Genomic DNA, 57,101 nt, shown 5'->3' with positions numbered 1-57,101 from the left:
GCCGTTGGTGGACTTGGCGGCGTCGGTGGTGGCGCTGGACGTCGGCACGGCGCGTTCCTTTCGAGGCTGACAGGAGGGCAGAAGCCTACCCGGCGGCCGGTTGACTCCCCGCTTGTGCGTAGCTACGTTCTGCTTGCTGGAATTGTAATTCCGCTTTGTGGAAATGTCCAGAGTGGGCGTCGTGGGTGCACTGTGAAGAAGTGTGCCCCTTGACGGTGTGCGGGCGGGGAGTGAAGACTCCTTCAACAGAACGTTGAATTCCGTTACGTGGAAGTAAATCCCGTTTCCCGGATGTCACGGGGCCGGGACGGCGGCGAGGAGAGGGGTCCGGGTGTCCGACGCTGAACTGGTGCTGCGCTCGACGCGCGTCATCACGCCCGAGGGGACGCGCCCTGCGTCCGTCGCGGTCGCCGACGGGAGGATCACCGCCGTCCTGCCGTACGACGCCCCGGTCGAGGCCGCCCGGGTGGAGGACTTCGGCGACGACGTCCTGCTGCCCGGCCTGGTCGACACCCACGTGCACGTCAACGACCCCGGCCGCACCGAGTGGGAGGGCTTCTGGACCGCCACGCGCGCCGCGGCGGCCGGTGGCATCACCACCCTCGTCGACATGCCGCTCAACTCCCTCCCGCCGACCACGACGGTCGACCACCTCCGCACCAAGCAGGACGTGGCCCGGGCGAAGGCGCACATCGACGTCGGCTTCTGGGGCGGCGCGCTCCCCGACAACGTCAAGGACCTGCGCCCGCTGCACGACGCCGGGGTCTTCGGCTTCAAGGCGTTCCTGTCGCCGTCCGGCGTGGAGGAGTTCCCGCATCTCGACCAGGACCAGCTCGCCCAGTCGATGGCCGAGATCGCCGCGTTCGGCGGCCTGCTGATCGTGCACGCCGAGGACCCGCACCACCTCGCCGCCGCCCCGCAGCAGGGCGGCCCCAGGTACGCCCACTTCCTCGCCAGCCGCCCGCGCGACGCCGAGGACACCGCGATCGCCCACCTGATCGCCCAGGCGAAACGCCTCCACGCGCGCGTGCACGTGCTGCACCTGTCCTCCAGCGACGCGCTGCCGCTGATCGCCGCGGCCCGCGCGGAGGGCGTGCGCCTCACCGTCGAGACGTGCCCGCACTACCTCACCCTGACCGCCGAGGAAGTCCCCGACGGCGCCAGCGAGTTCAAGTGCTGCCCGCCCATCCGCGAGGCCGCCAACCAGGACCTGCTGTGGCAGGCGCTGGCCGACGGCACCATCGACTGCGTGGTCACCGACCACTCCCCGTCGACCGTCGACCTGAAGACGAACGACTTCGCCACCGCCTGGGGCGGCATCTCCGGCCTCCAGCTGAGCCTGCCGGCCGTCTGGACCGAGGCCCGCAAGCGCGGCCACACCCTGGAGGACGTCGTCCGCTGGATGTCCACGCGGACGGCCGAGCTCGTGGGGCTTGGCCAGAAGGGCGCCATCGAGGCGGGCCGGGACGCCGACTTCGCCGTCCTCGCGCCCGACGAGACCTTCACCGTGGACCCGGCCGCCCTGCAGCACCGCAACCGCGTCACGGCGTACGCCGGGCGCACGCTCAGCGGCGTCGTGAAGTCCACCTGGCTGCGCGGCCAGCGCATCGTGGCGGACGGCGAGTTCACCGACCCGAAGGGGCGACTGCTCACCCGCACCCCCTGAATCCCGACGTCTGAAAGGCAGACCTGATCACCGTGACGGCGATACCCAGCTTCACCGGCGACGCGAGCCCCTACGGAGGCGGCGACCCGTACGCGGACTACCGCACCGCCGACTTCCCCTTCACCCAGTACGCCAACCTCGCCGACCGCCGCCTGGGCGCCGGTGTCATCGCCGCCAACGACGAGTTCTTCGCCGAGCGCGAGAACCTGCTGGTGCCCGAGCGCGCCGAGTTCGACCCCGAGCACTTCGGGCACAAGGGCAAGATCATGGACGGCTGGGAGACGCGGCGCCGCCGGGGCGCGTCCGCCGAGCACCCCTGGCCGACCGCCGAGGACCACGACTGGGCGCTGATCCGCCTCGGCGCGCCGGGCGTGATCCGCGGGATCGTGGTCGACACCGCGCACTTCCGCGGCAACTACCCGCAGTCCGTGTCCGTCGAGGGCGCGTCGGTCCCCGGCTCCCCGTCCCCCGAGGCACTGCTGGCCGACGACGTGAAGTGGACGACGCTGGTCCCGCGCACACCGGTCGGCGGCCACGCGGCGAACGGTTTCGGCGTCTCGGCCGAGCAGCGCTTCACACACCTGCGGGTCAACCAGCACCCCGACGGCGGCATCGCGCGCCTGCGCGTGTACGGCGAGGTGGTCCCGGACCCCGAGTGGCTGTCGGTGCTGGGCACCTTCGACGTGGTCGCCCTGGAGAACGGCGGCCAGGTCGAGGACGCCTCCGACCGCTTCTACTCCCCGGCCACCAACACCATCCAGCCGGGCCGCTCCCGCAAGATGGACGACGGCTGGGAGACCCGCCGCCGCCGCGACCAGGGCCACGACTGGATCCGCTACCGGCTGGTGGCCCAGTCGCAGATCCGCGCGATCGAGATCGACACCGCGTATCTGAAGGGCAACAGCGCGGGCTGGGCGTCGGTGTCGGTGCGGGACGGCGAAGGTGGCGAGGACGGCGAGTGGACCGAGGTGCTGCCCCGCACCCGCCTCCAGCCCGACACCAACCACCGTTTCGTGCTCCCGGCCCCCGCCGTCGGCACGCACGCGCGCGTGGACATCTTCCCGGACGGCGGCATCTCCCGCCTGCGCCTGTTCGGCTCCCTGACGGAGGAGGGCACGACGCGCCTGGCAGCGCGGCACCAGGAGTTGGGTGGCTGACGTCTCGTCCGGGGTGGGGCGGCTGTCGTCCCGTCCGGGGCTGGATGGCTGTTGTCCCGTCCGGGGCTGGATGGCTGTGGCTGTTGTCCTGTCCGGGGCTGGGTGGTTGTTGTCCTGTCCGGAGTGGGGTGGCTGACGTCTCGTCCGGGGTGGGGCGGCTGACGCCCTCGCCGGAGCCGGGCGGCTGACGCCCCATTCGGAAGGAGGCGGTTGACGTCCGCCCGGAACCGGCCGGGCTGGCGTCCGCCCGGAACCGCGGGCGCTGTTCGGTTTGCGGGGCGTGCTGGCCCGGGCAGCGTAGGTGCGCCCCGCGTGGCTCACGCCGCGTGTCCGCCGTCTGACGGTGAACTGGGCGTCGGTGATCGGCGGGGCGCCTGTGAGGCGGGCATGAGCTGGGCGCTGACTACCTCCTCGGACCCGGGCTGGGCGGCGCCGGTGCGCGCCGCGTGGCTCACGCCGCGTGTCCGCCGTCGACCGAGAACTCGGCGCCGGTGACGTACGAGGCGCCCGCGAGGTAGGCGACCATCGACGCCACCTCCTCCGCCGTCCCGAACCGCCCCAGCGCGGTCATCGCCGCCTGACCGGCCGCGTGCGGTCCGTCGGCCGGGTTCATGTCCGTGTCGGTCGGCCCGGGGTGGACGATGTTCGCCGTGATCCCCTGCCCGCCCAGCTCCCTGGCCAGCGCCTTGGTCAGCCCGATCAGCGCCGCCTTGCTGGTCGCGTAGAGCGTCCCGCCGGGCCCCGGCACCCGCTGGGTCATACACGACCCGACGGTGATGATCCGGCCGCCCTCCGTCATCCGCGAGGCCGCCGCCTGCGAGGCCAGGAAGACGCCCCGGACGTTCACCGCGAGAACCCGGTCCACGTCGGCGAGCGACAGGCCCTCCAACGGCCCCAGCACCCCGACGCCCGCGTTGTTCACCAGCACGTCGAGCCCACCGAGCGCCTCCGCCGCACGCTCCACGGCCCCCGCCGCCTCGGCCGCGTCCGCGAAGTCCGCCCGCAGGGCCACCGCCCGGCGCCCCAGCGCCTCGACGGCTCGTACGACGTCCGCTGCCGCCTCCTTGCCGTTCACGTACGTCAGAGCCACGTCGGCGCCCTCCCGCGCCAGCCGCACCGCCGTCGCCGCACCGATCCCGCGGCTACCGCCGGTCACCAGGGCCACCTTGCCTTCGAGGATTGTCCGAGAAGTTGGATCATGCGTCGCCTGAGAAGTCATACGCCCATTCCACCGGCGGCCCCACGAAACCGCTGGCGGCGAACGGACACCGAGGTGGCGCGCCCGGAACTCCTGGCTTCACCTCCCGCGTTCACCCCACGTGACTCTTCAGCAAGAGATCGTCGGCAACGCCATGCAGATGGCGGTCGTCACCCTGCGACCGGGCCAGACCGTGTACTGCGAGGCGGGAAAGTTCCTGTTCAAGACCGCGAACGTGACCATGGAGACCCGCCTGTCCGGCCCATCGGGCGCCGCGGCGGCGGGCATGGGCGGCCTGCTGCGCCAGGCCATGGGCACCGCCACGCAGGTCGGCCAGCGGGCGCTGGCGGGCGAGTCCCTGGCGTTCCAGTACTTCACCGCGCAGGGCGACGAGGGCACCGTCGGCTTCGCGGGCGTACTGCCCGGTGAGATGCGCGCCCTGGAACTCGACGGCACGCGCGCGTGGTTCGCGGAGAAGGACGCCTTCGTGGCCGCCGAGTCCACCGTCGAGTTCGGCATCGCCTTCGAGGGCGGGCGGACCGGCATGAAGGGCGGCGAGGGCTTCATCCTGGAGAAGTTCACCGGGCGCGGCACGGTGATCATCGCGGGCGCCGGCAACTTCATCGACCTCAACCCGGCCGACTTCGGCGGCCGCATCGAGGTCGACACCGGCTGCGTGGTGGCCTTCGAGGAGGGCATCGAGTACGGCGTCCAGCGCGTCGGCGGCCTCAACCGCCAGGGCCTGATGAACGCCGTGTTCGGCGGCGAGGGCCTGTCCCTGGCCACGCTGGAGGGCAACGGCAGCGTCATCCTGCAGTCGATGACCATCGAGGGCCTGGCGAACGCGCTGAAGAAGGCCCAGGGCGGCGACAAGCAGGGCCCCACGGGAGGACTGTTCTCGACGCACGGCGGCTGAGTTTCGCGCGGGCCACCGATGAGTCGCGGGTGCCGATGGGGTCTGACCTGATGAAAGCAGACCCCACTCCCTACGGATCTCCCAGGAAGAAGGCACCCCCATGGGCAAGCTCGTCCTCACCAGCTTCGTCACCCTCGACGGCGTCTACCAGGCCCCGGGCGGCCCCCAGGAGGACACCCGCGACGGCTTCGAGCAGGGCGGCTGGACCGTTCCGTACGCCGACGACGACTTCGGACGGTTCGTCGACGAGGTCTTCCAGCGCGTCGGCGCGTTCCTCCTCGGCCGCCGTACGTACGAGATCTTCGCCTCGTACTGGCCGAAGGTGACCGACGCCGACGACCCGGTCGCCTCCCGGCTGAACACCATGCCGAAGTACGTCGCCTCCGCCTCCCTCACCGACCCCGAGTGGGCCGGCACCACCGTCATCAGCGGTGACCTCGCCAAGGAGGTCACCGCCCTGAAGGAGAACACCGACGGCGAGCTCCAGGTGCACGGCAGCGGCGCGCTCGCCCAGTCCCTGCTCGACCTCGGCCTCGTCGACACCGTGCACCTGCTGACCTTCCCGGTCGTGCTCGGCGCCGGCCGCCGCCTGTTCACCGAGGGCACCGTCCCGACCGCCTTCCGGCACACCGGCGGCCGGATCACCTCGACGGGCGTGTCCATCCAGACGTACGACTTGGCCGGGCGCCCCGAGTACGGCTCGTTCGAGCTGCCCGAGAACGCGTAGGGATTCACGCCGTCAGGCTCACTGCGTCAACTCCCTGAAAACTCACAGGCCTTGACGGCGAACTCCGGCTCCGCCGCCCCCGCGGGCGCCGCCACCACGGCGGTCGGCAGCATCTGCTACGGCGACCTGCCGTCGCAGGCGTACAGCAGGAGCAGGCAGGGGCCCGCACGCCTTCCGGGTCAGCCGGGCCGGCGGCTCTCGGCGGCGGCGAACAGCGCGAACGCCAGCACGACGAGGGCGACGCTCGCGTAGATCCCGTGTCCGTCGAGGAAACCGACCCGCTGAACGAGGCCGATGTGCCAGTCGGTGAACTCGTGCACCAGGCCCATGACGCCCTGCACCAGGGCGATCACTCCGAGGAACTCCAGCAACTGCTTCATGGGCACGACCCTCGCCCCGCGGACCTCCCACCCGCATCGGCCGCGGGGCGAGGCCCGGCCTACCGAAGTCGGTGATCTCCGCCCCGCGACCGCGCCGAAAGTAGCCGGTGCGGCGACTTTGGTCGGCGATCCCGCGCGCGGGGAGGTGGCACGGTCCGGCCCTGCGTAGATTTGCCGACCGTGACAGACGACAGGACGGCACCGGTGGCGCCGGCGTTCGAGGGGCGCCGGTGGCTGTTCCCGTCCGCCCTGGTCCACGCGCTCGACCCGGACGCCGGACGGCCCGGCCGACGGCCCCGGCGCACCGCGCGCGACTGGCTCGTCGACTTCTCCTGCTTCTTCCTGGCCGGCGTCGTCGGCCTGCTGGCCGCGGACTCCATGACCCCGGAGAACACTCCGCGCGCCCTCCTGGTCGTCGACCAGTGGCTCGGCGCGCTGTCCTGCGCCGCGGTGTGGCTGCGCCGCCGCTGGCCGGTCGGGCTGGCGATCGCGATGCTTCCGGCCAACCTCGTCTCCGCCACCGCGGGCGGCGCCGGCCTGGTCGCCTTCTTCACCCTCGCGGTGCACCGGCCGTTCCGGTACGTGGCCTGGATCGGCGGCATCTCCATCGCCGTGATCCCGCTGTTCTTCTGGCTGCGTCCGGAACCCGACCTGCCGTATCCGGTGGCCGTGGCGTTCACCGTGCTGCTCAGCGTCTGCGTCATCGGCTGGGGCATGCTCGTACGGTCCAAACGGCAGCTGATGTTCAGCCTGCGCGACCGCGCCCGGCGCGCTGAGACGGAGGCGCATCTGCGCGCCGAGCAGGCGCAGCGGCTCGCGCGTGAGGCGATCGCGCGGGAGATGCACGACGTGCTGGCCCACCGGCTGACCCTGCTGAGCGTGCACGCCGGCGCGCTGGAGTTCCGGCCGGACGCGCCCCGCGAGGAGGTCGCGCGGGCCGCCGGTGTCATCCGGGAGAGCGCGCACGAGGCCTTGCAGGACCTGCGGGAGATCATCGGCGTCCTGCGGGCGGGCGAGCCCGATGACGCGGGCCGCCCCCAGCCGACGCTCGCCGCCCTGGACGCGCTGGTGGCCGAGTCCCGCGAGGCCGGTACCAAGGTCACCCTCGACGTGCGGGTCACCGACCCGGCCGCCGTCCCCGCCTCGGTCGGCCGCACCGCGTACCGCATCGCCCAGGAGGGCCTGACCAACGCCCGCAAGCACGCCCCCGGCGCCGAGGTCACGGTGTCGGTGACCGGCGCGCCGGGCGACGGCCTCACCCTCAGCGTGCGCAACCCCGCCCCCGAGGGTGACGTCCCGCACGTCCCCGGCTCCGGGCAGGGCCTGATCGGCCTCACCGAGCGCGCGTCGCTCGCCGGGGGACGGCTGGAGCACGGGGCGCGGCCGGACGGCGGCTTCGAGGTGCGGGCCTGGCTGCCGTGGGGTGCGCCCCGCCCCTGAGCGATCACGTATCCTCCCATCCCGCTGCCGGGGAACGGCAGTTGAGCAGTGCACGGCACACCGGAGGACTTCGGCGAGGTCCAGCAGCGGTACCTGCTGCGGCTGGCCGTCACCCGGCCGCTGCTGCTGGTGAGCGCCCCCCGTGGTGATCACCCTGCGTTCCGGGTGGCGTTGGCGGCGGCCAGAGCCGAGATGCGGTCGCGGGTGTGCGCGGCCGGGTGCGGCCCTGTGGTACGTCGGTGAGGTGACGGCGGTGCCGCTGTGCCTGGCGTGCATCACCCTGCCCGACCGGGAGACGACGGCCACGCTGGAACCCTGGTACGGCGCGGTGGTGACGTTGGCGCTCGCCCTGCGACGGTCTGGCTGCCGTTCGTCCTGCGCTTCGCCACCGGCCCGCGATCCGCGGCGGCTTCAACGCCGCCGATGTGCACGCCCTGCTCACCGCCGTCCTGGTGTGGGAGTTCGCGACCCTCACCCTGGCCGCGGGCGGGATACCGCCCGGTCCGCCGCCGATCCAGGTCCTCACCCTGCTCGGCGGTCCTGCCTCGCACCGCGGTGGCCCGTGGGAGACCGGCCGACTGTGCGACCGGTACGGAGTACGGCTGCGGGCCTGATCCTCGCAGGACCGTGCCGACGGTCGGCACGACCGTGATTACGTGAGGGCCATGACTGCGGTGACTGCGATCAGAGTGCTTCTCGTCGACGACGACCCCCTGGTGCGGGCCGGGCTGTCCTTCATGATGGGCGGCGCCGACGACATCCGGATCGTCGGGGAGGCCGCGGACGGCGGCGAGGTGGAGGCGCTCGTCGACCGTGCGCGCCCGGACGTCGTCCTGATGGACATCCGGATGCCGACGGTCGACGGCCTCACCGCCACCGAGCGGCTGCGCGCCCGCCCGGACGCCCCGCAGGTCGTGGTCCTGACCACCTTCCACGCCGACGAACAGGTGCTGCGGGCGCTGCGCGCGGGCGCCGCCGGATTCGTCCTCAAGGACACCCCGCCCGCCGAGATCGTCGACGCCGTGCGCCGGGTCGCCGCCGGCGACCCGGTGCTGTCGCCCACCGTCACCCGCCAGCTGATGGAGCACGCGGTCGGCACCGCCGCCGACACCCGGCGTGCCCGCGCGCGGGAGCGCATCGCCGCCCTCAACGAGCGCGAACGCGAGGTCGCCGTCGCGGTCGGCCGGGGCCTGGCCAACGCCGAGATCGCGACGGGGCTGTTCATGAGCGTGGCCACCGTCAAGACCCACGTCTCGCGCATCCTCGCCAAGCTCGACCTCAACAACCGCGTCCAGATCGCGCTGCTGGCGTACGACGCGGGGCTCCTGGAGGGAGACGGGCACTAAGGTCTGCTGTTTGGATCAGGCCGGTGTCGCGGCCCCACGGGACCGCGTGCCGCTCTGAGCGGGGGGACCGCCTCACGGGCGAGCTGGACCGTCATCACCCAGCTGTTCCATGCCACCAGCGCAGAACTCCTGCGTGCGCTCGGCCGTCCTGCAGGAGCACATCGCCTGGAACCAGGCGGAGGCGCCGTCCGTTGTCGTGGTGACGGGAGGGGGAGCGACATGGCGGAAGTGATCGACCTGGGGGATGAGCTGGGCGTGGTTTCCTGACAGATCCACACCGGTGCGGACCCTGCTGGAGCGCGTTCCGGGTGTGGCCCTGGACGGCCCGCCCGGCCCATACCCCTCGTGCATGCTGATGCGCGGTCTGCCCAGCTGGCCGGTGCGCTGGTAGGGCACGGCGGCCGGTGGGGCGGTCGCGGCTCGCCGCGGTGGTAGGGGCAGCGGCTGGTGGGCGGTCGCGGCTCGCCGCTCGCCCGCAGCGGTGGTAGGGCACGGCGGCCGCCCATGGGCTCCCCTGCGGCGTGGGGATGCCGAGGGAGATCCCGGCGGCGGACATGTTCGACATGCTGCGGGTGATGGCCGTCATCCCGGCTCGCCACTCGCCCGCCGCGCCACCAGCCCCCGGCGGCCCGCCGCCCTGGCAGCGCACAGCAGCCAGACGTCCCCGACCCCTTATCGCGGCGCGGGCTCTGGTTCGCCTGGCCCGCTTCCAACACGGCCCCGGCCCCCCGCCCGCCCGCCCCTACCGCAGCACGGGCCCGCCCCGCTCTTACCGCAGCACCGGCTCCGCCCCGCCCGGGACCTCCGCCAGCCGGACGGGTCTGTGCTCCCGGCGGGACAGTTCGCAGGCCTCGGCGATCCGCAGCGCCTGCAACGCCTCGCGCCCGTCGCACGGGTTGGCCCGCTCACCGCGCACCACCTCGACAAAGGCGTTCAGTTCGGCCTCGTAGGCGGGCCCGAACCGCTCCAGGAAGGTGGTCCAGGGCTTGCTGGCGGCCGGTGGCCCGGTCGGCTCGGTGGAGGCGATCGGCGTACGGTCGTCCAGCCCGACCACGACCTGGTCCAGCTCCCCGGCCAGTTCCATGCGCACGTCGTAGCCCGCGCCGTTCAGCCGCGTCGCGGTGGCCGTCGCCAGGGTGCCGTCGTCGAGGGTGAGCACCACGGCCGCGGTGTCGACGTCCCCGGCCTCGCGGAACATCGCGGGACCGGCGTCGGACCCGACGGCGTACACCTCCGTCACCTCGTGCCCGGTCACCCAGCGCAGCACGTCGAAGTCGTGGATCAGCGTGTCCCGGTACAGCCCGCCGGACAGCGGCAGATACGCCACCGGCGGCGGCGCCTGGTCGGAGGTCATCGCGCGCACGGTGTGCAGCCGGCCGAGCCGCCCGGAGCGGACCGCCTCGCGGGCGCCCGTGTGGCCCGCGTCGAAGCGGCGCTGAAAGCCCATCTGCAGGATCGTTCCGGCCGCCTCCACCTCCTCGATCGCGTGCAGCGAGCCGGGCAGGTCGAGCGCGATCGGCTTCTCGCAGAACACCGGCAGCCCCGAGCGTGCTGCCCGGCCGATCAGATCGGCGTGCGCCGCGGTCGCCGTCGTGATCACCACCGCGTCCACGCCCCACCGGAAGATCTCGTCCACGCCCGGCGCGACCGTCTCCCCGAGCCGGTGCGCCAGCTCCTGCGCCCGCGCGGGGTCGGCGTCCGTGAGGATCAGGGAGCCCACGTCACGGTGACGGCTGAGCGTGTTCGCATGAATGGTGCCGATGCGGCCCGTACCGATGACCCCGATGCGCATGAGAACAAAGTGGGGCTCGACTCACCGTACTGTCAATGCTTATGTCCGGACAATCGGACTTCACGACTTCCCGTCAACCCGTCACAGAGCTACGCTCAGGCCCGTGCCGAAACCAGACGTGGACCCGACCGTGCAACTCGACCTCAGCGTGGACCGGAGCTCACCCGTGCCGTTGTACTTCCAGCTGTCCCAGCAGCTGGAGGCCGCCATCGAGCACGGCACGCTCACGCCCGGTAGCCTGCTGGGCAACGAGATCGAGCTCGCCGCCCGGCTCGGCCTGTCCCGCCCCACGGTCCGCCAGGCCATCCAGTCGCTGGTCGACAAGGGCCTGCTGGTCCGCCGCCGGGGCGTCGGCACCCAGGTCGTGCACAGCCAGGTCAAGCGCCCGCTGGAACTGAGCAGCCTCTACGACGACCTCGAGGCCGCCGGGCAGCGTCCGGCCACGAAGGTCCTGGTCAACACCGTCGTCCCGGCGTCCGCCGAGGTGGCGGCGGCGCTCGCGGTGGCCGAGGGCGGCGACGTACACCGCGTCGAACGGCTGCGGCTGGCGCACGGCGAGCCGATGGCGTACCTGTGCAACTTCCTGCCCACCGGTCTGATCGAACTGGACACCGAACAGCTGGAGGCCACCGGCCTGTACCGGCTGATGCGCGCCGCCGGGATCACCCTGCACAGCGCCCGCCAGTCCATCGGCGCCCGGGCCGCCACCGCCCCCGAGGCCGAGCGGCTCGGCGAGAGCGAGGGCGCCCCGCTGCTGACGATGCAGCGCACGACGTTCGACGACACCGGCCGCGCCGTCGAGTACGGCACGCATACGTACCGCCCGACGCGTTACTCCTTCGAGTTCCAGCTGCTCGTACGGCCCTGACGGCCCTGACGGCCCTGACAGCCGCCCTGGCCCGCCGGGGGATTCGTCGCAATGTCCGGACAATGCGACCGAGTCGCGATCCCCGGTCGCGGCCCGCAGGATCCCTGTGTTCGATACTGGGGCGTTTGGGGTCGGTGGGATGACCGGCCCCTTGCGTACCGGAGAACACAGCAAGAAGGGCACGGCCTCGTGGCACGGTTTCGGACCGGGTTTCGGACCTGGGTAGGCATCGCGGTGGCAGGGGCGCTGTGTGCGTCCCTCGCGGGGTGCAGCAGCACCGGCGGCAAACGCGCCGAGGACGCCCGCAAGGCCGCGGCCGCGCAGGGGAAGGCGGCGGTGAACACGCCCCGCTGGACCTTCGCCATGATCACCCACTCGGGTGACGGCGACACCTTCTGGGACATCGTCCAGAGCGGCGCCGAGCAGGCCGCCGTCAAGGACAACATCAACTTCCTGTACTCGCACGACGACGAGGCACAACAACAGGCGCAGCTGGTGGACGCGGCCGTCGACAAGAAGGTCGACGGCATCATCGTCACCCTCGCCAAGCCGGACGCGCTGAAGGCGGCCGTCGCCCGCGCGGTCAAGGCGGGCATCCCGGTGATCACCGTGAACTCGGGCTCCGCCGAGTCCAAGGAGTTCGGCGCGCTCACCCACATCGGCCAGGACGAGACCGTCGCCGGTCAGGCGGTCGGCGAGGAGCTGAACAAGCGCGGCAGGAACAAGGCGCTGTGCATCCTGCACGAGCAGGGCAACGTCGGCCACGAGCAGCGCTGCGCGGGCCTGAAGGAGACCTTCGACGGCACCGTGCAGAACCTCTACGTCACCGGCACCAGCATGCCCGACGTGCAGTCCGCCATCGAGGCCAGGCTCCAGTCCGACAGCTCGGTCGACGCCGTCGTCACCCTCGGCGCCCCGTACGCCGACACCGCCGTCAAGGCCAAGCAGAGCGCGGGCAGCGACGCCGAGATCGACACCTTCGACCTGAACGCCAAGGTGGCCGCCGGGCTGAGGGACGGCACCCTCGGCTTCGCCGTCGACCAGCAGCCCTACCTCCAGGGCTACGAGGCGGTCGACCTGCTGTGGCTGTACAAGTACAACGCCGACGTTCTCGGCGGCGGCGGGCCGGTGCTCACCGGCCCGCAGATCATCACCAAGGACCAGGCGGGCGCGCTGGCCGCGTACACCGAGCGGGGCACCCGATGACCGCGATCACTGACGAAAGGATTCTGCACAGCTCTCCGCTGCGGAAGCTGCTCAGCCGCCCGGAGCTGGGCTCGGTCGTCGGCGCCGCCGCCGTCTTCCTCGTCTTCGCCCTGGCCGCCGACAGCTTCCTGAAGGCGTCGAGCCTGAGCACGGTCCTGTACGCGTCCTCGACGATCGGCATCATGGCGGTCCCCGTCGCGCTGCTGATGATCGGCGGCGAGTTCGACCTGTCCGCGGGCGTCATGGTGACGTCGTCCGCGTTGATCTCGTCGATGTTCAGCTACCAGATGACGGCCAACGTCTGGGTCGGCGTCGGCGTCTCCCTGCTCGCCACCCTCGCCCTCGGCGCCTTCAACGGCTTCATGCTCACCCGCACCAAGCTGCCGAGCTTCATCATCACGCTCGGCACCTTCCTGATGCTGACCGGCATGAACCTCGGCTTCACCAAGCTGATCTCCGGCACGGTCTCCAGCAAGACCATCGCCGACATGGAGGGCTTCCCCACCGCGCACGACGTCTTCGCCGCCACGCTCACCCTCGGCGGCGTCGACTTCAAGATCACCATCCTGTGGTGGTTCGCCCTGGTGGCCCTCGCCAGCTGGATCCTGCTGCGCACCCGCGCCGGCAACTGGATCTTCGCGGTCGGCGGCAACCAGGACGCGGCCCGCGCGGTCGGCGTCCCGGTCACCAGAACCAAGGTCGGCCTCTACATGGGGGTGGCGTTCGGCGCCTGGATCTCCGGCCAGCACCTGCTCTTCAGCTACGACGTCGTCCAGTCCGGCGAGGGCGTCGGCAACGAGCTGATCTACATCATCGCCGCCGTCATCGGCGGCTGCCTGATCACCGGCGGCCACGGCAGCGCGGTCGGTTCGGCGGTCGGCGCGTTCCTCTTCGGCGTGACCAGCAAGGGCATCGTCTTCGCCGAGTGGAACCCCGACTGGTTCACATTCTTCCTCGGAGCGATGCTGCTCCTCGCGACCCTGCTCAACGCCTGGGTCCGCAAGCGCGCGGAGGCAAACAAGTGACGCAAGCGGCGGGACGTACGGCACGCGTGGAGCTGTCCGACGTCAGCAAGCACTACGGCCATGTCCGCGCCCTCGAAGGCGTCTCCCTTCAGGTGCACGCGGGGGAGATCACCTGCGTGCTGGGCGACAACGGCGCCGGCAAGTCGACCCTGATCAAGATCATCGCCGGACTGCACCAGCACGACGGCGGCACCCTGCGCCTCGACGGCGAGGAGACCCGCCTCGGCTCCCCCCGCGAGGCCCTGGACCGCGGAATCGCCACCGTCTACCAGGACCTGGCCGTCGTTCCACTGATGCCGGTCTGGCGCAACTTCTTCCTCGGCTCCGAGCCCCGCAAGGGCGTCGGTCCCTTCAAGCGCATGGACGTCGACTTCATGCGCCGCACCACCCACTCCGAACTGCTGCGCATGGGCATCGACCTGCGCGACGTCGACCAGCCCATCGGCACCCTCTCCGGTGGCGAGCGCCAGTGCGTGGCGATCGCACGGGCCGTCCACTTCGGCGCCAAGGTCCTCGTCCTGGACGAACCGACGGCGGCGCTCGGCGTGAAGCAGTCCGGAGTCGTCCTGAAGTATGTGGCGGCGGCACGGGACCAGGGCCTGGGTGTTGTCTTGATCACCCACAACCCGCATCACGCGTACCTGGTGGGCGACCGCTTCGTGCTCCTGAAGCGCGGTTCGATGGCAGGAAGCCACACCAGGGACTCGATCACCCTGGACGAGCTGACACGGCAGATGGCAGGCGGAAACGACCTGGACGACCTGCGCCACGAACTGCAGCGCACCTAGCTTGATCTTTAACCTGTGCGGCGGGGTCGTGGGGTCGTTGACTTCTTCTTGCCGGGTTTCGCGGTGTCTGTTTTGCGTACTGTGTGCACGTCGTGGCGTGGGGTGGGCCGGGTGTTCTTGCGGCCGGGTGGCCGTCCTGGGCCGGGGCGGGAGCTTTTCGGTGCTCCGGCTGGGCAGGCGGTCTTCGGGCGGAGGTGCCGGAAATCGCGGCGGACACGGGCGGGGGTGAGCTTGTTCGGTGGGGTGGGCTTCTCCCACGGTCGGCGCAGGTCGGCTGCCGGCGGACGAGCCAGCCGCAGCTGGGTGTAGACGGCGAGGATCAGCCAGGTCCAGCGGTCGGCCGCCTCGGGGGTGCGGATCTTCGGGGCTGGTCCAGCCCAGGGTCTGCTTGAACAGCCGGAACGTGTGCTCGATGTCGAAACGTCGCAGGAACACCTGCCAGAGCAGGTCGACCTGGGTCGCGGTGGCGTCGGTGCCCGACCACCACAGCCATACCGGCTTCGGGATGGCGCCGCTGGGCAGGCGGTCGACCTGCAGACGGATTACGGTGCCCTCGATGACCGGCAGGGTGCCCAGCTGGCGGACCCATGCAGAGCGGTGGGTCAGCCTCGGGTGGAGCCGGTCCCAGGCCCGGGCGGTGGCGGTGCCATACAGACGGGTCTCGGTCACGGTCGCCGCGGCGGGAGTGTTCCAGGTGGCGGGGTCGCCGAAGACGAACTCGCCGCCGTGGCGGGGCGGACGACCACGAGTGCCCGGCTCGCGGGGCGGCGCCGCCCGGCGCAGGCCACGGTCCGAGCGCATCCGGCCCAGCACCTGCACCGGCAGATCCGCCAGCAGGAAAGCCAGGCGGGGCACGTCGTATCCGGCATCCACCACGACCAGCACGTCCGGATCACCAGGGCGCCACTGCCCGGCCTCGATCAGCCGCTCGACCAGCTCGCGCACCTGCCGGGCGGTGACCGTGGCGGCATCGTCGCCCGGCGCCAGACGCAGCGCGTCCAGCGGCGCGGCCCATGAACTGCGGCCCGTCTCCAGCGCGCAGATCACCGAGTACGGCCGGCCGGGGACGGGAATGTGCTGGTCCTTGCCACGGCCGTAGGTGTGGCACAGGATCCGCTGTGGCGAGGTGTGTGCGTCGGGGCGCAACCAGCAGGTGATGTCGGCGGCCAGCACAAGCCGCCCATCCGCCGCCCGAGGCAGGGGCACTGCGGCCAGCGCACGCCGCAGCCGGGCGATATCCATTCGGCCCGCGGCCAGGGCGTCATACAGCCCGCCGTGTCCGCAAACGGCTCCTGCCGGACAGCATGATGCAACAAACTCATCCCCACGGCCTTCGTGCTGGGCATGTGCGTTCCTTGGTCGGAGCACATGATCAGCCGAAGGCCGCCTGCACGTATGGCAGTCACCACTCTGAGTGATCAAGTACGAGACAACGTTCGACGCCTGAGCTTAAAGATCAAGCCAGCGGCGCAGGGCTGTGTCAATATGCGGCTCCGCCGCGTGGGCGCGACCAGCCACATCGAACCCGCACCCGGCAGACGATCCGCAGCCCCCCACGATCCCCTTGCCGCACCCCGAGGCACGGTGAGGCAGAATCGCCGGTGATGAGCACCTACCGCGACCTAGCCTTCCCGAGGTCACTGAGCAACACCCGCGTGACCGGCGCCCCCATCGGCTCCAGGCGCGCGACAGCGCTGCGCACCGTCGGCACCAGGGAGCGCCGTTCCCACCTGACCGCGCCCCGCGTGCCCACCGTCGGCATCGACATCGGCGGCACCAAGGTGATGGCGGGCGTCGTGGACGCCGACGGCAACATCCTGGAGATGCTCCGCACGGAGACCCCGGACAAGTCCAAGAGCCCCAAGGTCGTCGAGGACACCATCGTCGAACTGGTCCTGGACCTGTCCGACCGGCACGACGTGCACGCGGTCGGCATCGGCGCGGCCGGCTGGGTCGACGCCGACCGCAACCGCGTCCTGTTCGCCCCGCACCTGTCCTGGCGCAACGAGCCGCTGCGCGACCGCATCGCGGGCCGCCTCGCCGTGCCGGTCCTGGTCGACAACGACGCCAACACGGCCGCCTGGGCCGAGTGGCGGTTCGGCGCCGGCCGCGGCGAGGACCACCTCGTCATGATCACACTCGGTACCGGCATCGGCGGCGCGATCCTGGAGGACGGCCAGGTCAAGCGCGGCAAGTACGGCGTGGCCGGAGAGTTCGGCCATATGCAGGTCGTGCCCGGCGGCCACCGCTGCCCGTGCGGCAACCGCGGCTGCTGGGAGCAGTACAGCTCCGGCAACGCGCTGGTCAGGGAAGCGCGCGAGCTGGCCGCGGCCGACTCCCCGGTGGCGTACGGCATCATCGAGCACGTCAAGGGCAGCATCGGCGACATCACCGGCCCGATGATCACCGAGCTGGCCCGCGAGGGCGACGCGATGTGCATCGAACTGCTCCAGGACATCGGCCAGTGGCTCGGCGTCGGCATCGCCAACCTGGCCGCCGCCCTCGACCCGTCCTGCTTCGTGATCGGCGGCGGCGTCTCGGCCGCCGACGACCTGCTCATCGGTCCCGCGCGGGACGCCTTCAGGCGGCACCTCACCGGCCGTGGCTACCGCCCCGAGGCCCGCATCGTGCGCGCCCAGCTCGGCCCCGAGGCCGGCATGGTCGGAGCCGCCGACCTCGCCCGGCTGGTCGCCCGCCGCTTCCGGCGCGCCAAACGGCGCAGGGTGGAGCGGTACGAACGCTACGAGCGGTACGCGGAGGCCCGCCGCAGCCAGGAGTCGCTGTGACGGGTACGCTGCCGCCCCAGGCCGCTCCGGCGGACGAGCCGCAGATGCCGGCCGAGGACCGCCGCCATGTGATCCGCCGCAGGGCGCTCACCCTGCTGATCATCGTGCTGCTCATCGGGATCCCCGCCGGATACCTGGTGATCTCCGCCAACCAGAGCCGCAACAGCGGCAAGGACAAGGAGCAGAAGTACTCCGCACGGGGGCTGACCGAGGGCTGGCCCTCGAAGGTGCAGCGGCGGCTGTACCAGGTGCCGATACCGCGTCCGTCCAGCAAGGTCGCCTGGTACGAGACGAACAACTGGAAGACCAGCAGGCTGTACGTGCAGTTCCAGACCACGCACGCCGGGCTGGACCGCTTCCTCAAGCAGGTGGGCGTCAGCCGCAGCGAGCTGACGAAGGGCGACATCACCATCAGCTCGCGCGACCGGAACGTCACGGGCTGGAGGTTCTCGGGCCCCGGCGCCCGGCCCGGCGCCAACTGGGGCCTCGTCCACGAGCAGAGGAACCCCAGGCCGACGCAGGACATCGTGGTGAACACGGGCAGCCCGAAGTATCCGATGGTGTACGTCGTCTCCCGCCTGGTTCCCTGACCGGTCCGGTCGCCTCCGGTCCCGTCCGGTCGGGCCGCCGGGGCCGATTGTCAGACCCCGCCCGTAGAGTCGAAGACGACTGATCCGATGTGCGGGCGGGAGGTGACAGGACGTATGGGCGGATCCCTGCCTGCGGGGCTGGCGGCTGTCTTCCTTCCGGCACCGGTGCCACGCGAGGGACGCGTGGCTTTCTGGGACCCGGACGGCGGGGTTACGTCGACGGCGCCCGGCCTCGCGTCCACGCCACTGACCGTCGTACGACCCCATGGGGCGGGCGTCCGCCGCAAGGAGATCCCGGCGCTGACCCTGCCGGTCGGCGAGGCGCTGCCGTCGCTCGTCCGGGCCCGGCACGATCCGGCCGCCCACCCCGCCACCGCCTGCTGGGGTGCGGCGGCCCTGCACGCGCTGCGGCTCGCCGCCCGCGGGCGCCTGCTGCCCGGGCTGACGCCCACCGGGCACGACGCGTGGCGGGCCGGGCCCCTCGACCCCGACGACATCGCGCACCTGCGCGCGGTGGCCGCCGCGCTGCCGTACGAGGGGCATGCGGTGCCGCTGCCCGGGCCGGGCCCGCTGCGGCTGCCCGAGCCGGAGGCCCTGCTGCGGGCCTTCCTCGATGCGGTCGCGGACACGCTGCCACGCACCCCCGCCGCCGAGCACGCCTGCGGCAGGCCCTTCGCGGCCCGTGCGCCACAGCGCCTGCCCGCCGCCCACGACTGGGCCGCGGAGGTCGCCGCAGGGATGGACGCGGGCGTGCGGATCTCGTTGCGCCTGGATCTGTCGGCGTACGACCTGTTCGACGCGGGGGAGGACGGCGACCGGGTACGCCGGGCGGGCGCGGCGATCGTGCAGGTGCACAGCCTCGCCGGCCCGACGCTGGTCGTGGACGCGGCGGAGCTGTGGGCGGGGGACGCGGACGGCGACTTCGGGCCCCGCGCGCGTGTGGACGCCGCGCTCGCGGTCCGGCGCGCGGCGCGCGTCTGGGCCCCGTTGGACCGGCTCGCCGAGCAGGACGTGCCCGACGTGCTCGCCCTGTCCGAGCCGGAGCTGGGCGACCTGCTGGGCGCGGCGGCCGCCCGGCTCGCGGCGGCGGGCGTCGCCGTGCACTGGCCCCGCGACCTGGCACGGGACCTGACCGCGGCCGCGCTGGTACGGCCCGCGCCGGGCTCGGCGACCGACGGCACCGGCTTCTTCGAAAGTGAGGAACTGCTCCAGTTCCGCTGGCAGGTGGCGCTCGGCGGCGAGCCGCTCAGCGAGGCCGAGATGGACGCGCTGGCCGAGGCCCACCGCCCCGTCGTCCGGCTGCGCGACCAGTGGGTCCTGGTCGACCCGGCGCTCGTCCGCAAGGCCCGCAAGCGCGAACTGGGCCTGCTCGACCCGGTGGACGCCCTGTCCGTCGCGCTCACCGGCACCGCGGAGATCGACGGTGAGCAGGTGGAGGCGGTGCCGGTCGGTGCGCTGGCCGCCCTGCGCGACCGCCTCACCGCCGGGGTACGGCCCGCCGAACCGCCCGAGGGCCTGCGTGCCACCCTCCGGGACTACCAACTCCGCGGCCTGGCCTGGCTCGACCTGATGACCTCCCTCGGCCTCGGCGGCTGCCTCGCCGACGACATGGGACTCGGCAAGACGGTCACCGTCATCGCCCTGCATCTCAAACGGGCGCGCACCGAACCGACCCTGGTGGTCTGCCCGGCCTCCCTGCTGGGCAACTGGCAGCGGGAGATCGAGCGGTTCGCGCCCGGCGTCCCCGTCCGCCGCCACCACGGCACGGAACGCACCCTGGACGACCTCGACGGCGGCTTCGTCCTCACCACGTACGGCACCATGCGGTCGGCGGCGGCGACGCTGGCCCAGCAGAAGTGGGGCATGGTCGTCGCCGACGAGGCGCAGCACGTCAAGAACCCCTACTCGGCGACGGCGAAGGCCCTGCGCACCATCCCGACGCCCGCGCGCGTCGCCCTGACCGGCACCCCGGTCGAGAACAACCTCTCCGAGCTGTGGGCCCTGCTGGACTGGACGACGCCCGGCCTGCTCGGCCCGCTGAAGTCCTTCCGCGCCCGGCACGCGCGCGCGGTGGAGACCGGCGAGGACGAGGAGGCGGTGACCCGGCTCGCCCGCCTCGTCCGCCCGTTCCTGCTGCGCCGCAAGAAGTCCGACCCCGGTATCGTCCCCGAGCTGCCGCCCAAGACGGAGACCGACCACCCGGTGCCGCTGACCCGCGAACAGGCCGCGCTGTACGAGGCGGTGGTGCGGGAGTCCCTGCTGGCCATCGAGACGGCTGAGGGCATGGCGCGCCGCGGCCTGGTGCTCAAGCTGCTGACGTCGCTGAAGCAGATCTGCGACCATCCGGCGCTGTATCTGAAGGAGGAGCACGGCCGGTACGGCGGTGACCGGCTCGCCGCCCGCTCCGGGAAACTCGCCCTGCTGGACGAGCTGCTGGACACGCTGCTCGCGGAGGACGGCTCGGCGCTGGTCTTCACCCAGTACGTCGGCATGGCCCGCCTGATCACCTCCCACCTGGCCACCAGGGCCGTCCCGGTGGACCTGCTGCACGGCGGCACACCGGTGCCGGAGCGCGAACGCATGGTGGACCGCTTCCAGGACGGCGCCACCCCGGTCCTGGTCCTGTCCCTCAAGGCCGCCGGCACCGGCCTGAACCTCACCCGCGCGGGGCACGTCGTCCACTTCGACCGCTGGTGGAACCCGGCGGTGGAGGAACAGGCCACCGACCGCGCCTACCGCATCGGCCAGACCCAGCCCGTCCAGGTCCACCGCCTGATCACCGAGGGCACGGTGGAGGACCGCATCGCGGAGATGCTTCAGTCCAAGCGCGCCCTGGCCGACGCGATCCTCGGCTCCGGGGAGGCGGCCCTCACGGAGCTGACCGACCGTGAGCTGTCCGACCTCGTGTCACTGCGGAGGGCGTCGTGACGGGGGAGCGGGGGCGGTCCTGGGCGTGGGGTGAGGACGAGGTGCCCGATGACGGGCGGGTGTTGGACGCAGAGGAGACCCAGGAGGCTCAGGGCCCGCACGACGTGGCGGAGGAGGCTGAAAAGGCGGCACAGGAACGCCCCGCTGATGCGGCGCGTCGGGCTCTGTGGGCTGCTCGGGAGCGGGGAAGCCGGGAGGCTGAAGGGGACGGGGACGATACGCCGTCGGCGGGCGCCCGACGCCCGGGATCCGCTCCCGGCTCCCGGCCGGGCAGGCCGGTGAGCCCCGAGCCCCGGCCCAGTGACGCCGCTCGGGCCGCACTGCGGCGGGCGGTGTCGGCTCGACGGGGCGGCGCAGGGGACGCCGGGGCGGCCGAGGCAGGGGAGGGCGGACCGGACCGGGAGCCCGGTGACGCCGCAAGGTCTGCGCTGCGGCGGGCGGTGTCGACCCGGCAAGGTGTCGCCGAGGGCGCCGAGGGCGCCGAGGACTCCGGGGTGGCTGACGCACCGAGGGGCGGATCGGACCGGGACCCCAATGAGTCCTCCCCGGATGCCGCCGAGGCCGAACCGTCCACCCGACCCTCCGACCTCGCGCGCGACGCGTTGCGCGCGGCCCGGAGTGAGCGGGAGGCACAGGCGCGACAAGCGCGGGAGGACATCGGTACGACGGGCGTGGAGCCGGAGCCCCGGTCGGCGCACCCGTCGCACCGCACCACCCAAGCCCACCCCGCCCAGTCCCGACGCCCCCGCGACCTCGGGGAGTTGCTCCCGACGGCCTTCAAGCCACCGACCCCGGCAGCCGCGACGGAGGAGGCCGTCGACGACGACGCACACCACGCCGGTTCGCCCACCCCGTCCCCCGAGGCACCCCCGGAGCACGCAACCCCCCGCGTCCCCCGCTCCATGGCCTCCCCCCATCGCGACGGCGACCTGCGCCGCACCTTCCCCGCCTTCCCGCCCCGCCCCTCGGACGACGACACGCCCTTCGCCGAGACCTGGTGGGGCAACGCCTGGATCACCGCGTTGGAGCAGGGCGCGCTGGACGTCAAGCGGCTGGCGCGCGGACGTGGTTACGCCCAGCAGGGCCATGTGGACGCCATCACGGTGACCCCGGGCCTCGTCCTGGCCTACGTCCGCGGCAGCCGCCCCCGGCCGTACCGCGTGCAGGTGCGGCTGCGCACGCTGGACGACGCGGACTGGGAGCGGTTCCTGGACGCCGCCGCCGACCGGCCCGGCCACATCGCCGCGCTGCTCGACAAGGAGATGCCCCAGTCGCTCGCCGACGGGGACGTCCCGCTCCTGCCCGGCCCCGGCGATCTCGACCCGCGGTGCAGTTGCCCCGACCGCGGCCACCCCTGCAAGCACGCCGCCGCCCTCTGCTACCAGACCGCGCGCCTGCTCGACGCCGACCCCTTCGTCCTGCTCCTGCTGCGCGGCCGGGGCGAACGCGAGCTGCTCGACGCCCTCGCCCGCCGCAACGCCACCCGCGCGGCCCGCGCCGCCCAGGAGCGGGAACCGGCCCCGCTGCCGGGCATCCGGGCCACCGACGCCCTGGCCCGACGCGAACTCCCCCCTCCTCCACGCCCGTTGCCCGCCCCACCGCATCCCGAGCAGCCCCCGGTCTACCCCGCCGCCCCGGGCGGCCCGGACCCGTTCGCGCTGGACCAGCTGGCCACCGACGCCGCCGCCCGCGCCCACGCCCTGCTCGTCACCGGCCGCGACCCGGTGGCGGAGCTGACGCTGTGGCAGGACGCGGTACGCCTCGCGGCGGCCCGGCCCGGCTCCGGCCTCACCGCGGGCACGCGGGCCCTGTACTCCTCGCTCGCCTCCGCCGCCGACCGTACCCCGGCTGAGCTGGCGCGCGCGGTCGCCGCCTGGCGCCAGGGCGGCCTCGACGGCCTCGCCGTCCTCGAAGAACCCTGGGACCCACCGGCCGGTCGCTTCGATCGCGCCCGCCCCCTCCTCCTCGCCGCCGACCTCCCCGCCTTCCGCCCCTGGCGCAACCGCCTCACCCACCCGAACGGCCACATCCAGCTCCGCCTGGGCCGCGACGGCCTCTGGTACGCCTACGAGTCCGAGCCCGGCCAGGACGACTGGTGGCCCCGAGGCACCCCCGACCCCGATCCGGTCGGCGCCCTCACCGGCATCGACGCCACCGACGAGCTGTGAGCCCACGGACGAACTCCCAGGCACCGCGGACGGTCTCCGAGACAACCAGCCGGCACCACTTCGCCCGCGAGCAGCCGGTGCCTGTCAGGCGGGGTCCTTCGCGGTTCCGGCGACCTCGGCCGCGTCGGTGACCCGCTCCGCACCGCGCCAGAGGGCGTGCCAGAGCTGTGCTCGCCGGGCCAGCCAGGCATCTTCGAGGTCCGCCGCCAGCACCTCGTAGGAGAGGCCGGACGCGTACAGCGCCTCCAGATCCTGGCGGGCCGTGATGTGACGCCCGACGGAACGTCCCCGATCAGGACGGAGCCATGGGTGAGGGACGGCAGGGAGGTGCGGGTGAGGGCGTGGACCACGCCCCAGGCGACGAGGTGGTCCGTGTACGAGGGCCGGTCCGGTGGTTCGAGGGACGTCCAGACCAGGTGGGGCAGCTGGGCGCCGTGCGCGGCGAGCGCCTGCCGGCGGGGGGAGCTCATGGCCTGTTCGTGGCGGTGGTGGACGAGGCGGGCGTGGGCCCGGGCCGCCTCGCCCGTCGGACAGCGGGACGCGTCCAGACCCCGCTCACGCAGCCGACGGTCCGCGTGCCGCGCTGAACACGCAGGAGATGTCGACGCCGATGCCGTCGGCGACCAGGGAGCCCACCAGGCCCGGACCACCCGACCGCCATCCACCGACTGTGTCAGGTCTCCGCGCCGTCGGACGTTGGCGCAGGGCACGGGCGCTAAGCTGCGCTACCGACTGCTGCACGCCGCCGCCCGCATCACCCGCGGCCAACGCCGCCTGCAGCTGCGGATCTCCGCCACCTGGCCGTGGCGGCAGGCACTGGCGAACGCTTTCACCTGCCTCGCCGCCCTCCCCAGGCCGGCCACCTGACCTCGTCACCGCGGGCCTCCGGCTGCCTGGGCGCAAACGGGGAACCCGGCACAGGCACGGTCACCGTCGGGAGGTGAGGACCATGGCCCGGGCGGAGAAGGAAAGGGTCGTCGAGGCACTGCTGCAGCGGTACGGACGCCGTAGCCTCGCTGAACAGGCCGAGATCCACATAAGGAACTACCCGCACGCGCTGTATCAGCTCTTCCAGCTGGCGGCGCTGACGGATGCCAGAGTCGATCCCGAGGTGGCCGTCGACACGTTCACGACCCTGCGCGGACGCAGGTGGTCGACGGCCGGGCAGGTGCTGCAGGCAGGCCGCCAGCAGATCGAGCAGGTCCTCGCCGACGCCGGGTATCCGGAGGGCGACAGGAAGCGGATCAGTACGGCGATGACGGATGCCGCGCTGCACTTGCAGGAGGATCACGGCGGCGACCTGTCAGAACTGCGAGAGGACGCCGGGCGCGACCCGGAGAGGGAGCGTGAGTTCCTCCGGCATTTCGCCAACGTGGACGACGACGTCGTCGACGCCTTCTGCCGGGAGGCCCAGCTGATCTGGCAGGAACTGCTCCCCTTCGCGGACAAGAAGGCACTGGACGCGGCCGATCGGCTTGCTCTGGGCCACGACGCGAAGTCCCTGCACCGACTCGTGCGCGACGACCGGGAGTTCGTGCGACTGATCGACGCGTTGGTCCAGGTCCGGCACGACAAGGAGGGTTACCAGGAGATGCAGGAGCTGGCCGGGGCAGGCGCATGACCGTTTCATGACGTGGCTCCGTGGCACGGCTGTGCAAGTCGGCTCCAGGCCGACGGGTGCCGCTGCCCAGTCCTGCGCCCACGGTTTCTGGTGTCGCACGGCGGGAAACCCGATGCGGCACACGATAAGGAAGGGAAACATGCCGTGCCCGACACCGAGCAGGACCGTATGCGGACGGCTGCGCTGCCCCTGACGGACCAGACGTCGCTGGACCCGCTGGTGGACCGTATCGGTGACGCCCGCTATGTGCTGCTGGGCGAGGCGTCCCATGGCACTGCCGACTACTACCAGGTCCGTGACGTGCTGACGCGTCGGCTCATCGAGGAGAAGGGCTTCTCCTTCGTCGCGGTGGAGGGCGACTGGCCGGACTGCCAGGCCGTGCATTGCTCGGTGGTCGCAGCGCCGGACGCGCCTGAGGACCCCCAGGAAGTGCTGGCGGGCTTCCGTCGCTGGCCGACGTGGATGTGGGCCAACACCGACGTGGCCGCGTTCACCCGGTGGCTGCGCCGTCACAACGAGCAGCTGCCGCCCGAGCGGCGCGTCGGCTTCTTCGGCCTTGATGTCTACAGCCTGTGGGAGTCACTGCACGCGGTGCTGGACCATGTGCGCGAGCACGACCCCGACCGGGTGGAGCAGGCCCTGGAGACGTACCGGTGCTTCGAGCCGTACGCGGAGGATCCGCAGGCGTACGCGCTGGCCACCCGCTACCTGCCCGAGGGCTGTGAGCCGCAGGTGATCAGCCTGCTCACCGAGCTGCGCCGGCGGGCGGCGGGGGCAGCCGCCCTGGACGGCTCGCTCGCGGATTTCGCCGCGCGGCAGAACGCTGAGGTGCTGGCCGGTGCCGATCGCTACTACCGGGCCATGCTGGACAGCGGACCGGAGTCGTGGAACATCCGTGACCGTCACATGGTGGACACGCTGGACCGTCTCCTGGAGCACTACGGTCCGGACGCCAAGGCGGTGGTGTGGGCGCACAACACTCACGTCGGCGACGCCCGCGCCACGGATATGGCCGACGTCGGCGAGGTGAACATCGGCCAGCTGGTGCGCGAACGGCACATGGGCAAGGGCGTGGTGCTGGTCGGCTTCGGTTCGTACTCCGGCACCGTGATCGCTGCGGACACCTGGGGCGACGTACCGAGGATCATGAACGTGCCGCCCGCCCGCACCGGCAGCCTGGAGGACCTGCTGCACCGGGCGCTGCCCGACGAGCGAACGCTGTTCGTCTTCCCCCACGTGCAGTTCCAGCGGCCCCCCTCATCCGGCCGGCGCGAGTGGTTCCACGAAGAGCGCGGTCACCGCGCCATCGGCGTGGTCTACCGGCCGGAGTATGAGTGGGTGGGCCATTACGTTCCGACCGTCCTGGCCGAGCGGTACGACGCCTTTTGCTACCTCGACCGCACGCGCGCCCTCACTCCGCTGCACCCGATGGCGGCCGAGAGCGCGGAGGAGCAGACCTGGCCCGCGGGCGTGTGACACATTCCGTGCGCGGGAAGACCTTTCGCCGCCGCGAGGCGGAAAACCAGCGGGCGGGTCAGGTCAGGTTGATGAGCGCCAGACCGAGATCGGGACGGTGGATCTTCGCCAGTGCTGCCGGGCTGTCTCGCACGATGACCTCCAGTGTCGGCCAGACCTGGCCCTCCAGCAGGTGGCCGCCGCGGGTCGTACCGTCGGCGAGACCCAGTACGGCGTGGAGGTGCGGGGTCGGCCCGTCCTCCCCGATGACGATGTCCCCCAGCAGTGACAGCACCTCGCACTGCTCACCCACCGGTATCCGCCGGTAGTTCTTGGCCTCGCGGTCGAACCAACCCACCGTGGCCTGGGAGAAGGCTCCCACGGCCGTCACCTGGGAGGCACCCAGCGACTGGGCACGGGCGAAATCGGTGATCGCGGCAACGGCCTCCTCACCCGGAGCCAAGACCACCACGTATACCGCGGCCGGAGAGGCCTGTATCTGTTGCCATTTCATGGGGCGCCGGGTACCCCCTGCCGGACCCCGTCAAGCGCCGCGGTTGCCTCGGGAGGCAGTCGCACAGCGAGCGCCGGGACGGCCAGCCATGGGCGAGCGCACCGAGTTGCATCCGCTGATGCTCTGTGATCTGCGGGAACGCCTGCCACATACCGTGCGAGGTGAACACCGGCACCAGTTCGGTACCGTCCTGCTGCTCGTAGACGGGCAGGCTCACTGTCCCGGGACTGTCGGTGTCGTCGGTGACGGCTCCGGTAGGGATCAACGTAGTCAGTCATGGTTCGTCCATTCCGCCGGTCGGACGGGTGCGGGGCATCGCGTTACCTGAGGCGGCATCGACGTTGTGGTGACCGCACACGGTGCTATTCGGCAAGTAGCCTCCGTGCGGCTGGCTGGTCCTGCTGGTGGAGATGGCCCCGGCCTGCGGCAACGTGATCCGGCTACCCGACCACGCCTCCGTCAGACTGGTCGTGCCCGTGGGTGACCCGGATGGCCCACGTGGCGTTGGCGGATGCGTACGGACTGCTGGCCATGAAGGGACTCGTTCTCGACAAACGGGGCGAGCGTCCTGGCAGGCGCCCCGCACCGCGTCGTGGCGGCGCCGCCGGACAAGGAGTACGGGTGCCCTCCATCACCGCGCTCCTCACCCGGAAAACGGCTGTATCACGCAAGGCGAAACTCCGTGCAGCCCGCGCTGCGGCCTCGTGGGCACTGATCACCCTCAGCCGCACCCTGACGTGGGTAGTAGCGGGCTCGTCCATGGCAGGCGCCGGGTCGGCAACTGATCGAGTCTGGATTCCGGTCGGTGCGGTGGCAGCCACCCGGTCCCGGCTGTTTGCGGGACGCCAGTCAGGAGAACCCGGACAGGGACAAAATGGCGTCGCCCGGTCTGCCTTGAGACGTTGGCGCCACTGCCGATACGAGCAGAAACCCTGAGTCGGCAAGACGGAGTTCCCAGCGCCGGGGCCAAAGGACGGCACCGTGTGCCTGTCCAGCCCCGGAAAACCAGCGATCCCGGGACCTGATCACTGATCCCGCCGGAACGGGAGTTCTCCGCCGGCTACCCATGGAGGGAGCATCCGCATGAAGGCTGTGGTGTGGCACGGACTGGGGGACATACGGCTGGACGACGTGCCGGAACCGACGATCAAGGAGCCGTACGACGCGATCGTGCGCATCACCACCTCCGCCATCTGCGGCACCGACCTGCATTTCGTCCGCGGCACCATGCCGGGTCTGCAGGAGGGCCGGATCCTTGGCCACGAGGCCGTCGGGGTGGTGGAGGAAGTGGGTTCCGGTGTGCGGAACTTTCGGCCCGGTGACCGGGTGGTGGTGCCGTCGACGGTGGCGTGCGGGACATGCAGTTACTGCCGTGCGGGGTATTACGCGCAGTGCGACAACGCCAACCCCGGTGGGCCGCAGGCGGGCACGACCTTCTTCGGTGGACCGGAGGCGGCGGGTGGCCTGGACGGCCTGCAGGCGGAGTACGCGCGCGTTCCCTTCGCGCACGTCGGTCTCGTACCGCTGCCGGACACCGTCGATGACGCTCAGGCGATCCTGCTGTCGGACGTCTACCCCACCGCCTGGTTCGGCGCCCGGCTGGCCGAGATCGGCGAGGGCGACACCGTCGCTGTGGTGGGCGCCGGCCCGGTGGGACAGGCTGCCATCGCCTGTGCCCGGCTCCAGGGAGCTGGGCGGATCATCGTCGTCGACGGCGTGGCCGACCGGCTGGATGTGGCCCGCAGCCAGCACGCCGAGACCGTCGACTTCAACGCCGAGGATCCGGTCGAGGCGGTGCGGGAGCTGACAGGCGGGATCGGTGTCGACCGCGTCATCGAGGCCGTGGGCGTGGACGCGGAGCGGCCGCGGCGCGGGCCGGCCGCCGGGGCAGTGCGGGAGCAGGCCGAGCAGTTCGACCACGAGCTCAAGGACGCGGCCCCCGAGCAGAAGCCGGAGGGCGACACTTGGGTGCCGGGTGACGCGCCGTCGCTGGCCGCTCGGTGGTCAGTACAGATGGTGGCCAAGGCGGGCACCATCGGCACGGTCGGCGTCTATCCGCCCCAGGTGCAGCACTATCCGTTCGGTGAGGCGTTCATGAAGAACCTCACCCTGAAGTCCGGTAACTGCAACCACCGCCGCTACGTGCTCGCTCTCGTCTCGATGGTCGCGGCAGGGCGCCTCGACCCCACGCCCCTGGTCACTCGCTGGGGTGACGCGCAGAACGCGGTCCAGGCGTACCGCCGTTTCGACCGGCGGGAAGCGGGCTGGACCAAGGTGGTCCTCGGGGTCTCGGACGAGGGAGCAGTCGCCCCGGGTCTCGGCGAGGCCGCCGGCACCGGCGCGGCCACCACCGCTGGATCGCCGGGACCGTCGGCAGAAGAAGCGACGAACGTGGATGTGAGCGGACAATGACAGCGAACGCCGGCGAGAAGGCGCAGAAGACCGGGGACTTCTACTGCGCCAGTTGCAGCGAGAAGGTACACGTGAAGCAGGGCGACAAGATCCCGTCCTGCCCCAACGGCCACAAGCAGTTCGAGGCACGCCGGAACGAGCCGGACACCAAATCCTGACGGGCCGTGCCGGTATGCGGAAGCGGACGCCGGACGCCACACGACTGGTCCTTCATCCCCAGTCCACGGGGAAGCACCCACAAGCGGGCAGGCCCACACACACGTCCCATGCAAGGAAGACAGGTATCCAGATCATGCGATTCCACGACCGCCGCCATGCCGGGCAGGAGCTCGCGGTCCGGCTGATGGAGTGGGCAGCCGACGGGGACCTCGTCAACCCAGTCGTACTGGCGCTGCCGCGAGGCGGCGTCCCGGTGGCGGCCGAGGTGGCCCAGGCCCTCAAGGCACCGCTGGACGTACTGGTCGCGCGGAAGATCGGCGTACCGGGTCATCCGGAGACCGGCATCGGTGCGATCGTCGGGGATGATCCACCGCTGTTCGACCGGCGTTCACTGGAGATACTCGGGTTGGGCGAGGACCGGCTCGCCCCGGATGTGGCGCGCGAGCGGACGGAACTGCACCGTCGGGAGCTGCGGTACCGAGGTGACCGCTCCAAGCCCGAGATCAAGGACCGGGCCGTGATCCTCATCGACGACGGGCTCGCCACCGGCGCCACCGCACGCGCCGCCCTGCGCCACCTGCGCCGCCAGGGCCCGGCCCGGCTGATCCTCGCCGTCCCCGTCTGCGCTCCCGACACCGCCGCAGCGATGCGCTCGGAGGCCGATGACGTCGTCTGTCTGCACCAGCCCTCCGACTTCCGCGCAGTCGGACAGTGGTACGACGACTTCGACCAGCTCAGCGACGAGCAGGTCACGCAAGCACTGCACGAACACAGTGCGTCGGCAGGTACGAGCTGATCGGTCCCGGAACGGAACCGGTGGATCGAGCACACGGAAGGAGCCCTCGTCATGGTGCGCAAGAAGATGGAAGGCGACGAGGCGCAGCGGCGCCGGGCGGCCCATGAGGCCCACCGGTCGGCAGCACGCCGAGCGAGGAGAGCAGGACGACAGGCGCGTCCAAACAACCCAAGCACCTGCCCCACCGCGACGCGATCAGCCACGAGGAGCGGCTGGAAACACGCCACCAGGGCAAACAGGGCGGCGAGCGCCGGGAAGCGTCCCGTGCACGGGAGACGGCCGCGCAGGGCCGGTCCTTCACGGGCCGTGGCTCGGGGCCATACACCGAGGCACATGAGCAGGTCTTCCAGGCATTGACCCGCACGCAACAGGAACACCGGGGCGAGGCCGTCCAACTGGACGAGGTGGCGCGTGCCTCAGGGATGCCTCCCGAGAAGACCTCTGGGCTGCTGCACGACCTGGTGACCGTACACGGCCCCGCCACCGGGCTGGCCGGATCGGACAGCCCGGACCTGGGGCCCCGTTTGGAGGTCAGGCCAGGACTGTGAGCCCACCCGGCTGACCTTCACTGGGGCGGCCCGACTCGGGCCGCGAGTCGCCGCACCGGGTCGGACCATGCCTGGGGGTCGAGCCAGGGGAAGGTGTGTGCGCCTGGTACCTCGATGCACGCGCCCTCCGGCACCAGTCGGGTCAGGCGACGGCCCCAGCGTGCGGTACCGATCCGGTCGTCACGGCCCCGAATCACCAGCAGCGGCACGCCGAGCTGGGCGACCGAATCCTCGAGCGCGTCCTTGAGGTGGACGTGGACCGTGTGCACCAGCCGGCGCATGCCTGCCCGGCGCCACTCCGGGCGGTGCGAGTCGCTCAGTCCTTCCGGCTCGCGCCGTGAGTCCAGCCGCCAGCGGATCAGCAGACGCACCCATCCGCGTGCCACCGGGTCGACGGTCGGACTGGCCAGCACCACGGCGACCACGTCACGGTGCCACAGGGCGGCCCGGGCGGCGACCTGCGTTCCGCTGGAGTGGCCGACGAGGACGACGGGCCCGAGTTCCTGTGCGGACAGCCAGTCGGCGACGCAGCGACCGAACTCCGGCACATCCAGCTCGTGCGGCGGATCCCCGCTGCCGGCGAATCCCGGCAGCTCGACCAGGTGGGCCCAGGTCCACTGGCCGAACGCGCCCAGTCCGGGCAGGAGGTAGTCGGACACCGCCATGCCCTGAACCAGGACGACTTCCGGTACACCGGAGCGTGGCCGACCGACAGACCGGCTGCGCATCCGTCCCATCACGCCGTCGTGATATGTCGTCACGGTCCGCTCAGGGAAGGACGGGCCACCGCTGTCGGTCATGCTGTGCCCTGCCGAGTGGCCCGATGAAGCGTGTCGAGTCGCACGTGTCCACGGCTCCCTGCCGGCACCGCCGCCACCGGGGAATCGACGCCGCACACGCGCGTGTCGCCTTGAACCGCTGGCCCACCATGCCTCGTCCCTGTGTGTCGCGTCTAATCGTTGGGGCTGGCGGCGCTGATGTTGCCGAGGGCTGAGTCCGGATCCTGCTCCACGGCCAGGTCACCCAGCGAGACGATGCCCACGGGGCGGCCGCCCTCCACCACGGGCAGGCGGCGAACGGCCCGTTCCCGCATCAGCCGCACCGCCTGGTCGACGTCGTCGTCGGGGGAGATGGTGACCAGTTCCGTGCTGCAGGCGTCTCGCACGGCCTTGCCGGTGAGATCCTCCGTGTCGGCCAGGAGCCGCACCACGATGTCGCGGTCGGTCACGAGACCCCGAAGCCGGTCTCCTTCAACGACCAGGACGTCGCCGATGTCTCCGTCCCGCATTCGCCGGGCCACATCCCTCACCGGGGTCTGCGGGTCGACGGTCACCAGGTCGGTGGTCATGATCTCGCGTACCTGTTGAGCCATGGGAGTCCTCCGTGTATGCGCGGCCCCGATTCGACGGACAGGGACGGGTCGCGTGACGGCAGTTGCATTCTTTTCCCTGCCTCCTCGCTGTACCCGGCGCATCGCGGAAAGACCGTCAGGGAAGCGGACTTCCCCACGGATGGCCGCGGAGGCCGGTGACCGGGATCGGCACGACGTGGCGGTCCGGCGAGGTGGGGGAATGAAGCCGAGGCCGGCTGGAGGGCGCTGGTGCGAGCCTCACGCGCCACGCACCAGGGCACGGGTCCCAGCCCACCGATGCCGACCACGGCGACCCGGTCGCCGGGCTCCGCGCCGCCGTACCGCAGTGCGTTGAAGGCGGTGACCCCGGCACAGCCGAACGGCGCTGCCTCGGCCGCCGTCAACTCGCCCGGGATCCGAGCCAGGGCAGCGGCCGGCACGGTGATCGTGGTCGCCCAGCCGCCGGGATACGACAGGCCCGGCACCCGGCGATCCGGGCAATGCACGACATCGCACGAACGGCAGGCGGTGCAGTGTCCGCAGCTGCCGCCGAACCAGCCGACGGCCACCCGCTCACCCCGCTGTCATCCGGACACCTGAGCTCCGACGTCGGCGATCACGCCGGCGACCTCGTGGCCCGGGGTGATCGGAAAACCCCGCCGCGGGTTCCCGCGCCGCCACAGCCGCACCGTCGGCCACGCAGATTCCCGTCGCCGTGACATCGATGCGGACCTCACCGGGGCCGGGAGTACGCGGCGGCACCGCCATGACACGCAGGGCGGCGGCAGGCTCCGGTACCTGGGCGGCCAGGTGGATGCCTGCGGCGTCGGGAGACACGGAGAATCACTCCAGGGAAGGAAGAAGGTGCGCACACGGAGCTGTTCCGCGTGCATTTCACCGAGCGCGTCCAACGGTATGGTCCGGCCGAGGCGACCGGTGGAGGATCCTCGCGAATGCGGCCGTAGCAAACGGCTATGGCGAGAAGGATGGCGGAACAACCGCGTGCAGGTGCGTCCACCAACCATTCCCATTGGCCCGTCCCTCACGCGGCGCCGACGAGACTCGCCGCGTCGGATCAGGAGCCGGGCAGGACAGCGGCGAGCACGGAGCGACGACCGTGCGGGAGACCTGCGAAGGCCACGACGGTAAGAGCCGGGCCAATATGTCCCACTACCACTTGGTCCGGCCCACCGCGACGAGCCGGGCTACGCCCTGGTCCGCGACGAAGACACCCATCGCGGTGGGCCGCCGGCCAGGACGAGAAGGGGCAGGACCGTCTCGCGGACCCGGGCCGCGTCCACCACCTTCAACGCCCGGGCACCCGGCGCATCTGGCCGTAGCTTCCCAGGCTGAGAGCGCGAGTTCGGTTCTCGTCACCCGCTCCAACGTGAAACCCCAGGGCCCCCGAGTACAAGAAGATCGGGCACGCGGAGGGCATGAGGACACAAGGGCCGCGCACCACGGCGCGGGCCCTCGTGACCAGCCGACTGTTCCGCGGGACTCCGCCTCGCCTGTGATCCAACCGCTCCACAGTCCTGGATCAATCGACGACCCCATCCGGAAATGGAAGAGATTTTCCGTTAACGAGTCGGTTACGCGCCCGGCATTCCTGTGCAACGTCAGGGCCTTTGTCTGACGCACCAACCATCCGGCGCGCTGCCGGCAGGGGATGGGGTACAGCAAGAAGGAGCACGACATGACGGCCACGGACAGCGCGGGCGCGGACAGAGTCGCCGTACCACCGGAATACTCCCCGCGGCTCTACAACGCGGACCTCGCCCCGGCCACCGAGCGCAAGTGGGGCGCCTTCAGCATCTTCAACGTCTGGACCTCGGACGTGCACAGTCTGTACGGCTACTTCCTGGCCGCCAGCCTGTTCCTCGTCGCCGGAAACACCTTCAAGTTCCTCATCGGCATCGGTGTCGGTTCGCTGGTCATCTACTGGCTGATGACCCTCATCGGCAAGGCGGGCGTCAAGACAGGCGTCCCCTACCCGGTCCTCGCCCGTGCCTCGTTCGGCACCTTCGGCGCCAACGTCCCGGCTCTCGTGCGGGCCGTGGTCGCCACCTTCTGGTACGGCGCCCAGACCAGCGCGGCGGCCGGCGCCATCGTCGCCTTCCTCGTCCGCTACGACGGTCCGAAGCACCTGCACGAGACCACCCACGTCTTCGACCACAGCGGCCTCGAAGTGCTCTGCTACCTCGGCGTCTGGGCCGCCCAACTGCTCATCATCAGCAAGGGGATGGAAACGGTCCGCCGTTTCCAGGACTTCGCTGGCCCGGCGGTCTGGCTGATGATGCTGATCCTGGCGATCGCTCTGTCCGTGAAGGCCGGGGCGCTGTCCCTGTCCGTCGACATGCCGAGCGGCGACCTGGCCGCGCTCGCCAAGAGCGCCACCGGGCTCGACGTCAGCCCCGGCTCAGTCGCCGCGATCGCCGCGATCGCCGCCACCTGGGTGACCTACTTCGCGGCCCTCTTCCTCAACTTCGGCGACTTCGCACGCTTCACGCCCGACGAGAAGACCCTGAAGAAGGGCAACATCTGGGGCCTGCCCGTCAACCTGATCCTCTTCTCCCTCGTCGCGGCCATCACCACGGCCGCCGCCAGCAAGGTGTACGGGGAGGTCATCCTCGAACCGGCCAACATCTCCGCGAAGTTCGACAGCGCGTTCCTCGTCCTGCTCGCCGCCCTGACCTTCGCCGTAGCGACCCTGGGCATCAACGTCGTCGCCAACTTCGTCAGCCCCGCCTTCGACTTCGCCAACCTGGCCCCGAAGTACGTGACCTTCCGGCGGGGTGGCCTCATCGCCGCCGTCATCGCGCTGCTGCTCTACCCGCTTCACCCCTGGGACAACGCCCCCAGCTTCGTCAACGCCGTCGGCTCGACTATGGGCCCTCTCTTCGGCGTGATCGTCGTCGACTACTACCTCATCAGGAAGACCCAGCTGAACGTGCCCGCGTTGTACGAGGAGCACGGGGAGTTCCGCTTCAAGGGCGGCTGGAACATCCGGGCGTTCGCGGCCATCGCGGTGGGCTCCGTCTTCTCCAGCATCCTTCCCGTCTACGGCCCGCCCGGATACGGGGCGAAGCTGGGTCCGTACTCCTGGTTCATCGGCGTCGCCGTGGCCGGAGTGCTCTACTTCGCGCTGAGCGGGGGCAGGAGCCGGCTCACCGCGAGGACTGCGGCAACGGAAGCTTCGGAGGCGACGCAGGCATAGGAGCCGGGTTTTCCGGCATCCCGGGTAGGGCGCCTGAGCTGGGCCGATGCCTTTCAGGCGCCTTCCTCTGGAGTTGGCCCCCTGGAGACTCTTCGGCGTGCCGTCCCCGGCCGACGCCTCCTGACGACGTCGGCCGAGGGCGAATCGCGAAGCCGGCGTTCCGGTACTTCGCCGTCGTCACCCCCAGGGCGTCACTCCCAGGTCATCTCGCCCATGGCGACCTTCGCGCCGATCTCGGCGGCGATGACCATGCCGTAGTCCGGGTAGCGCTTGACGAGCGCCGCGGTCAGCGCGGCGCCGTCGGCGGCCTTGGCCAGTTCCTCCTCGAAGGTGAGCAGGTACTCGCGGGTGGCGGTGATGGCGGAGGAGTCCGCGGGAGTGCCGGGCAGGCGGTGACCGGGCACGACCAGCTGCGGGTCGAGGGCGGCCATCTCGTCCAGCAGCTTGACCCAGGCAGCACGGATCTCCGGGGTCGGGGTGTCCGCGACCCACACATGCTGCTTCTGGAACAGCAGCACCCCGCCGAGGATGGCACGCTGCTCCGGCTGCCACAGGTAGTGGCGGTCCGGCAGCAGGGCCGATCCGCCCTTGAGCTCGAAGCGGTGCCCTTCCAGGGCGAGACCACGGGTCAGAGGCTTGATCTCCACCAGACGGGTGGGCAGGTTGGCCCCGAGGTCGGCCCACGTCTTGAGCTTGCTCTCAAAGGTGCGCCGCATGTGCTTGATGACCGGCCGGGTGGCGACGAACCTGGCGTCGGGGAAGGCGTTCGGCCAGGGCCTCGGCGCCGAAGTAGTAGTCAGGATCGCCGGCGCTGATGAACACGGTGGTCAGCTTCTTGCCCGAGTCCAGCACCTCGGCCACCAGCCGGTACCCGTCGGCCCGGGTGAACCCGGTGTCGACCAGCAGCGCCTCACGCTCACCCGTGACCAGAGTGGCCGTCTTGTTCTTGCTGCCGACCGGGAAGTCCAGGTCGAGGACCTTGAAGTCGAGCTTGCCCGGGGGATGCCTTTCCTCGTGATGTCCTGCTCCGTGTCCGTCGGCGAGCGGGGTGGCCGACGCGCTGGCCGAGGTGAGGCCCAGGCCGATCCCCGCGGCCGTGAGCGAGCCTGCCGCGAGGAAGTGCCGTCTGATCATGGACATGTCCATTGCTCCCTGTTGATGGCGGGTGTGAGGGCACGCGCGAGAAGGTGCCGCGTGTCGGCCTCTCGTGTTTTCGCGGTGGTGCTGGTGCGCGGTACGGCCACCAGCGCCTCCGGGTGCGCCTACGTCCGGAGGGCGTGGACGATCGCGGTGGCGACGTTCATCGCACGACGACGGTCGGCCCCGGCTGCCTCCGTCGCAGGACCAGGAAGGCGCCGGGGAGTGATTCCGGCGACGCGCGGGCGCGCTTCCGAGGAAGACGGTGCCTTGCCGACGGTGGCCTTCACCGGCTTCCCGGAATTGTGTGAGTTCGCCTGCGAGGTGCTGCCTCGACTACGTCATGGCGTCGCGGACGAGGGCGGTGTCGACGAACTGCTCGAAGCGGACGATCAGGCCGCCGCGGACGACGAAGTGGTGGGCGACGCGTACGTCGATCGGCTTGCCGGTGGCCTTGTTGGTCGCGGTGTAGCGGGCGAGGACGACGACGTTCTCCCCCTCGACGACGTACGTGTCGTCGTGCGCGGTCCAGCCGTCCCACTCCTTGCCCAGCTGGTCCATGACGTGGGAGGTGACCCCGTCGGGGGTGCGGTAGGTGCCGGCGAGGGGGAAGCCTGCCATCTCCGTCCACTCCACGTCGGGGGCGAGGGTGGCGCGCAGGGCCTCCAGGTCGCCGGCCGCGGAGGCCAGGTACTGGCGGCGCACGACGTCGGCCGGGGCCGTGGAGGTCGCGAAGGCGGTGTGCTCGTACGTCATGGCACTCAGCCCCACTTCATCTCGCCCTTGGCGGCCTTCGCCCCGATCTGGGCGGCGATCAGCATGCCGTTGTCGGGGTAGCGCTTGACGAGCGCCTCGGTCAGCGCGGCGCCGTCGGCCGCCTTGCCGAGCTCCTCCTCGAAGGCGACGAGGTAGTCGCGGGTGGCGCTGATGGCTGTGGGGTCGGACGCCGTGCCGGGCAGGCGGTGGCCGGGGACGACCAGCTCCGGCTGAAGGGAGGCCATCTCGTCCAGCAGGTCGATCCAGACGGAGCGGTGCTCGGGGGTGGGGGTGTCGGCGACCCAGACGTGCTCCTGCTGGAAGAGCAGGACGCCGCCGAGGAGGGCGCGGTGCCCGGCCTGCCACAGGTAGTGGCGGTCGGGCAGGCCGGCCGGGCTGCCCTTGAGCTCGAAGCGGTGGCCTTCGAGGGTGAGGTCGCCGGTCAGCGGGGTGAGGTCGACCAGGCGGGTGGGCAGGTTCGGGCCGAGGGCCGTCCACGCCTTGAGCTTGCCCTCGTAGGAGTGCTGGATGTGCTCGATGACGAGCGGGGTGGCGACGAAGGTGGCGTCGGGGAAGGCGTCGGCGAGGACCTCGGCGCCGAAGTAGAAGTCGGGGTCGCCGTGGCTGACGAAGACGGTGGTCAGCTTCTTGCCGGAGTCGAGGATCTCGGCGGCGAGGCGGTGGCCGTCGGCGCGGGTGAAGGCGGCGTCGACCAGCAGGGCCTCCTGCTCACCGGTGACGAGCGTGGCGGTCTTGTTCTTGCTGCCGGCCGGGAAGTCGAGGTCGAGGACCTTGAAGGAGAGGGTGCTCATGCGGGGCCTCCCGGAGGAGATGGAATTCAGTGGGTGGGGGCGGTGGTCAGGGCGGCCAGCCGCCGGTCGATCTCGTCGGCGGTGGCGTGGCCATGGGCCAGGACGGCGACCCGGTCACCGTCGACGGCGAGCAGGGTGGGGAAGCCGGTGACACCCAGCTCGGCACAGCGGTGGAAGTCGTCCGCCGCCGCGTTGTGCGCCTCGGGCGCGTCGAAGGAGGCGACGACGGCGTCGGGGTCCAGACCGGCCTCCCCGGCGACCTTCCGGTAGGTCGCGGGGTCGGAGAGGCTGAGGCCGTCGACGTAGAAGGCCCGCTGGAGGGCGCCGGCCAGTTCCGCCGCGCGGTCGGGGGCCGCCCGGCGCAGGGCGGCGACGCCGCGCGCGGCGGCCTCGGAGTCCATGACGAACGATCCGTCGGCGATCAGCCGCTCGTAGCCCTCGCCGAACTCGGCGCCGGTCAGCTCGGCGATCTGGGCGTTGGCGGCCTGGACGTAGCCGAACTCGCGGATCGGCACCCGGCGTGGCCCGGTGAACAGGCCGCCGGAGACCACCTCGACCGGCAGTTCGGGATGACGGGAGACGACCTCGCGCAGAGTTCCGGAGAATCCGTGCGACCAGCCGCAGTAGGCGTCGAAGACGTAGACGAGCTTCATAGAAGGTCCCAGTGAAGGTGTGGCGCCCGCCGCATGGCGGGGCGGGCGGTTCGTCTGAGGAAACAGTAACTGACGTGTCAGATATTTCTTCGCCGGTGTGACGGCAGCCACACACCTGCAATCCTGCTGTCAGTGCATCGGTGAAACGGCACGGCCGCAGCCCGCAGGGGCCGTTCAGGGCAGGCGGGGCAGCTCGTCCCGTGCGGAGTGGCTCAGGATCCGCAGGTTTTCGGCGAACCGCTCCCGGTCCTCGGGTGGCAGCGGCGCCAGGAAGTAACGCCGGATGTTCTCCACGTGTACCCGGGACGCCCGCACGGTGGTCTCCTCCCCGAGCCGGGTCAGCCGTACCAGCCGCCCGCGCCTGTCACCGGGATCCTCGGCGCGCTCCACCAGCCCGGCCGCCTCCATCCGGTCCACCAGACGCGTCGCCCCGCCTGTGGTCAGCACCTGCTCCTGGGCGATGGCCCGCATCGACAGCCCGGGATCGCCCGCCCGCCCGAGGATGAGCAGCACCTCGAACATCAGATGGCTGATGCCGCACTCCAGCTCCAGCGACCGCCCGAGGATGTACTCCAACCGGTTCGCCGCCCCCTGCAAGCGCCCGAACGCCAGCACCAGCGCATTGTCCGCGGCCTCCTTCGGCGACGAGATCTCCGTCGGCTCTTCCACGTTCCCACCGCCCGACTGGTCCTCCACACCATGCATCCACCGATCATGCCTCGTGCGGCCTCGGGCGCTCACCTTGCCGGAACACGTCAGGCACGGGCCGCCAGAACACACCGGCCCAGGTGCACCGACAGGACGGGAAGCGGAAGATCCGGATCTTGTCGCCGAATGCCGACGACGTCACGTCCCGCGTGGCGGGCCTGATCCAGCAGCGCCAGGGCGCACACCTTGGCCCGCACCCGCCGGGTGATTCCGTCGGCCCCCGCCTCGTACCGAGCCGCTCCCGTGAGGGGCGTGCGCGGCCTGCCGCGCAGTGGCCTCGGCGGCCGCCGGCGCCCGCTGCACGGCGTCGGCGGCGCCGGGCCGCCCACGGTGCCGTCCTCGTCGGCCCGTCGGCGGCCCGCTGAAGTGCCTCGCCCACGGCGGTCGCCGCGCCTTCGGCATCCTGCTGAACCTTCATCGCCTGCTCGGCAGGGCATCTCGGGAGCGCTGCTGCATCCGGCGCAGGGCGGCGGGGCCGAGCACGGCCATGGCGGTGGCACAGAGGGCTGCCGGTCGTCCCCTGGCGCAGTTCGGCGACTCCGGCGACTCCACCAGTGCAGGCGGCAGTGGGCGCTTCACATCGGCCTTGTTCGGGTCGCCTTGACCCTGCCGGTCAGCGTGACGTCGAAACGGACGCCTCCGGGAGACGTCCGTCAGTACGCGACGGTGATGCGCCGGCGGAGCGCCGTGCTCTTCTCGGCCTCGTCGACCAGGGCGACCGCGTAGTCCTCGGCACTGATGAAGCTGGTGCCGTCCTCGGCGATCAGCAGGTCGTCGCCGCCGAGGCGGAAGGTGCCCGTGCGCTCGCCGGGGGCGATCTCGTCGGCCGGGGAGACATACGTCCAGTCCAGGTCGTCGCCCACCTCGGCGCGCAGCAGGCGCAGCACCTCGCGCTGGGCGAGCGCCTCGGCCTTGTACATCGCGGGGAAGTCCGGGGTGTCGACCCGGTCCTGACCCGAGGCGGTCTTCAGGCTGCCCGCCCCTCCGACCACCAGCAGGCGGTGCACCCCCGCGATGCGCAGCCCCTCGACCAGGGACCTGTACGTCGCCAGCAGCGGGGCGGCCGGGTCGGAGCCGTCGCGGGGCGGCGAGACGGCGGAGATGACGACGTCGTGCCCGGCAGCGGCCTGGGCGACCTTGCCCGGCACGGCGGCGTCCAGGGCGAGGACGGTCAGCGCCCGGTGCTCCGGCAGGCCGTCCGCACGGCCCGAGCGGGTGGCGGCGGTGACCTCGTGGCCGCGGCCGAGCGCTTCCGCCGTGATGCGGGAGCCGATCATGCCGGTGGCGCCGACAAGGAGGATCTTCACAGGTGACTCCGTTCGTACTCGTTTCGTATGCGTGGGTGTGGTCAGCGCTGGATCTCGAAGGTGACCTTCGCCCGCTCCACCGTCTCCTGCAGGACGCGCACCTCTCCGGAGGCGTTCTTGTACCTGCCGGTGCCGCCCGTGATGGCGAACCGCTCGTCGAAGACGGGTCCGGAGGCGGAGAGCTTCGCCGTACCGGCCGTGGTGATCTTGCCGCCGGGCAGCTCGTAGACGAAGGTCAGCAGCTCGGCGGTGCGCGGCTTGGCGTCGGTGGAGACGCCGACGAAGCTGCTGGTGCCCAGCTTGCGGCCGTCGCGGCCGATGAGGTCGCCGGTCCCGATCAGCTGGTCGCCGAGGGCGGAGTCGGCCGGGGCGACGTCGACCATGTTGATCGCGGTGCCCTTCTCGACGGCCTCGATGGTGATCGTGCGGTGCCCGTGCGAGGCGGGGGTGGCGTCCGCCGAAGCGGGTGCCAGGGACAGGCCGAGGGTGAGGGCGCCGGCCGTGGCGGCGGCGACACCGAACGCGGGGAGGGTGCGCTTACGCATGATCGGGCTCCACATCTGTGGGGGCGTACAGGGGAAGTATCTGCCGACGCAGACAATATATCTGTAGGAGCAGATATTGCAATGGCAGCTTCTTCCGCGCTCGGCTTTCTGTCATCCTCGTGGGGTGAACGAGCACCTGCTGAACGACGACGACGTGACGCTCTACGGCCTGTTCGTGGAGGCGTTCGCTCGCCTCAAGCCCCTGGTACACCGCGACCTGGGAGTCCCGGACACCTGGTTCGAGGTGCTGCTGCGGCTGGGCCGTACTCCCGGGCACCGGCTGCGCATGACGGACCTGGCGGAGGCCGTGTCCTTCAGCTCGGGCGGCTTCACCCGGCTCGCCGACCGCATGGCGAGGGAAGGGCTGATCCGCCGCGACCCCGATCCTGACGACCGACGAGCCGCACTCGCCGCGCTGACCGACAAGGGCGCCGAGGCGCTCGACCGCGCCATGACCGCCCACGTCTCCCATCTCCGCAGCCACGTCACCGGACCGCTCTCATCCGAGGACCGCCGCCACCTGGAGCGCATCCTGCGCACGCTCCGCGACGCCGGCGAGTGAGTTCCGCGCGGACGCGCAGACCCTCGGCGCAGGACGGACCGGGGTAACCGCACGGCCACCTGCAGCCGGTCGCCCGGACCGAAAGACAGTCGCCTTCGCCGTCATCGCAGAGGCCATGGGCCCGCCCCCGTCCGTCGGGACGGCACGGCGCGGGTGATGCGCGCGCCCTGGCACCCGCGGTCGCCGTCCGCGTCCTGGCGGTGGCGGGCGCCCTGCCTCTGGCTCAGGACCGAGCATCAGCCACGGCGGGCGGACAGCCGCAGGCCGCGGCCTGGGGCTTTGACGTCGACAGGTGCCAGGATCGGGCCAGCACCCGCCGAAGGCACACGAGCCAGTGGACACAGTCCTCGCCTGATGCGCGGGCGGTCATCGCCATCAGGATCGGGTGAGCCGTTCGACTTGGTGGTGGACGTGCTCCACATGGTGCTCGGATTCCGGTTTCATCAACACGCTGCGGAGGATGCGGGCGCTGTCGGCGTCCGCGGTGATTTTGGGGTGGCGTGCGGTGAACGCCCCGTGGTCGGCTCTCAGGGTGCTCAGGAACACCGGGTCGGGGCTCGTCATGCCGTCCGCCAGGATGCGGCCGGAGGCCATGTCGATGCCGCTCAGGGTGGCGGGGGAGACAAGGGGGAAGTAGCTGACGATGTCCAGTTCCGGCTGTTGATAGAGCTCCAGGTGGTCGGATGCGGTGATCAGTTGTGCCCACTTCAATGCGGCCCGGCGGCTCGCAGCCAGCACCCGGCCCAGGCCGTCGGTGGTGGGCGGGAGGAGCTGGAAGGTGAGCCAGAGGGCGGCGGCCGAGGCTCCGGCGCGTGAGCATTCCAGGCTGATCTCGCCGAGGTGGAGGTCGGTGGAGGTGAAGTAGGTGTAGGGCGAGTCGTGGAGGTAGAAGCGTCCCACCTCGGGGTCGCGGAAGATGACGGCACCGCAGCCGTAGGGCTGGAGCCCGTGTTTGTGCGGGTCGACGACGAGTGAGTCGCAGCGGGCGATCGCCTGCCATGGCTCGGGCGCGAGCCCCTCGGGCCCGTCGGCGCCGGCCAGCAGGGTGAAGAAGCCGCCGTAGGCGGCGTCGACGTGGATACGGACGCCGTAACGCTCTTTGAGGAGCAGGGCCTCGTGGATCGGGTCGACGGCCCCCAGCCCGGTGGTTCCGGCGGTCAGCACGACCGTGCCCACCCGGCCGCCGCGCAGCAGGTCCTCGAGCGCGTCGAGGTCCATACGCCCCCGGTTGTCCGTGGGCACCGCGTGTCCCTCCATGCCCAGCACACGGCACATGCGGCCGTGGGTGTAGTGGGCGTCCGCGCTGTAGGCGACTCCTCGGCCGGGGTGGAATTCCCGGGCGACGAAGAGGGCTTCGAGGTTGGCGATCGTGCCGCTGGTGGTGAGGTGGCCGAGCGGAGCGTAGTCGGAGCGAATGGGGGCACCGCCCGTGCCCGAAGGGCTACGGGGGAGGGTGTCGTAGCCGAACATGGCGGCCAGCTGAGCAACGGCCTCGCGTTCCATCCGGGCCGTGGCGGGGCCGCCGTCCAGGGCGTGGTTGTTGGGGTTGATGAGCATGGCGGTGAGGTAGCCGACCACCGCGGCGGGGTGCGGGGGCTTGAGCATCTGCCCCGCGTAGTGCGGGTGGAAGAAGGGGTAGTTGTCCCGCAGTCTCCCGGTGAACTCCTCGAAGGCTGTGGCGAAGCGGTCGTCGTCGACCTGGAGTGACGGGTGCGGCTGGTAGGGGCCGAAGGTGTCGGCCCAGTCCTGTATCGCGTGGGTGGCTCGGCCGAGCCAGTGCTGCAGGTCCATGGATGTCCCTCTCTCCGATGTGGCCGACGGGGTGGCGCCCACCATAGGATTTCGTTGACCAGTCAGCAATTGATTGCTCAGCAATTGAGACGTCAGTAGGTGATGTGGCAGTAAACTCGCGAGCCACGACCGTCAAGGATGGGAGGACCTGCCCAGGTGAATGCCACGACCAGGCGGGGCGACCAGGCCGCCCGTGCTGCCAACAGCCGGCTCGTTCACGACTTCGGGCTGCTGATCAAAGCCGCGACCCGCCTGGAGCAGCGGATCGACACCGCCCTGCGACGGGAGTGCGGGATCAGTCACACGATGCTGGAAGTCCTCATCAGGCTGTGCCGCGAGCCGGGCGAGGAGGTCTCCCAGCGCCGGCTGGCCGACGACCTCACCCTCACCAGTAGTGGCACCACCCGGCTGATCGACCGCATGGAAGAGGCCGGCCTGGTCCGCCGCGTCCCGTCACCGGAGGACCGCAGAAGCGTGCTGGTGGAACCGACTGATCACGGCCGTACCGTATTCCTTCAGGCCGCGACCGTTCACGCTCATGTCGTCGAGCGGTACTTCGTCACCCCCGTGGCCCGCGACGATTACACACGGCTGACCGGCGCGCTGAGCGACATCAACGAGGCGCTGCGCGACGCCGCCGACTGACATCGCTGGCCCATGGCGGTTTCCGCTGCGGGTGGTGCGCCGACAGCGCCGCGCGAGAGCGGAACCCGGTGGCCGGGCGACCGCGGTGACCGGCGTTCCGCCCGGGTACGTCGGGGTCCAGCACTGGATGGCGGTGCTGTGCCGGTTGGGAGCCGGATGCGACAGGCGGTGCGGTCGGTACGGTGGCTGCGCCCTGCCAGACGGCGAGCAGTACCAGCGCGCGGAGGACCGCACCTGAGGCGGACATCGCCCACCTTCCTCGCGTGATCCCGCGCGCGCCTCGGTCATTCGGCCACTGTTGAGGCGGCCCCGCTCGGGCGGCGATGGCCGTTCGGTCGATCCTGCCGGGCCGCAGGGTGCTTAGGGGTCCTTGCACTATGCCCGCCCGGGTCGCGCGGCCTGGCACCGCACCTCGCCGCGTTGCCGAAACGCCCAGGTAGCTCCGCTACCAGGGCGCTCCGGCGCCTTGCGATGCACGGCACCAGACCACGCGACCTGATCGGACGCTCATAGTGCAAGGACCCCTAACTCTGGCGCCGTGAACCTTTTGCCCGTGATCGACGGACCGGCCGTGCCAGGCGGCCGTCGGCGCAGTGGGCTGCGCGCGGTCGGCGTGGCCCTGATGATCCTGGCGGCCGGCACGGACCTGCTGGAAGCGGGCCTCGTGGCGGCACTGGGCACGCCGGGCAGGTACAGCGTGACGCCGTGGCTGCAGCCCACACCTGCCGCTGCCGCTGTCCAGCGATCGGCTGGCAGGGGTGCTGGACCGGCTGGACGGGCCTGCCTCCCGGATCATCGTCGGCCTGGTCGCCATCCATGCCGTGCGCGCCGTGGAGATCGCCCGCCTCGACCTGGCCGATGCCGACGTGGTCCGGCGGACGCTGGCGGTGCACCGCGGCGAGCACACCCACACCGTCTGTCTCGACGACCTGAGCGCCCGCCTCGTGGCCGACTGGCTGCGCGAACGCATACGCCGCTGGCCCCAGGCCAGTAACCCGCACCTGATCATCACCACCCACTCCTATCGGCATCCGGCATCGCCACAGCTCAGCTACTGTGCCCTGCGGGCTGCCTTCGACCAGGTCGGACTGCTGCCCCGGCAGGTGTGGGCCGACCGCATCCTCTATGAGGCACGAGAGACCGCCGACCCCGTACACCTCGTCCGTCTCTTTGGCATCCACCCCAACATCGCGGTGAAGTACGTGCACGCCGCACATCCGGACAAGGCCTGCCCCGCATCCGCTGACCGGGCGGCTGGTCCGGTGCACTTGCTGGTCACCAGCCGGTGACGCGCTGCCAGATGTCCTGGATCTCCGGTGCGGTGTTCGTGGTTCGGGTGCTGTCGATGACGTGGTAGCCGTGATGCTGGGCGGCGGTGGCGCAGGCGTGGTTGGGCAGGATGCGCAGGCGGGTGCCGACGGGCAGGTCGGGCAGGCGGGCGCCGTCGCGGGCGGTGAGGGTGCCGTGTTCCTGGCTTGCGGCCGTCATGACCAGGTCCGGGATGAGGTTGCCGTCCAGATCGGTGACCAGTCCGTAGCCCTGGTCCTGCGCCTGGACGGCAGTGCCGCGGTCGCGGGACATGGCCATCCAGCCGCCGTCAGTGACGACCCATCCGTACTCGGGGCGGTGTCCGATGACGGTGACGACGACCGACAGGGCGATGTCCTCGATGCGGCAGACGCCGATGCCGGCCATCACCAGGTCGAAGAAGACGAAGTTGCCGGCGCGCAGTTCGGTGACACCGGTGAGGTCCTCGGCGGCGTGGGCGGTGGGGGTGGAGCCGACGCTGACGGTGGCCACGGGCAGGCCGGCCGCGCGCAGCCGCTCGGCCGCGACGACGGCGGTGTCGCGTTCGTTCTTCGCCGCCAGGCGCTGTTCCTCGCCGGTGTAGGCGAAGTACGACTCGCCCGCGTGGGTCAGCACTCCGTCCAGACAGCCCGCGTCATGCAGGATGCGGCCGGTCTCGACGAGCTTGGGTGCGTCGGGCTTGAGGCCGCCGCGGTGGCCGTCGCAGTCGATCTCGATCTGGGCGGGGACGGGGAGGCCGGCCTCGCGGGAGGCTTGGGCGACGAACTCCGCCTGCTCGGTGCTGTCCAGCAGGATGCGCAGGGTGACGCCGCGGCGCAGCAGCTTGAGGACGCGCGGGAGTTTGTGGGGGTCGATGCCGACGGCGTAGGTGATGTCGGTGTAGCCGCCGTCGGCGAACGCCTCGGCCTCGGCGAGGGTGGAGACGGTGACGGGGCAGGGGGTGCCGTGGTGCAGGAGGGCGGCGGTGTCGAGGCTCTTGGCCGTCTTCAGGTGAGGGCGCAGGGCGACTTGAAGCCGGTCGGCCCTGGTTGCCAGTCGTTCGATGTTGCGCCGCACCTTGTGGGCGTCGACGACGGCGAACGGGGTGCCGGGATCGGCCAGGGTCCGGGGGGTGCCGGGGCCGGCGGCGGTTGCCGGGTTGTTCACAGGGAGATGTCCATCTTCTTCAGGAGGGCCAGGCCCAGATACAGGTCCTGCACGCCGATTCCGGAGCTGTCGAAGACCGTGATGTCGCTGTCGTCCGTGCGCCCCGTGGCGCGTTGGGTGAGGACCTCGCCGAGCGGGGTGAGGACCGTCTGGGCCGGGGCATGCTGGCTTTCGCCCATACGGCGGGCCTGCTCGGGAAGGTCACAGAAGACACGGGCGCGGGCGAACAGTTCGGGCGGGAGTTCCCGCTTGCCGGGGGCGTCGGCGCCCATGCAGGAGACGTGCGTACCGGGGCGGACCCACGCAGCCTCGAACAGCGGCGGAGTGTCGGCCCGGGCGGCCGTGGCGGTGACGATCACATCGGCCCGAGCGCAGGCTTCTTCGGCGCCGACGCTGCGGGCGGTATGCCCCTGGGCTGCCAGTACCGCGGCCATCCGCTCGGCACGCTCGGCGGTGCGTCCCACAACCAGGATCTCACCGATGGGCCGGATGCGGCTGACGGCCGCCACCTCGTAGCCGGCCTGGTGGCCGGTGCCGAAGATGGCCAGCGTGGTGGTGCCGGCGCGGGCCAGCAGGTCGACGGCGAGGGCGTCGGCCGCGGCGGTCCGGTAGGCGTTCGCGGCGCCGACCTCCAGGACGGCCGCGATCCTGCCGATCGTCTGGTCCAACAGCAGCAGGGTGGAGTGGTGGCGCGGCAGCCCGTGCTCGGTGTTGCCCGGCCAGTAGGTGCCGATCTTCACCCCGGCGTGGGTCGCGGACGCGGATGGCTTGAGGGTGAACTGGTTGCGCGGGTCGGACCCGTGTACGGCGAGACTGGGAAAGACCGTGCCGTCCACCGTCGCGGCGAAGGCGGCGCGGGCTGCTTCCAAGGCCAGATCCTCGTCCACGAGCGCGGCGGTCTGCTCCTCAGTGATGTGCAGCAGAAGGCGCGCGGCCGGTGACGGGCCGGAGCCGGTCGAGGAAGCGGGCACGGGGCCGGTGGCCGATCCTGCGGCGTGCACGAAATGCCCCTTCACTTGGCGTAGTTGTAGACGGTCGCCCGGGACACGCCCAGCAGGTCCGCGATGGCCTGTGCGGCATCACGCGAGTCGAAATAGCCGTCCTGGTGCAGCTGCCGCACCAGTGCCTTCTTGTCCTCCCGCCCCAGCGACCGGGGAGTCGCTCCGCGCTCCGCGGCCAGCTCCTCCACCGCCTGGCGCAGCTCGCGCGCGCTGCGGTCCCGCAGGGTCTCCAGGGCCTGCTCGCGGTGCTCGGTGTCCGTTGCCACGAGGTTCGACAACGCGAGCGTCACCGGTGACAGCACCGACACGTCGAGGTTCAGGCAGAGAGCCGCGATGTACTCGCCGGCGGCGTTCTTGATCCCGATGGACGTGCTCTTCGCCGGGCGACCGTCGGGGAACTGGTTGGGGTAGTTCTGGATCACGCTGGGGTAGCCGGAGTCCTCGATACGAGCCAGGCCCAGCTCGGTGACGGAGTCCCCGACCTCGCGGCCCGAAAGGTTGTTCTCGATCACTCGGATCGCGTGCTGCGGATCCCGCAGGTCGTGCAGAACGACCTCGCACAGGCCCGGGAACATGCGGCCCAGCGCAACAGCGATCTTCTCGGCCTCACGGATGAGGTGCTCGTCCGCCTCAGCCGAGGCCGAGGCGACGATGCCCTCGCGTTCGCCCCTCTCCACACCATCAACAACGCGTGCCACAAGGCCCCCATCTTCAAAACCTGACTAGATTACTATTCTATTTCTGGATAATGAGTCTAAGAATCCTCTCGGTGATTGTCCAGCAGCCCTTCAGGGGTTCTTTCAGAATGCTGGGTGCTTGCGGGCGAGGGTCATGCAGTGGGCGAGCTGGAGGAAGGCGTCGTGCATGTCGTCTCGGGCTTCCCAGCGGGTCCGTAAGCGGTGAGGGCCGTGGAGCCAGGCGATGGCGGATTCGGCAACCCACCGCACAGGGCCCAGGCCCGAGCCGTGTGGCTGTCCGCGCCGGGCGATCTTCGGGACGATGCCGCGCTCGCGCAGTCGGCGACGGTTGCTGTCGTGGTCGTAGCCACGGTCGGCATACAACGCCCGGGGCTTGCGCCGGGGCCGGCCCCGCTTGCCCCGCACCGGCGGTACGCCGTCGACCAGCGGCAGGAGCTGCGTGACGTCGTTGCGGTGTCCGCCGGTGTGCGACACCCGCAGCGGGGTGCCGTGCGCGTCGGTCAGCACATGGTGTTTCGAGCCCGGTCGCGCACGGTCAACGGGACTCGGACCGACTTTTGGGCTGCTTCGCCCCCGCCTGGCCTGCACCTGCGAAGCGTCAACGGCGACGCGGGAGAAGTCCAGGCGGTCTACCGCCCGCAGCCGGTCCAGCAGCACCCGCTGAAGTTCCTCCCACACCCCGGCCTGCTGCCATTCGGCCAGCCGCCGCCAGCAGGTAGGTCCCGAGCCGAAGCCCAACTCCTGCGGCAGGTACTCCCACTGAATGCCGGTGTAGAGCACGAACAGCACACCCTGCAGCGTCTTGCGGTCATCGATCCGCTTACGCCCCGGATACCGGAACCGCCGCTCATGCTTCGGCAGCAACGGCTCGATCACCGCCCACAACTCGTCACTGACCTCCCACGGCTTCCGCCGCGACATGGCCACCCCCACACAGCACGGGATCACATACCTCTCCACCGTGCCACAAGGAGATCATTCTCCAAGGACCCCTAAAATCTGGGACGGTCAGCCCGGAGCTCTGCTCTCCCTGCCTGGTCTCATCCACCGACCGCGGGGCGGGTCAACGGCCATTTGTAATCCCCGGTGGCGGCCAGATGTTCCACGCACTCATGGCCGACTCGGCGGGCTCTGATCCACTTCTTGTGGGGCGGTGACGCGGCGTCACAACTGGCTGGAAGGATGGCAGTTCGTGTGATTGCAGCGTGTTCTCAACGACCTTCTCCCATCTGGAGTCCGTGGTGGTGGAGGAGACCACGGTGGACGGCGACGGGGTTGCCCTCGCGGCGCGTACGGTGACCCGGGAGGCGGCCTGTCCTGGGTGCGGGTCAGTGTCCAGCCGTGTCCACGGCGGATACCGGCGGCGTCTGGCCGACCTCGCGGTTGCCGGGCGGAAGGTCGTGATTGATCTGCTGGTGCGGCGGTTCCTGTGCCCGGTGACCGAGTGCGGTCGCCGTACGTTCGTCGAGCAGGTTGAGGGGCTCACGGAGCGGTTCGCTCGGCGGACACCGTCTCTGCGGCGAACGCTGGAGCAGATCGCGCTGGCTCTGGCTGGACGCCCGGCGGCGCGGCTGGCCAAGCACCTCTCCGTCCCGACGAGTGTGAACTCCCTGCTCAGACTGGTGCGCAGGCTTCCGGACAAACAGGTCGGCGCGGCACCGCGAGTGCTGGGTGTGGACGATTTCGCCCTGAAGAAGGGCCACGTCTACGGGACGATCATCTTGGACATGGAGACCGGGGAGCGAGTGGACGTCCTGCCTGACAGGACCGCGGACACCCTCGCCGCCTGGCTCCGCGCACACCCGGGAGCGGAGATCGTCTGCCGGGACCGGGCCAGCGCCTACGCCGAGGCCGTGCGCACCGCCTGCCCCGACGCGATCCAGGTCGCGGACCGCTTTCATTTGTGGAAGAACCTGTGCGAGGCCGTCGAGAAGTGCGTTGTCGCGCACCGAAGTTGCCTCGCCGAGCCTACCGAGGACGCGTCCCCTGACGACTCCGCCACGCAGGAGCCCGAGTCGGTGCACCAGGAGGTGCCGGCTCCGATGGAGGGGCTGCGCGCGATACAGCGTCGCGAGCGCCACGCCGCCGTGCGCGCCTTGTACGACAAAGGTGTGCAGATCCAGGTGATCTCCGAGGTGCTCGGGCTGGACCGCAAAACGGTGCGCCGGTACGCACACGCAGCCACCCCCGAGGATGTTCCCTCCGGGACCGGCGCACGTCGTAGCGGACGCATCCACCCCTACCTCGCTTATCTGTACCAACGCTGGAACGAGGGCTGCACGGACGCGGCCCGGCTGTGCACAGAGATCCGCGAACAGGGCTACCGCGGCAGCGAACGTACCGTCCGCCGCCACCTGCAAGACCTCCGCGCCAGCGGCAAACCCGCACCCGCCAAGCCAGATGAGCTGACGGTCCGCAAGGCCACCTGGATGCTCACCGTCCACCCGGACAAACTCGACGAGAACGACACGCTCAATCTCAAGCAACTCCTGTCCCGCTGCCCCGAACTGGACGCCGTCGCCGACTGCGTACGCTCCTTCGCCCAGATGATGACCGAGCGCCGCGGCAACGACCTCGACGACTGGATCACCCGCGCCGGGAACACCGGGCTCAAGCCGCTGTGCAGCCTGGCCCGTGGCCTGCGGCAGGACTTCGACGCGGTCACCGCCGGACTCACCCTGGACTGGAGCTCGGGCAAGGTCGAGGGCAACATCAACAGGGTGAAACGGATCAAGAGGGACGGGTACGGCCGGGCTGGCTTTGACCTCCTCCGCCGACAGATCCTCCTTGCGGACTGACCACCGTGACGCTCCGCGATCAGACCACCCGAAGTGGAATAGCGTCTGTCGCGGCCACGTCCCCCCGCCAACGTCCGTCATGTGGACCTCTTGGTCATCATCTTGCTTATCGTTTCCCACCCTCCTTGCTCGCAGCATAGGTTGATGGAGATTTCCAGTGCCTCCTCGCCCCACGAGACGTCGATGTCATCGTAGGACATCGCAAAGTCATGGGTAGGACATACGTAGGGTGAGGTCAGGTTTCGAGCGAAGAATCTCTCGAAGGTCAACTGTATTTCGCTTTGTCGGATGTCTCCCGGAGGATCGGTTTGGTAGACGTTCTGCATCCAGTCCAGGGAAATCCTGCCCTCCCCTTCCTGAAGGCTGGGAAGGCGGGCGCTGGGAAGCCATTCGAAGTGCCGGTACTGGAAGTTCACACTGCCGTACTCGTGGTGGGCATACCAGTTTCTGAAGGCGCGGGCGAGGGGTGTGGTCGTCTTTATGATCGGCGGTAGGTAGCGTCTGGGCGCGAAGCAGTCGGCGAGGGACGTAGGTGGGGGCGAGGAGGCGCCTGCGGAGATCGCTACCGTACGCACGGTCAGTTTGAGGAGTTCTTTCGCCGAGGCGGTGCTGAGCAGACGGCGCGATGCTGACCAGGTGCGTTCGAGCATGGCCTCGGCGCGTGCGGGATATCCGAGCTCGGATCGGATGGCCGTGTACTCCTGATAAGCGACCTCTTTGATGTAGTCCTCGAAGGTGTCCACCCACGGACTGCCAAGGCTGGAGGCCAGCGGAGAGACAGCGCCCACAAGTTGCGGGTGGTAACTGGCCGCGACGGCGTTCAGGAATCCGAGCATAGTGGCAGAGACTGAACTTCGCGCCGCACGTCTGAGTCTTCGTACAGCGGCGGAGAAATCCCGCAGCGGCACGTCGATTTGCACCCGAGCGTCGATTCCAAGGAGCAGGTGATACGTCGTGCTGTGCACCAGCAGAAGGTCCGACCACGACCTCTGCTTCTCGGGTGCCAGCTCTGTCACATGGCCCTGAGGGCCTCCGAACGGGTGACCCACTACATCGATGCGCTCCGGGTCGAGACCAAGGTCGGAGGCAATGGGGCGGAAGGCGAGATTCACCCTTTCTCTTATCTCGTTGGTCGCGTCTAGGACGCGGGTCAGTCTCCGCACCGCCGGGGGAGTGTCAGCTCTGGCTTCGGCAAGGGAGCTGCCCGGATCGGCCCCCACAGCGGTCGCGCCCTGGCTAACGAGTTCGCTCACCAGGAAGGGTAGGGCCCCGGCGTTGAACTCGAACTCTATGCGACCATCCCAGTCCATCTGGGACGTGATCGGGAAGAGCAGTGCATCGAGACCGGCCGGTAGCAGTACGCAGCCCGTGAGCGGGGGAGTCGAGTCCGAACCGGGGCCATCTTGCGCCAGCTCCGGGCCAGCTTCGGCTCGGCGGGGCACCGCCTCGGTGCCGGAGGAGGGCGGACCGGGCACCGGTGGGCGTAGGGAGTCCGAAGCACTCGCCAACGGTAGCGAGGTCTCCCGCGCCTGCTCCCACAGGGCGCACCACTTCTTCCGGCGGGCGGCTAGCACGGCCTCGACGTCCCGACGCCGCCGTGGATCCGCAGCGATGCACCAGCGCTCCAGGACGGAAATGAGCGACCACAGGTCGTCGAAGTCACCAGGGACGCTGATGCCGTTGAACCAGTCGGACGCCGTCGAGGTCTTCCGACCGGCTTCCCGGCACGCCCGAGCGCGCGTGCGGCCCGGATCGCCACGCAGGGCGGCCCTTTCCAAACCGGCCAGCTCGCGTTGCAACGCCGCACGTCCCGGATGACAGTTGTCGTCCCGCGTCTTCACCTGTTCTCCCGCCGAATGGTGGCTGTGCGCCAAGCTTCCCCGCCCGGGGGCCGCTTCGCACGACCTTCCCGGCAGAGGGCAGCTGGCGACCGCTCCGCCAGCGGCCATTTCCCGACTGAGTACGCCCCGGATCGTCCGGCGCGTCCGGTCCGGTTGGCCGGACCGGACGTCCAACGTGGCCACTCTTCCCAGTCCGTCCGGCGTGTCCGGATCGGCTGGCGACGTGCTCCGCCATGCCGTGTCCTAGCACCCGACACCGCACTGAGGATGTGAGTACGAGGAAGCGGAGGGCGTGTCTGTGGTTGCTTTCACGGTGCTGTTGGCTTGTGCATTGGTGGTGCTGGGGGCTCTGCTGGCGGGGGCTGGTGCGGGGTATCTGGCGCGTCGGGATGGTGCGTCGTACCCCGCGGCGGTCCTGCGGGCGGGAGCTGCGTTCGGGGCCACCATCGGGGTGGTGGCTGCCGTGACCACGGCGCTGGTGGCTGTGGCCGCCTTGCTGAGGTGATCCCGCGGATGGGCCCCGACCGGGCGCCCGGTTCAGTACCGGTGAATGGGCGGAGCCAGCAGCTTACGGCAGGCGGATTTGGCCGATGCCCCAGGCGCGCAGTGAGTGGAATGAGATGGCCGGGCCGGCTTCGACCTCCTCCGCTGAGAGATCCTCCTCTCGGACGGACCACCGTGACGCTCCGCGACCGGTCCACAAGAAGTGGATCTTCGGCATGATCTCGTCGAAGCCGGACGGGTGAAGGTTGCTCGAGACGGCCAGGGCCCGCCGTTCGTAGGCGGCATCGACCAGGCGGTAGAAGCCCTCGGCGGCGTCCGGTGAGACGGGCAGGAGTCCGATGTCGTCCACGATGATCAGGTCGGTGCGGATCAACCGGGTCATCGCCCGGGCCAGGGAATCGTCGGCGCGATGACGGCGGATGAGGGCCCCGAGGTCTTCGATGGTGAACCAGGCGACGGTCAGGCCGGCTTCGACGGCGGTCTGTCCCAGTGCCTCCGTGAAGTGCGACTTCCCGGTGCCGCTTGGGCCGCAGATGCAGAGGTTCTCCAGGCGCCCGACCCATTCCAGCGTCTTCAATGAGTCCTGGACCTGGCGGGTTATGGAGGACTTGGTCTCGTCCCAGTCGCCGAAGGTCTTGCCCGCGGGGAACCCGGCTCGCTTACGTCGGGTCCGCAGGTTCGCGGCATCGCGTCCGGCGGCTTCCTCGGCGAGGAGGACACGGACGACCTCGGCGGGGTCCCAGCGTTGGGCCTTGGCGGTGGGGATCAGGTCGCTCAACGCCCGTCGCAGGTACGGGAGTTTGAGCCGCTTGGTCAGCTCGATGGCCTCGGCCAGAGGATCGCCGTGGGCGCCGGAGATGGTGCGGATCGGGGTGGCCATCAGTGCTCGTCCTTGTCGTTCATGATGCCGAAGCTGGACCAGGCGGAGGTGTGCCCGGCTGGAGGCTGTGCTGTTCGGTGGCCCGGCTGGGCTCGACCGAATCGAGTCCGGCCTGATAGCTGAGGATGGAGCTGAGGTCGTTCTCCGCGAACCGCCCGGCGATCGCCGCGGCCCCAAGCGCCCGGTCGACCTCGGCGACCGAGTGGAGCTTGGCCAGGGCGACGGCCTCGGCCATCTTCGGCTTGAGGCGTCGGGCTCCGGCGGCAGCCGCCTCGATCAGCCAGGAGGCGGCGCCCGGGCCCAGGGCGAGGAACGCTGCCTCTTCCGCGGTGTTCGCCCGCGGGGTGCGGTCGGCTTCCTTGTTCTCGCGGGGCGGATAGTGCTCGGCCTTGATCGACGGATGTCCCGGAGCCGAGCGGTCGTGCCGGGCGACCTCGGCGGGGCCGTCCTCGCCGACGGCGGTGACGATCAGCTCGTCGCCGTGGAAACGGGCCCAGACCCGGGTGTCGACCAGGTGGTGCGGGACCGAATAGCGCACGCCCTCGACGGAGATGGTGGACTCCCAGTTCACCCGCCGCGTGGTGCCGAAGGCGACGGTGAAGGGCTCCTTGGGCAGCGGGTGCAGCCGTTGCTGTTCCTCGAGCAGGGCCTCGGCGGGCTTGCGGCGGCTGGCGCGGTGGACCCGGTTGTTGACCGTGTCGCAGAACTCCCGGCAGGCCGCCTCGAGTTGGCCCATCGTCTTGTACTGGGGCAGCAGGTTCGCCGAGGTGGGCACCAGGTCCGCCTTCGCGATGCGGACGGTCGCCTCGCTGCCGCCCTTCGTCTCGGGATCCGCCGGCAGGCAGGTGCGGATCGTCATGCCGTAGTGCCGTCCGACCTCGACGATCTCCGGGTTGCGGACCGCGATGTTCGCGATGTGCTCGGTCGTGACGGTCTTCTCGTTGTCGGTCAGCGCATAGGTCGGGACCCCGCCGATCCGCCGCAGCGTGGCATCCAGGCAGGCCACGATGGTCGGCAGCGTCTTGTCGAACACCGGGATGACCACCCGGAACCTCGACCAGGCCAGCCAGGCGCACCACAACGATGTACGTCTTCCGCCGATGCGCGGCCCCTCACCCCAGTCCCATTGCAGCCAGAGCGCTGGCTCGGCGATCCACGGCCGATAGACCCGGTGGTGGCCCGACCGCAGCCTCGCCTTCACCTCGGCGACCGCGCGGCGGGTGGTGCGGTCCCCGCCGGTGAAGCCCATCGCAGTGATCCGCCGGTGGACGATGTCCGCGCGTATCCGCCCCTTCGAGGCGGCCACCAATTCCTCGATCTTGTCCATGAATTCATCGATCGGGCGGGCCCGGTGCTGACGCTCGGCGGGGCGTTCGCCCGTCTCGCGCAACTTCACATACTGACTTCGGCTCGTCAGGGTGACGCTGGTTCGTCGAGGGTCAGGCCGGTGCCGGCTATGAAGCCGTCGAGGGTGCCGGGCCGGTACTGAAGGCGCTTGAGTCGGTTGCGTACGAGTGCTTCCAGCCGGTCGAGGGCTACGACCGCGAGGTTGGCCAGACTGCGTTTGACGTGCGCCCATACCCACTCAACCGGGTTAAGGTCGGGTGAGTAGGCGGGCAGTAGGAACACCGTCAGCCACTCACGCTCGGCGATCAGCTCGCCCATGGTGCGGGAGACATGGGTGTTCAGGCGGTCCCACACCAGCACGACCGGCGCCTTGACGAGCTGATGGATGCCGTCGATCAGCTCGATGAAGTCCCGCTCGCCCATGCTGCGGCGTTTGCCTTTGCCCGCCTGGTGGGTGCGCAGGCGATGGCACAGCCGGGTTCGGGAGCCGGGTCGCATGGCGATCAGCCCGGCTACGGACAGGCGTCCCGAGCGTCGACCGCTCACCGTCACCTGCGGGGTGCGGCCGCGCCGCCCCCAGGTGCGTCCCCTGGGCGGCCGCCGGGTGAAGCCTGCCTCGTCCTCGAAGCAGATGTAACCCCCGCAGGCCGCCCGGGCTCTTTTACCTCGGCCCAGGTCGCCTCCTTCCACGTGGTCACGGCCTGCTCGTCGCGCTCGGCGACCCGCCGCGCAGGGACCTGCGGGCTGAAACCGAGCCGGTGCATCAGCCTTGTCGCACCCGAGACGCTGTAGGAGACGTGGAACTTCCTGCCGATCAGCGTGGCCACCCTCGCCGCGGTCCACACCTGGTCCTCAACCCAGCCGTGTGCGGCCGGGCCCTGCTCCAGATACACGGCCAGCTTCTCCAGACAGCGCGGGGACAGACGGCACCGCGAACCGCTCGGGCCACGCGAGACCAGAGCCTGCACACCACCGTCCCGCCAGAGCTGGTGCCACTGGTAGGCCGATTTCCGGCTCACCCGCAGTTGCCGCGCGACTTCCGATGGCCTGACCTTCTGCTCGAACAGCTCGGCCGCCTGCATCCGCACGGTCTCCCGGCGCTGGCGTCCCGCAGCAGTCAGCCCGCCCCCATCCGCGTATCTCACACAGCACGTGATACGGCCACCACCCCAGACCCATCAGGGACTTCGCCAAAGTTCACCCTGACGAGCCGAAGTCAGTAACGGGCCACCGTGTGGTGGTCGACGCCGGCCAGCTCGGCCGCGGCGCGGTAACTCCCCGTGAGGTCGTACGCCTCCAGGATTTCCATGATCTTCCCTGCTGTTCTTCACACCGGCCAGCTTCGCTGGCCGGTGTCCGTCCAGGTCCGGGGAGGTATCCGGCCGCCAGTGGGGAAGCTCGCGGCCACAAAGTGCTAGATAAAAGACCGCCTACGGGGAGTATCCACAGGCCGCCGTCAGGGGCGAGCAGGCTCTCTGATCGAATGCCGTTGGGCGAACTCATCGGCGAGCATGCCCATCACGACGAGATCATGGTGTCGGCCGGCAAGGAACGCGCGATCGCGGAGGCGCCCCTCCTCGACGAAACCGAGCCGACGATGAAGTGCTA

51 protein-coding genes and 6 pseudogenes (1 of these 57 running past the window's edge) are annotated in these 57,101 nt (G+C 70.7%); 29 read left to right on the top strand and 28 right to left on the bottom strand.

The window, feature by feature from the left end:
• Positions 1-48: the start of an IclR family transcriptional regulator gene (locus KWI83_RS17770; RefSeq protein ID WP_218515337.1), read on the bottom strand. Its footprint begins 741 nt before the window's first position; the window shows 48 of its 789 coding nt (coding positions 1-48); its start codon is at positions 46-48; the stop codon falls past the left edge of the window.
• Positions 49-331: 283 nt separating this feature from the next.
• On the opposite strand from KWI83_RS17770, the gene allB reads away from it, so the two are divergent.
• Positions 332-1,666, top strand: coding sequence for an allantoinase AllB (allB, locus tag KWI83_RS17765; protein WP_218515336.1), 1,335 nt, complete (start codon positions 332-334; stop codon positions 1,664-1,666).
• Between the two features lie 32 nt (positions 1,667-1,698).
• Positions 1,699-2,823, top strand: coding sequence for an allantoicase (gene alc / locus KWI83_RS17760; protein WP_218515335.1), 1,125 nt, complete (start codon positions 1,699-1,701; stop codon positions 2,821-2,823).
• Positions 2,824-3,274: 451 nt separating this feature from the next.
• Here alc and KWI83_RS17755 read toward each other — a convergent pair whose 3' ends face one another.
• Positions 3,275-4,042 carry an SDR family oxidoreductase gene (locus KWI83_RS17755; RefSeq protein ID WP_218515334.1) on the bottom strand — a complete coding sequence of 256 codons (768 nt, stop codon included), beginning with the start codon at positions 4,040-4,042 and terminating at the stop codon, positions 3,275-3,277.
• 100 nt (positions 4,043-4,142) lie between these two features.
• Between KWI83_RS17755 and KWI83_RS17750 the strand changes: the two genes are divergently transcribed.
• Positions 4,143-4,937, top strand: a complete 795-nt coding sequence (locus KWI83_RS17750) for an AIM24 family protein (protein ID WP_218515333.1) — start codon at positions 4,143-4,145, stop codon at positions 4,935-4,937.
• Positions 4,938-5,037: 100 nt separating this feature from the next.
• The gene (locus KWI83_RS17745) at positions 5,038-5,664 is read left to right on the top strand and encodes a dihydrofolate reductase family protein (RefSeq protein WP_218515332.1); all 627 of its coding nucleotides are present in this window, start codon (positions 5,038-5,040) and stop codon (positions 5,662-5,664) included.
• A gap of 179 nt (positions 5,665-5,843) precedes the next feature.
• Here the strand turns inward: KWI83_RS17745 and KWI83_RS17740 are convergent, their stop codons facing one another.
• Positions 5,844-6,044, bottom strand: coding sequence for a hypothetical protein (locus KWI83_RS17740; protein WP_218515331.1), 201 nt, complete (start codon positions 6,042-6,044; stop codon positions 5,844-5,846).
• A 171-nt stretch (positions 6,045-6,215) separates the two neighbouring features.
• On the opposite strand from KWI83_RS17740, the gene KWI83_RS17735 reads away from it, so the two are divergent.
• The 4 genes from KWI83_RS17735 to KWI83_RS17720 all read left to right on the top strand — a co-directional run bounded on the left by KWI83_RS17735 (position 6,216) and on the right by KWI83_RS17720 (position 8,830).
• Complete coding sequence (locus KWI83_RS17735) at positions 6,216-7,484, top strand: sensor histidine kinase (protein WP_218515330.1); 1,269 nt, start codon at positions 6,216-6,218, stop codon at positions 7,482-7,484.
• A 48-nt stretch (positions 7,485-7,532) separates the two neighbouring features.
• Positions 7,533-7,727, top strand: coding sequence for a hypothetical protein (locus tag KWI83_RS17730; RefSeq protein ID WP_218515329.1), 195 nt, complete (start codon positions 7,533-7,535; stop codon positions 7,725-7,727).
• Between the two features lie 182 nt (positions 7,728-7,909).
• A complete protein-coding gene (locus tag KWI83_RS17725; protein WP_218515328.1) occupies positions 7,910-8,098 on the top strand; it encodes a hypothetical protein in 189 nt (62 codons plus the stop codon).
• Positions 8,099-8,158: 60 nt separating this feature from the next.
• Positions 8,159-8,830 (top strand): response regulator transcription factor, encoded by a 672-nt coding sequence (locus KWI83_RS17720; RefSeq protein WP_218515465.1) that lies wholly within the window; start codon positions 8,159-8,161, stop codon positions 8,828-8,830.
• A 769-nt stretch (positions 8,831-9,599) separates the two neighbouring features.
• Here the strand turns inward: KWI83_RS17720 and KWI83_RS17715 are convergent.
• Entirely contained in the window at positions 9,600-10,622 is a 1,023-nt protein-coding gene (locus tag KWI83_RS17715) for a Gfo/Idh/MocA family oxidoreductase (protein WP_218515327.1), read from the bottom strand.
• Positions 10,623-10,752: 130 nt separating this feature from the next.
• Between KWI83_RS17715 and KWI83_RS17710 the strand changes: the two genes are divergently transcribed.
• The 4 genes from KWI83_RS17710 to KWI83_RS17695 all read left to right on the top strand — a co-directional run bounded on the left by KWI83_RS17710 (position 10,753) and on the right by KWI83_RS17695 (position 14,509).
• A complete protein-coding gene (locus KWI83_RS17710) occupies positions 10,753-11,490 on the top strand; it encodes a GntR family transcriptional regulator (RefSeq protein WP_218515464.1) in 738 nt (245 codons plus the stop codon).
• A 234-nt stretch (positions 11,491-11,724) separates the two neighbouring features.
• Positions 11,725-12,696: a sugar ABC transporter substrate-binding protein gene (locus KWI83_RS17705; RefSeq protein ID WP_308122100.1), complete on the top strand. Its 972-nt coding sequence runs from the start codon at positions 11,725-11,727 to the stop codon at positions 12,694-12,696.
• Positions 12,693-13,721, top strand: coding sequence for an ABC transporter permease (locus KWI83_RS17700; protein ID WP_218515325.1), 1,029 nt, complete (start codon positions 12,693-12,695; stop codon positions 13,719-13,721). The genes KWI83_RS17705 and KWI83_RS17700 overlap by 4 nt, the downstream gene beginning before the upstream one ends.
• Entirely contained in the window at positions 13,718-14,509 is a 792-nt protein-coding gene (locus tag KWI83_RS17695) for an ATP-binding cassette domain-containing protein (RefSeq protein ID WP_218515324.1), read from the top strand. Before KWI83_RS17700 ends, KWI83_RS17695 begins: the two co-directional genes overlap by 4 nt.
• An 8-nt stretch (positions 14,510-14,517) precedes the next feature.
• Here KWI83_RS17695 and KWI83_RS17690 read toward each other — a convergent pair.
• A pseudogene (locus KWI83_RS17690) lies at positions 14,518-15,790 on the bottom strand (NF041680 family putative transposase); the annotation flags it as partial.
• 323 nt (positions 15,791-16,113) lie between these two features.
• Here KWI83_RS17690 and KWI83_RS17685 point away from each other — a divergent pair.
• The 4 genes from KWI83_RS17685 to KWI83_RS17670 all read left to right on the top strand — a co-directional run bounded on the left by KWI83_RS17685 (position 16,114) and on the right by KWI83_RS17670 (position 22,981).
• Positions 16,114-17,295, top strand: coding sequence for an ROK family glucokinase (locus KWI83_RS17685; protein WP_218515323.1), 1,182 nt, complete (start codon positions 16,114-16,116; stop codon positions 17,293-17,295).
• On the top strand, positions 17,292-17,885 hold the full coding sequence (locus tag KWI83_RS17680) for a sugar kinase (protein WP_218515322.1): 594 nt from the start codon (positions 17,292-17,294) through the stop codon (positions 17,883-17,885). The genes KWI83_RS17685 and KWI83_RS17680 overlap by 4 nt, the downstream gene beginning before the upstream one ends.
• An 87-nt stretch (positions 17,886-17,972) precedes the next feature.
• Entirely contained in the window at positions 17,973-20,813 is a 2,841-nt protein-coding gene (locus tag KWI83_RS17675) for a DEAD/DEAH box helicase (protein WP_218515321.1), read from the top strand.
• 440 nt (positions 20,814-21,253) lie between these two features.
• Positions 21,254-22,981 carry an SWIM zinc finger family protein gene (locus KWI83_RS17670; RefSeq protein ID WP_374106322.1) on the top strand — a complete coding sequence of 576 codons (1,728 nt, stop codon included), beginning with the start codon at positions 21,254-21,256 and terminating at the stop codon, positions 22,979-22,981.
• An 84-nt stretch (positions 22,982-23,065) separates the two neighbouring features.
• On the opposite strand, the gene KWI83_RS38675 is transcribed toward KWI83_RS17670, so the two are convergent.
• Positions 23,066-23,194: a hypothetical protein gene (locus tag KWI83_RS38675; RefSeq protein WP_256362430.1), complete on the bottom strand. Its 129-nt coding sequence runs from the start codon at positions 23,192-23,194 to the stop codon at positions 23,066-23,068.
• A 128-nt stretch (positions 23,195-23,322) separates the two neighbouring features.
• Here KWI83_RS38675 and KWI83_RS17665 point away from each other — a divergent pair, with 128 nt between their 5' ends.
• The 4 genes and pseudogenes from KWI83_RS17665 (at position 23,323) to KWI83_RS17650 (ending at position 26,078) form a co-directional block, all read left to right on the top strand.
• On the top strand, positions 23,323-23,568 hold the full coding sequence (locus KWI83_RS17665) for a hypothetical protein (protein WP_218515320.1): 246 nt from the start codon (positions 23,323-23,325) through the stop codon (positions 23,566-23,568).
• Positions 23,569-23,695: 127 nt separating this feature from the next.
• A pseudogene (locus tag KWI83_RS17660) lies at positions 23,696-23,848 on the top strand (IS1380 family transposase); the annotation flags it as partial.
• Between the two features lie 82 nt (positions 23,849-23,930).
• Positions 23,931-24,602, top strand: coding sequence for a hypothetical protein (locus KWI83_RS17655; RefSeq protein ID WP_218515318.1), 672 nt, complete (start codon positions 23,931-23,933; stop codon positions 24,600-24,602).
• A 144-nt stretch (positions 24,603-24,746) separates the two neighbouring features.
• On the top strand, positions 24,747-26,078 hold the full coding sequence (locus KWI83_RS17650) for an erythromycin esterase family protein (RefSeq protein ID WP_308122091.1): 1,332 nt from the start codon (positions 24,747-24,749) through the stop codon (positions 26,076-26,078).
• A 58-nt stretch (positions 26,079-26,136) separates the two neighbouring features.
• On the opposite strand, the gene KWI83_RS17645 is transcribed toward KWI83_RS17650, so the two are convergent.
• Complete coding sequence (locus tag KWI83_RS17645; RefSeq protein ID WP_308122090.1) at positions 26,137-26,526, bottom strand: DNA-binding protein; 390 nt, start codon at positions 26,524-26,526, stop codon at positions 26,137-26,139.
• A gap of 1,128 nt (positions 26,527-27,654) precedes the next feature.
• Between KWI83_RS17645 and KWI83_RS17640 the strand changes: the two genes are divergently transcribed.
• The 4 genes from KWI83_RS17640 to KWI83_RS17625 all read left to right on the top strand — a co-directional run bounded on the left by KWI83_RS17640 (position 27,655) and on the right by KWI83_RS17625 (position 30,486).
• A complete protein-coding gene (locus KWI83_RS17640) occupies positions 27,655-28,983 on the top strand; it encodes a zinc-dependent alcohol dehydrogenase (protein WP_218515316.1) in 1,329 nt (442 codons plus the stop codon).
• A complete protein-coding gene (locus KWI83_RS17635) occupies positions 28,980-29,141 on the top strand; it encodes a zinc ribbon-containing protein (protein WP_218515315.1) in 162 nt (53 codons plus the stop codon). Before KWI83_RS17640 ends, KWI83_RS17635 begins: the two co-directional genes overlap by 4 nt.
• A 134-nt stretch (positions 29,142-29,275) precedes the next feature.
• The gene (locus KWI83_RS17630; protein WP_218515314.1) at positions 29,276-29,938 is read left to right on the top strand and encodes a phosphoribosyltransferase; all 663 of its coding nucleotides are present in this window, start codon (positions 29,276-29,278) and stop codon (positions 29,936-29,938) included.
• A gap of 353 nt (positions 29,939-30,291) precedes the next feature.
• On the top strand, positions 30,292-30,486 hold the full coding sequence (locus tag KWI83_RS17625) for a hypothetical protein (protein ID WP_218515313.1): 195 nt from the start codon (positions 30,292-30,294) through the stop codon (positions 30,484-30,486).
• Positions 30,487-30,503: 17 nt separating this feature from the next.
• Here the strand turns inward: KWI83_RS17625 and KWI83_RS17620 are convergent, their stop codons facing one another.
• The 3 genes from KWI83_RS17620 to KWI83_RS17610 form a co-directional block, all read right to left on the bottom strand.
• Complete coding sequence (locus KWI83_RS17620) at positions 30,504-31,214, bottom strand: alpha/beta fold hydrolase (protein ID WP_374106321.1); 711 nt, start codon at positions 31,212-31,214, stop codon at positions 30,504-30,506.
• A gap of 224 nt (positions 31,215-31,438) precedes the next feature.
• Positions 31,439-31,858: a CBS domain-containing protein gene (locus KWI83_RS17615; RefSeq protein WP_218515311.1), complete on the bottom strand. Its 420-nt coding sequence runs from the start codon at positions 31,856-31,858 to the stop codon at positions 31,439-31,441.
• Positions 31,831-32,406, bottom strand: coding sequence for an alcohol dehydrogenase catalytic domain-containing protein (locus tag KWI83_RS17610; RefSeq protein WP_308122089.1), 576 nt, complete (start codon positions 32,404-32,406; stop codon positions 31,831-31,833). The genes KWI83_RS17615 and KWI83_RS17610 overlap by 28 nt, the downstream gene beginning before the upstream one ends.
• A gap of 1,127 nt (positions 32,407-33,533) precedes the next feature.
• Between KWI83_RS17610 and KWI83_RS17605 the strand changes: the two genes are divergently transcribed.
• Positions 33,534-35,054, top strand: a complete 1,521-nt coding sequence (locus tag KWI83_RS17605) for an NCS1 family nucleobase:cation symporter-1 (RefSeq protein WP_218515310.1) — start codon at positions 33,534-33,536, stop codon at positions 35,052-35,054.
• A 191-nt stretch (positions 35,055-35,245) separates the two neighbouring features.
• On the opposite strand, the pseudogene KWI83_RS38670 reads toward KWI83_RS17605, so the two are convergent.
• The 7 genes and pseudogenes from KWI83_RS38670 to KWI83_RS17570 all read right to left on the bottom strand — a co-directional run bounded on the left by KWI83_RS38670 (position 35,246) and on the right by KWI83_RS17570 (position 40,972).
• Positions 35,246-36,023 (bottom strand): annotated as a pseudogene (locus tag KWI83_RS38670) (MBL fold metallo-hydrolase).
• Positions 36,024-36,527: 504 nt separating this feature from the next.
• Positions 36,528-36,947 (bottom strand): nuclear transport factor 2 family protein, encoded by a 420-nt coding sequence (locus KWI83_RS17595; protein WP_218515309.1) that lies wholly within the window; start codon positions 36,945-36,947, stop codon positions 36,528-36,530.
• A gap of 5 nt (positions 36,948-36,952) precedes the next feature.
• Entirely contained in the window at positions 36,953-37,759 is an 807-nt protein-coding gene (locus KWI83_RS17590; protein ID WP_218515308.1) for an MBL fold metallo-hydrolase, read from the bottom strand.
• 26 nt (positions 37,760-37,785) lie between these two features.
• A complete protein-coding gene (locus KWI83_RS17585; protein ID WP_218515307.1) occupies positions 37,786-38,412 on the bottom strand; it encodes a DsbA family protein in 627 nt (208 codons plus the stop codon).
• 174 nt (positions 38,413-38,586) lie between these two features.
• Positions 38,587-39,117, bottom strand: coding sequence for a MarR family winged helix-turn-helix transcriptional regulator (locus KWI83_RS17580; RefSeq protein ID WP_218515306.1), 531 nt, complete (start codon positions 39,115-39,117; stop codon positions 38,587-38,589).
• A 656-nt stretch (positions 39,118-39,773) separates the two neighbouring features.
• Entirely contained in the window at positions 39,774-40,427 is a 654-nt protein-coding gene (locus KWI83_RS17575; protein ID WP_218515305.1) for an NAD(P)-dependent oxidoreductase, read from the bottom strand.
• 41 nt (positions 40,428-40,468) lie between these two features.
• Positions 40,469-40,972, bottom strand: a complete 504-nt coding sequence (locus KWI83_RS17570) for a hypothetical protein (protein ID WP_256362427.1) — start codon at positions 40,970-40,972, stop codon at positions 40,469-40,471.
• A gap of 124 nt (positions 40,973-41,096) precedes the next feature.
• Here KWI83_RS17570 and KWI83_RS17565 point away from each other — a divergent pair, with 124 nt between their 5' ends.
• The gene (locus KWI83_RS17565; RefSeq protein ID WP_218515303.1) at positions 41,097-41,534 is read left to right on the top strand and encodes a MarR family winged helix-turn-helix transcriptional regulator; all 438 of its coding nucleotides are present in this window, start codon (positions 41,097-41,099) and stop codon (positions 41,532-41,534) included.
• 375 nt (positions 41,535-41,909) lie between these two features.
• Here the strand turns inward: KWI83_RS17565 and KWI83_RS17560 are convergent, their stop codons facing one another.
• Positions 41,910-43,325, bottom strand: coding sequence for an aminotransferase class I/II-fold pyridoxal phosphate-dependent enzyme (locus tag KWI83_RS17560; protein ID WP_218515302.1), 1,416 nt, complete (start codon positions 43,323-43,325; stop codon positions 41,910-41,912).
• A 156-nt stretch (positions 43,326-43,481) separates the two neighbouring features.
• Between KWI83_RS17560 and KWI83_RS17555 the strand changes: the two genes are divergently transcribed.
• Positions 43,482-43,970 carry a MarR family transcriptional regulator gene (locus tag KWI83_RS17555; RefSeq protein WP_308122088.1) on the top strand — a complete coding sequence of 163 codons (489 nt, stop codon included), beginning with the start codon at positions 43,482-43,484 and terminating at the stop codon, positions 43,968-43,970.
• A 758-nt stretch (positions 43,971-44,728) separates the two neighbouring features.
• On the top strand, positions 44,729-45,259 hold the full coding sequence (locus KWI83_RS17550) for a hypothetical protein (RefSeq protein ID WP_218515300.1): 531 nt from the start codon (positions 44,729-44,731) through the stop codon (positions 45,257-45,259).
• Here the strand turns inward: KWI83_RS17550 and KWI83_RS17545 are convergent.
• The 4 genes from KWI83_RS17545 to KWI83_RS17530 form a co-directional block, all read right to left on the bottom strand.
• Complete coding sequence (locus tag KWI83_RS17545; protein ID WP_218515299.1) at positions 45,246-46,424, bottom strand: DSD1 family PLP-dependent enzyme; 1,179 nt, start codon at positions 46,422-46,424, stop codon at positions 45,246-45,248. The genes KWI83_RS17550 and KWI83_RS17545 overlap by 14 nt on opposite strands.
• Positions 46,421-47,425, bottom strand: coding sequence for an ornithine cyclodeaminase family protein (locus KWI83_RS17540; RefSeq protein ID WP_308122087.1), 1,005 nt, complete (start codon positions 47,423-47,425; stop codon positions 46,421-46,423). The genes KWI83_RS17545 and KWI83_RS17540 overlap by 4 nt, the downstream gene beginning before the upstream one ends.
• Positions 47,426-47,436: 11 nt before the next feature.
• Positions 47,437-48,078 (bottom strand): transcriptional regulator, encoded by a 642-nt coding sequence (locus KWI83_RS17535; RefSeq protein WP_218515460.1) that lies wholly within the window; start codon positions 48,076-48,078, stop codon positions 47,437-47,439.
• 147 nt (positions 48,079-48,225) lie between these two features.
• Positions 48,226-49,044, bottom strand: a complete 819-nt coding sequence (locus KWI83_RS17530; protein WP_218515298.1) for an IS5 family transposase — start codon at positions 49,042-49,044, stop codon at positions 48,226-48,228.
• A 284-nt stretch (positions 49,045-49,328) separates the two neighbouring features.
• Between KWI83_RS17530 and KWI83_RS17525 the strand changes: the two genes are divergently transcribed.
• Positions 49,329-50,921, top strand: coding sequence for an ISL3 family transposase (locus KWI83_RS17525; protein ID WP_218515297.1), 1,593 nt, complete (start codon positions 49,329-49,331; stop codon positions 50,919-50,921).
• A gap of 77 nt (positions 50,922-50,998) precedes the next feature.
• On the opposite strand, the gene KWI83_RS17520 is transcribed toward KWI83_RS17525, so the two are convergent.
• The 6 genes and pseudogenes from KWI83_RS17520 to KWI83_RS38660 all read right to left on the bottom strand — a co-directional run.
• The gene (locus KWI83_RS17520) at positions 50,999-52,231 is read right to left on the bottom strand and encodes a hypothetical protein (RefSeq protein WP_218515296.1); all 1,233 of its coding nucleotides are present in this window, start codon (positions 52,229-52,231) and stop codon (positions 50,999-51,001) included.
• Positions 52,232-53,474: 1,243 nt separating this feature from the next.
• Positions 53,475-54,146: pseudogene (locus KWI83_RS17515) on the bottom strand (ATP-binding protein); the annotation flags it as partial.
• Positions 54,146-55,551: pseudogene (locus KWI83_RS17510) on the bottom strand (transposase); the annotation flags it as partial. The pseudogenes KWI83_RS17515 and KWI83_RS17510, both read right to left, overlap by 1 nt.
• Before the next feature lie 8 nt (positions 55,552-55,559).
• Complete coding sequence (locus KWI83_RS17505; protein ID WP_218515459.1) at positions 55,560-56,126, bottom strand: transposase; 567 nt, start codon at positions 56,124-56,126, stop codon at positions 55,560-55,562.
• Entirely contained in the window at positions 56,042-56,614 is a 573-nt protein-coding gene (locus tag KWI83_RS17500) for a winged helix-turn-helix domain-containing protein (RefSeq protein ID WP_218515458.1), read from the bottom strand. Before KWI83_RS17500 ends, KWI83_RS17505 begins: the two co-directional genes overlap by 85 nt.
• A gap of 335 nt (positions 56,615-56,949) precedes the next feature.
• Positions 56,950-57,101, bottom strand: a pseudogene (locus tag KWI83_RS38660) (RimJ/RimL family protein N-acetyltransferase); the annotation flags it as partial.

This window comes from Streptomyces sp. TRM70350 (assembly GCF_019219825.1).
Classification (GTDB): Bacteria; Actinomycetota; Actinomycetes; order Streptomycetales; family Streptomycetaceae; genus Streptomyces.
The sequence above is the reverse complement of the archived record's forward strand: the minus strand, read 5'-3'. Positions and strand labels throughout refer to the sequence as shown.

Coding starts and splice junctions, on each gene's coding strand:
- KWI83_RS17605 (WP_218515310.1), top strand. CDS start 33,534: ATGACGGCCACGGACAGCGCGGGCGCGGACAGAGTCGCCGTACCACCG.
- KWI83_RS17585 (WP_218515307.1), bottom strand. CDS start 38,412: ATGAAGCTCGTCTACGTCTTCGACGCCTACTGCGGCTGGTCGCACGGA.
- KWI83_RS17620 (WP_374106321.1), bottom strand. CDS start 31,214: ATGCGCAGCCGGTCTGTCGGTCGGCCACGCTCCGGTGTACCGGAAGTC.
- KWI83_RS17755 (WP_218515334.1), bottom strand. CDS start 4,042: ATGACTTCTCAGGCGACGCATGATCCAACTTCTCGGACAATCCTCGAA.
- KWI83_RS17640 (WP_218515316.1), top strand. CDS start 27,655: ATGAAGGCTGTGGTGTGGCACGGACTGGGGGACATACGGCTGGACGAC.
- KWI83_RS17580 (WP_218515306.1), bottom strand. CDS start 39,117: ATGCATGGTGTGGAGGACCAGTCGGGCGGTGGGAACGTGGAAGAGCCG.
- KWI83_RS17615 (WP_218515311.1), bottom strand. CDS start 31,858: ATGGCTCAACAGGTACGCGAGATCATGACCACCGACCTGGTGACCGTC.
- KWI83_RS17590 (WP_218515308.1), bottom strand. CDS start 37,759: ATGAGCACCCTCTCCTTCAAGGTCCTCGACCTCGACTTCCCGGCCGGC.
- KWI83_RS17530 (WP_218515298.1), bottom strand. CDS start 49,044: ATGTCGCGGCGGAAGCCGTGGGAGGTCAGTGACGAGTTGTGGGCGGTG.
- KWI83_RS17675 (WP_218515321.1), top strand. CDS start 17,973: ATGTGCGGGCGGGAGGTGACAGGACGTATGGGCGGATCCCTGCCTGCG.
- KWI83_RS17745 (WP_218515332.1), top strand. CDS start 5,038: ATGGGCAAGCTCGTCCTCACCAGCTTCGTCACCCTCGACGGCGTCTAC.
- KWI83_RS17520 (WP_218515296.1), bottom strand. CDS start 52,231: ATGGACTGGGATGGTCGCATAGAGTTCGAGTTCAACGCCGGGGCCCTA.
- KWI83_RS17630 (WP_218515314.1), top strand. CDS start 29,276: ATGCGATTCCACGACCGCCGCCATGCCGGGCAGGAGCTCGCGGTCCGG.
- KWI83_RS17685 (WP_218515323.1), top strand. CDS start 16,114: ATGAGCACCTACCGCGACCTAGCCTTCCCGAGGTCACTGAGCAACACC.
- KWI83_RS17570 (WP_256362427.1), bottom strand. CDS start 40,972: ATGCGTAAGCGCACCCTCCCCGCGTTCGGTGTCGCCGCCGCCACGGCC.
- KWI83_RS17655 (WP_218515318.1), top strand. CDS start 23,931: ATGGCCCGGGCGGAGAAGGAAAGGGTCGTCGAGGCACTGCTGCAGCGG.
- KWI83_RS17715 (WP_218515327.1), bottom strand. CDS start 10,622: ATGCGCATCGGGGTCATCGGTACGGGCCGCATCGGCACCATTCATGCG.
- KWI83_RS17595 (WP_218515309.1), bottom strand. CDS start 36,947: ATGACGTACGAGCACACCGCCTTCGCGACCTCCACGGCCCCGGCCGAC.
- KWI83_RS17560 (WP_218515302.1), bottom strand. CDS start 43,325: ATGGACCTGCAGCACTGGCTCGGCCGAGCCACCCACGCGATACAGGAC.
- KWI83_RS17635 (WP_218515315.1), top strand. CDS start 28,980: ATGACAGCGAACGCCGGCGAGAAGGCGCAGAAGACCGGGGACTTCTAC.
- KWI83_RS17700 (WP_218515325.1), top strand. CDS start 12,693: ATGACCGCGATCACTGACGAAAGGATTCTGCACAGCTCTCCGCTGCGG.
- KWI83_RS17740 (WP_218515331.1), bottom strand. CDS start 6,044: ATGAAGCAGTTGCTGGAGTTCCTCGGAGTGATCGCCCTGGTGCAGGGC.